Source organism: Streptomyces sp. NPDC048484 (assembly GCF_040651415.1).
Lineage (GTDB): Bacteria > Actinomycetota > Actinomycetes > Streptomycetales > Streptomycetaceae > Streptomyces.
On sequence record NZ_JBEZJY010000004.1, the window covers coordinates 227,104 to 281,322 of the forward strand.

General features: G+C 67.2%; 64 protein-coding genes and 3 pseudogenes (2 of these 67 cut by a window edge). 55 read left to right on the top strand and 12 right to left on the bottom strand.

The genetic code is table 11. From position 1 onward, the window contains the following. From AB0D14_RS05790 to tuf, 6 genes are all read left to right on the top strand, one after another. Positions 1-3,328, top strand: the 3' portion of a protein-coding gene (locus tag AB0D14_RS05790) for a DNA-directed RNA polymerase subunit beta' (protein WP_362775207.1). Its footprint begins 572 nt before the window's first position; the window shows 3,328 of its 3,900 coding nt (coding positions 573-3,900); the start codon falls outside the window, past its left edge; it ends in the stop codon at positions 3,326-3,328. A gap of 328 nt (positions 3,329-3,656) precedes the next feature. Further along, positions 3,657-4,196 carry a DUF1707 and DUF4190 domain-containing protein gene (locus tag AB0D14_RS05795; RefSeq protein ID WP_362775210.1) on the top strand — a complete coding sequence of 180 codons (540 nt, stop codon included), beginning with the start codon at positions 3,657-3,659 and terminating at the stop codon, positions 4,194-4,196. Positions 4,197-4,566: 370 nt separating this feature from the next. Continuing rightward, a complete protein-coding gene (gene rpsL / locus AB0D14_RS05800; RefSeq protein ID WP_050372972.1) occupies positions 4,567-4,938 on the top strand; it encodes a 30S ribosomal protein S12 in 372 nt (123 codons plus the stop codon). Between the two features lies 1 nt (position 4,939). Continuing rightward, positions 4,940-5,410, top strand: a complete 471-nt coding sequence (gene rpsG / locus AB0D14_RS05805) for a 30S ribosomal protein S7 (RefSeq protein ID WP_055517367.1) — start codon at positions 4,940-4,942, stop codon at positions 5,408-5,410. 39 nt (positions 5,411-5,449) lie between these two features. Further along, positions 5,450-7,579 (top strand): elongation factor G, encoded by a 2,130-nt coding sequence (gene fusA, locus AB0D14_RS05810; protein WP_362775213.1) that lies wholly within the window; start codon positions 5,450-5,452, stop codon positions 7,577-7,579. A gap of 169 nt (positions 7,580-7,748) precedes the next feature. Further along, a complete protein-coding gene (tuf, locus tag AB0D14_RS05815) occupies positions 7,749-8,942 on the top strand; it encodes an elongation factor Tu (protein WP_362775216.1) in 1,194 nt (397 codons plus the stop codon). A 224-nt stretch (positions 8,943-9,166) separates the two neighbouring features. Here tuf and AB0D14_RS05820 read toward each other — a convergent pair whose 3' ends face one another. After that, positions 9,167-10,735: a hypothetical protein gene (locus tag AB0D14_RS05820; RefSeq protein ID WP_362775219.1), complete on the bottom strand. Its 1,569-nt coding sequence runs from the start codon at positions 10,733-10,735 to the stop codon at positions 9,167-9,169. 343 nt (positions 10,736-11,078) lie between these two features. On the opposite strand from AB0D14_RS05820, the gene AB0D14_RS05825 reads away from it, so the two are divergent. The 34 genes and pseudogenes from AB0D14_RS05825 to AB0D14_RS05990 all read left to right on the top strand — a co-directional run. Beyond that, a complete protein-coding gene (locus tag AB0D14_RS05825; RefSeq protein ID WP_362775221.1) occupies positions 11,079-11,543 on the top strand; it encodes a helix-turn-helix domain-containing protein in 465 nt (154 codons plus the stop codon). Positions 11,544-11,774: 231 nt separating this feature from the next. Next, complete coding sequence (locus tag AB0D14_RS05830) at positions 11,775-12,173, top strand: nuclear transport factor 2 family protein (protein ID WP_362775224.1); 399 nt, start codon at positions 11,775-11,777, stop codon at positions 12,171-12,173. Between the two features lie 565 nt (positions 12,174-12,738). Further along, positions 12,739-13,047, top strand: a complete 309-nt coding sequence (gene rpsJ / locus AB0D14_RS05835; protein ID WP_003948644.1) for a 30S ribosomal protein S10 — start codon at positions 12,739-12,741, stop codon at positions 13,045-13,047. 16 nt (positions 13,048-13,063) lie between these two features. Further along, positions 13,064-13,708: a 50S ribosomal protein L3 gene (rplC, locus tag AB0D14_RS05840; protein ID WP_362775227.1), complete on the top strand. Its 645-nt coding sequence runs from the start codon at positions 13,064-13,066 to the stop codon at positions 13,706-13,708. 7 nt (positions 13,709-13,715) lie between these two features. After that, positions 13,716-14,372 (top strand): 50S ribosomal protein L4, encoded by a 657-nt coding sequence (rplD, locus tag AB0D14_RS05845; RefSeq protein WP_362775230.1) that lies wholly within the window; start codon positions 13,716-13,718, stop codon positions 14,370-14,372. After that, the gene (gene rplW, locus AB0D14_RS05850) at positions 14,372-14,788 is read left to right on the top strand and encodes a 50S ribosomal protein L23 (RefSeq protein ID WP_189776122.1); all 417 of its coding nucleotides are present in this window, start codon (positions 14,372-14,374) and stop codon (positions 14,786-14,788) included. Before rplD ends, rplW begins: the two co-directional genes overlap by 1 nt. A gap of 39 nt (positions 14,789-14,827) precedes the next feature. After that, positions 14,828-15,664, top strand: a complete 837-nt coding sequence (gene rplB, locus AB0D14_RS05855; RefSeq protein WP_055614926.1) for a 50S ribosomal protein L2 — start codon at positions 14,828-14,830, stop codon at positions 15,662-15,664. Positions 15,665-15,676: 12 nt separating this feature from the next. Next, positions 15,677-15,958: a 30S ribosomal protein S19 gene (gene rpsS / locus AB0D14_RS05860; RefSeq protein WP_362775234.1), complete on the top strand. Its 282-nt coding sequence runs from the start codon at positions 15,677-15,679 to the stop codon at positions 15,956-15,958. 42 nt (positions 15,959-16,000) lie between these two features. After that, on the top strand, positions 16,001-16,348 hold the full coding sequence (gene rplV, locus AB0D14_RS05865) for a 50S ribosomal protein L22 (protein ID WP_362775371.1): 348 nt from the start codon (positions 16,001-16,003) through the stop codon (positions 16,346-16,348). Then, positions 16,348-17,211 (top strand): 30S ribosomal protein S3, encoded by an 864-nt coding sequence (gene rpsC, locus AB0D14_RS05870; protein WP_362775237.1) that lies wholly within the window; start codon positions 16,348-16,350, stop codon positions 17,209-17,211. Before rplV ends, rpsC begins: the two co-directional genes overlap by 1 nt. A gap of 5 nt (positions 17,212-17,216) precedes the next feature. Further along, positions 17,217-17,636, top strand: a complete 420-nt coding sequence (gene rplP, locus AB0D14_RS05875; protein ID WP_004927269.1) for a 50S ribosomal protein L16 — start codon at positions 17,217-17,219, stop codon at positions 17,634-17,636. Then, the gene (gene rpmC, locus AB0D14_RS05880) at positions 17,636-17,863 is read left to right on the top strand and encodes a 50S ribosomal protein L29 (RefSeq protein WP_362775239.1); all 228 of its coding nucleotides are present in this window, start codon (positions 17,636-17,638) and stop codon (positions 17,861-17,863) included. The genes rplP and rpmC overlap by 1 nt, the downstream gene beginning before the upstream one ends. Further along, positions 17,860-18,147, top strand: a complete 288-nt coding sequence (gene rpsQ, locus AB0D14_RS05885) for a 30S ribosomal protein S17 (RefSeq protein WP_319090396.1) — start codon at positions 17,860-17,862, stop codon at positions 18,145-18,147. The genes rpmC and rpsQ overlap by 4 nt, the downstream gene beginning before the upstream one ends. Positions 18,148-18,263: 116 nt before the next feature. Continuing rightward, positions 18,264-18,632: a 50S ribosomal protein L14 gene (gene rplN / locus AB0D14_RS05890; protein WP_003992364.1), complete on the top strand. Its 369-nt coding sequence runs from the start codon at positions 18,264-18,266 to the stop codon at positions 18,630-18,632. A 2-nt stretch (positions 18,633-18,634) separates the two neighbouring features. Next, positions 18,635-18,958, top strand: a complete 324-nt coding sequence (gene rplX / locus AB0D14_RS05895) for a 50S ribosomal protein L24 (RefSeq protein WP_055513601.1) — start codon at positions 18,635-18,637, stop codon at positions 18,956-18,958. Further along, positions 18,958-19,515, top strand: coding sequence for a 50S ribosomal protein L5 (rplE, locus tag AB0D14_RS05900; RefSeq protein ID WP_362775242.1), 558 nt, complete (start codon positions 18,958-18,960; stop codon positions 19,513-19,515). The genes rplX and rplE overlap by 1 nt, the downstream gene beginning before the upstream one ends. Positions 19,516-19,520: 5 nt before the next feature. Beyond that, positions 19,521-19,706: a type Z 30S ribosomal protein S14 gene (locus AB0D14_RS05905; protein ID WP_003948630.1), complete on the top strand. Its 186-nt coding sequence runs from the start codon at positions 19,521-19,523 to the stop codon at positions 19,704-19,706. Positions 19,707-19,941: 235 nt separating this feature from the next. Then, positions 19,942-20,340, top strand: a complete 399-nt coding sequence (gene rpsH / locus AB0D14_RS05910) for a 30S ribosomal protein S8 (protein ID WP_362775244.1) — start codon at positions 19,942-19,944, stop codon at positions 20,338-20,340. A 24-nt stretch (positions 20,341-20,364) separates the two neighbouring features. Next, entirely contained in the window at positions 20,365-20,904 is a 540-nt protein-coding gene (gene rplF, locus AB0D14_RS05915; RefSeq protein WP_362775247.1) for a 50S ribosomal protein L6, read from the top strand. A gap of 3 nt (positions 20,905-20,907) precedes the next feature. Then, on the top strand, positions 20,908-21,291 hold the full coding sequence (gene rplR / locus AB0D14_RS05920; protein ID WP_362775250.1) for a 50S ribosomal protein L18: 384 nt from the start codon (positions 20,908-20,910) through the stop codon (positions 21,289-21,291). A 43-nt stretch (positions 21,292-21,334) separates the two neighbouring features. Further along, positions 21,335-21,937 (top strand): 30S ribosomal protein S5, encoded by a 603-nt coding sequence (rpsE, locus tag AB0D14_RS05925; RefSeq protein WP_055513610.1) that lies wholly within the window; start codon positions 21,335-21,337, stop codon positions 21,935-21,937. A gap of 2 nt (positions 21,938-21,939) precedes the next feature. After that, complete coding sequence (rpmD, locus tag AB0D14_RS05930; RefSeq protein ID WP_107022202.1) at positions 21,940-22,122, top strand: 50S ribosomal protein L30; 183 nt, start codon at positions 21,940-21,942, stop codon at positions 22,120-22,122. 2 nt (positions 22,123-22,124) lie between these two features. Then, complete coding sequence (gene rplO / locus AB0D14_RS05935) at positions 22,125-22,580, top strand: 50S ribosomal protein L15 (RefSeq protein WP_107022203.1); 456 nt, start codon at positions 22,125-22,127, stop codon at positions 22,578-22,580. A 248-nt stretch (positions 22,581-22,828) separates the two neighbouring features. Beyond that, complete coding sequence (secY, locus tag AB0D14_RS05940; protein ID WP_362775254.1) at positions 22,829-24,145, top strand: preprotein translocase subunit SecY; 1,317 nt, start codon at positions 22,829-22,831, stop codon at positions 24,143-24,145. Then, positions 24,145-24,840 carry an adenylate kinase gene (locus AB0D14_RS05945; protein ID WP_362775257.1) on the top strand — a complete coding sequence of 232 codons (696 nt, stop codon included), beginning with the start codon at positions 24,145-24,147 and terminating at the stop codon, positions 24,838-24,840. Before secY ends, AB0D14_RS05945 begins: the two co-directional genes overlap by 1 nt. A gap of 101 nt (positions 24,841-24,941) precedes the next feature. Further along, positions 24,942-25,778: a type I methionyl aminopeptidase gene (gene map, locus AB0D14_RS05950; protein ID WP_362775260.1), complete on the top strand. Its 837-nt coding sequence runs from the start codon at positions 24,942-24,944 to the stop codon at positions 25,776-25,778. 313 nt (positions 25,779-26,091) lie between these two features. After that, complete coding sequence (gene infA, locus AB0D14_RS05955; protein ID WP_003948620.1) at positions 26,092-26,313, top strand: translation initiation factor IF-1; 222 nt, start codon at positions 26,092-26,094, stop codon at positions 26,311-26,313. Between the two features lie 56 nt (positions 26,314-26,369). After that, complete coding sequence (gene rpmJ / locus AB0D14_RS05960; RefSeq protein ID WP_003998809.1) at positions 26,370-26,483, top strand: 50S ribosomal protein L36; 114 nt, start codon at positions 26,370-26,372, stop codon at positions 26,481-26,483. Between the two features lie 207 nt (positions 26,484-26,690). Beyond that, positions 26,691-27,071 (top strand): 30S ribosomal protein S13, encoded by a 381-nt coding sequence (rpsM, locus tag AB0D14_RS05965; RefSeq protein WP_362775263.1) that lies wholly within the window; start codon positions 26,691-26,693, stop codon positions 27,069-27,071. A 69-nt stretch (positions 27,072-27,140) separates the two neighbouring features. Beyond that, positions 27,141-27,545: a 30S ribosomal protein S11 gene (rpsK, locus tag AB0D14_RS05970; protein ID WP_003956432.1), complete on the top strand. Its 405-nt coding sequence runs from the start codon at positions 27,141-27,143 to the stop codon at positions 27,543-27,545. Positions 27,546-27,668: 123 nt separating this feature from the next. Further along, entirely contained in the window at positions 27,669-28,691 is a 1,023-nt protein-coding gene (locus tag AB0D14_RS05975; RefSeq protein WP_053661878.1) for a DNA-directed RNA polymerase subunit alpha, read from the top strand. A gap of 194 nt (positions 28,692-28,885) precedes the next feature. After that, entirely contained in the window at positions 28,886-29,419 is a 534-nt protein-coding gene (gene rplQ / locus AB0D14_RS05980; protein WP_362775266.1) for a 50S ribosomal protein L17, read from the top strand. Between the two features lie 114 nt (positions 29,420-29,533). Beyond that, positions 29,534-30,391 (top strand): tRNA pseudouridine(38-40) synthase TruA, encoded by an 858-nt coding sequence (truA, locus tag AB0D14_RS05985; protein WP_362775269.1) that lies wholly within the window; start codon positions 29,534-29,536, stop codon positions 30,389-30,391. 44 nt (positions 30,392-30,435) lie between these two features. After that, positions 30,436-30,516: pseudogene (locus AB0D14_RS05990) on the top strand (polyprenol monophosphomannose synthase); the annotation flags it as partial. A 46-nt stretch (positions 30,517-30,562) separates the two neighbouring features. Here AB0D14_RS05990 and AB0D14_RS05995 read toward each other — a convergent pair. After that, complete coding sequence (locus AB0D14_RS05995; protein ID WP_362775272.1) at positions 30,563-31,432, bottom strand: hypothetical protein; 870 nt, start codon at positions 31,430-31,432, stop codon at positions 30,563-30,565. A 392-nt stretch (positions 31,433-31,824) separates the two neighbouring features. On the opposite strand from AB0D14_RS05995, the gene rplM reads away from it, so the two are divergent. The 4 genes from rplM to AB0D14_RS06015 all read left to right on the top strand — a co-directional run bounded on the left by rplM (position 31,825) and on the right by AB0D14_RS06015 (position 34,665). Beyond that, complete coding sequence (rplM, locus tag AB0D14_RS06000; RefSeq protein WP_362775375.1) at positions 31,825-32,268, top strand: 50S ribosomal protein L13; 444 nt, start codon at positions 31,825-31,827, stop codon at positions 32,266-32,268. A gap of 46 nt (positions 32,269-32,314) precedes the next feature. Further along, positions 32,315-32,851 carry a 30S ribosomal protein S9 gene (rpsI, locus tag AB0D14_RS06005; protein WP_362775275.1) on the top strand — a complete coding sequence of 179 codons (537 nt, stop codon included), beginning with the start codon at positions 32,315-32,317 and terminating at the stop codon, positions 32,849-32,851. Between the two features lie 252 nt (positions 32,852-33,103). Beyond that, on the top strand, positions 33,104-34,462 hold the full coding sequence (glmM, locus tag AB0D14_RS06010) for a phosphoglucosamine mutase (protein ID WP_362775277.1): 1,359 nt from the start codon (positions 33,104-33,106) through the stop codon (positions 34,460-34,462). 26 nt (positions 34,463-34,488) lie between these two features. Beyond that, entirely contained in the window at positions 34,489-34,665 is a 177-nt protein-coding gene (locus AB0D14_RS06015) for a hypothetical protein (RefSeq protein ID WP_362775280.1), read from the top strand. Here AB0D14_RS06015 and AB0D14_RS06020 read toward each other — a convergent pair. Beyond that, complete coding sequence (locus AB0D14_RS06020; protein WP_362775283.1) at positions 34,637-35,608, bottom strand: DUF389 domain-containing protein; 972 nt, start codon at positions 35,606-35,608, stop codon at positions 34,637-34,639. The genes AB0D14_RS06015 and AB0D14_RS06020 overlap by 29 nt on opposite strands. A 37-nt stretch (positions 35,609-35,645) precedes the next feature. Next, on the bottom strand, positions 35,646-36,635 hold the full coding sequence (gene coaA / locus AB0D14_RS06025; RefSeq protein ID WP_362775286.1) for a type I pantothenate kinase: 990 nt from the start codon (positions 36,633-36,635) through the stop codon (positions 35,646-35,648). Between the two features lie 174 nt (positions 36,636-36,809). Here coaA and AB0D14_RS06030 point away from each other — a divergent pair, with 174 nt between their 5' ends. Further along, entirely contained in the window at positions 36,810-37,064 is a 255-nt protein-coding gene (locus AB0D14_RS06030) for a hypothetical protein (protein ID WP_362775288.1), read from the top strand. A 316-nt stretch (positions 37,065-37,380) separates the two neighbouring features. Here AB0D14_RS06030 and AB0D14_RS06035 read toward each other — a convergent pair whose 3' ends face one another. Then, complete coding sequence (locus tag AB0D14_RS06035; protein WP_362775289.1) at positions 37,381-37,803, bottom strand: hypothetical protein; 423 nt, start codon at positions 37,801-37,803, stop codon at positions 37,381-37,383. A gap of 186 nt (positions 37,804-37,989) precedes the next feature. Here AB0D14_RS06035 and AB0D14_RS06040 point away from each other — a divergent pair. Further along, a pseudogene (locus AB0D14_RS06040) lies at positions 37,990-38,175 on the top strand (methylmalonyl-CoA mutase family protein); the annotation flags it as partial. A gap of 192 nt (positions 38,176-38,367) precedes the next feature. On the opposite strand, the gene AB0D14_RS06045 reads toward AB0D14_RS06040, so the two are convergent. Both AB0D14_RS06045 and AB0D14_RS06050 read right to left on the bottom strand, forming a co-directional pair. Beyond that, a complete protein-coding gene (locus AB0D14_RS06045) occupies positions 38,368-39,042 on the bottom strand; it encodes a hypothetical protein (protein ID WP_362775291.1) in 675 nt (224 codons plus the stop codon). Between the two features lie 10 nt (positions 39,043-39,052). Then, complete coding sequence (locus AB0D14_RS06050) at positions 39,053-43,747, bottom strand: RICIN domain-containing protein (protein WP_362775377.1); 4,695 nt, start codon at positions 43,745-43,747, stop codon at positions 39,053-39,055. Positions 43,748-44,641: 894 nt separating this feature from the next. On the opposite strand from AB0D14_RS06050, the pseudogene AB0D14_RS06055 reads away from it, so the two are divergent. Then, positions 44,642-44,830 (top strand): annotated as a pseudogene (locus tag AB0D14_RS06055) (hypothetical protein); the annotation flags it as partial. Here AB0D14_RS06055 and AB0D14_RS06060 read toward each other — a convergent pair. Genes AB0D14_RS06060 through AB0D14_RS06070 form a run of 3 tightly spaced genes read right to left on the bottom strand, consistent with a single transcriptional unit; the run spans position 44,827 to position 46,089 of the window. Beyond that, positions 44,827-45,063 carry a DUF397 domain-containing protein gene (locus tag AB0D14_RS06060; protein WP_362775292.1) on the bottom strand — a complete coding sequence of 79 codons (237 nt, stop codon included), beginning with the start codon at positions 45,061-45,063 and terminating at the stop codon, positions 44,827-44,829. The pseudogene AB0D14_RS06055 and the gene AB0D14_RS06060 sit on opposite strands and share 4 nt — an antisense overlap. Beyond that, complete coding sequence (locus AB0D14_RS06065) at positions 45,060-45,245, bottom strand: DUF397 domain-containing protein (protein WP_362775294.1); 186 nt, start codon at positions 45,243-45,245, stop codon at positions 45,060-45,062. The genes AB0D14_RS06060 and AB0D14_RS06065 overlap by 4 nt, the downstream gene beginning before the upstream one ends. A 7-nt stretch (positions 45,246-45,252) precedes the next feature. Then, positions 45,253-46,089: a helix-turn-helix transcriptional regulator gene (locus AB0D14_RS06070; RefSeq protein WP_362775296.1), complete on the bottom strand. Its 837-nt coding sequence runs from the start codon at positions 46,087-46,089 to the stop codon at positions 45,253-45,255. Between the two features lie 233 nt (positions 46,090-46,322). Between AB0D14_RS06070 and AB0D14_RS06075 the strand changes: the two genes are divergently transcribed. From AB0D14_RS06075 to AB0D14_RS06090, 4 genes are all read left to right on the top strand, one after another. Further along, a complete protein-coding gene (locus AB0D14_RS06075; RefSeq protein ID WP_362775297.1) occupies positions 46,323-46,745 on the top strand; it encodes an ATP-binding protein in 423 nt (140 codons plus the stop codon). Positions 46,746-46,825: 80 nt separating this feature from the next. Then, entirely contained in the window at positions 46,826-47,779 is a 954-nt protein-coding gene (locus AB0D14_RS06080) for a hypothetical protein (RefSeq protein WP_362775298.1), read from the top strand. 3 nt (positions 47,780-47,782) lie between these two features. Beyond that, positions 47,783-48,244: a hypothetical protein gene (locus tag AB0D14_RS06085; protein ID WP_362775299.1), complete on the top strand. Its 462-nt coding sequence runs from the start codon at positions 47,783-47,785 to the stop codon at positions 48,242-48,244. Positions 48,245-48,253: 9 nt separating this feature from the next. Next, entirely contained in the window at positions 48,254-48,625 is a 372-nt protein-coding gene (locus AB0D14_RS06090; protein WP_362775300.1) for a holo-ACP synthase, read from the top strand. A 120-nt stretch (positions 48,626-48,745) separates the two neighbouring features. Here the strand turns inward: AB0D14_RS06090 and AB0D14_RS06095 are convergent, their stop codons facing one another. Both AB0D14_RS06095 and AB0D14_RS06100 read right to left on the bottom strand, forming a co-directional pair. Further along, a complete protein-coding gene (locus AB0D14_RS06095) occupies positions 48,746-49,513 on the bottom strand; it encodes an alpha/beta fold hydrolase (RefSeq protein ID WP_362775302.1) in 768 nt (255 codons plus the stop codon). Then, positions 49,510-49,878, bottom strand: a complete 369-nt coding sequence (locus AB0D14_RS06100) for a DUF1330 domain-containing protein (RefSeq protein ID WP_362775304.1) — start codon at positions 49,876-49,878, stop codon at positions 49,510-49,512. Before AB0D14_RS06100 ends, AB0D14_RS06095 begins: the two co-directional genes overlap by 4 nt. 95 nt (positions 49,879-49,973) lie before the next feature. Here AB0D14_RS06100 and AB0D14_RS06105 point away from each other — a divergent pair, with 95 nt between their 5' ends. The 4 genes from AB0D14_RS06105 to AB0D14_RS06120 form a co-directional block, all read left to right on the top strand. Beyond that, the gene (locus tag AB0D14_RS06105; protein WP_362775306.1) at positions 49,974-50,573 is read left to right on the top strand and encodes a TetR/AcrR family transcriptional regulator; all 600 of its coding nucleotides are present in this window, start codon (positions 49,974-49,976) and stop codon (positions 50,571-50,573) included. Between the two features lie 126 nt (positions 50,574-50,699). Beyond that, on the top strand, positions 50,700-52,133 hold the full coding sequence (locus AB0D14_RS06110) for an NAD(P)H-hydrate dehydratase (protein ID WP_362775307.1): 1,434 nt from the start codon (positions 50,700-50,702) through the stop codon (positions 52,131-52,133). A gap of 103 nt (positions 52,134-52,236) precedes the next feature. Further along, positions 52,237-53,388 carry an alanine racemase gene (gene alr / locus AB0D14_RS06115; RefSeq protein ID WP_362775309.1) on the top strand — a complete coding sequence of 384 codons (1,152 nt, stop codon included), beginning with the start codon at positions 52,237-52,239 and terminating at the stop codon, positions 53,386-53,388. Positions 53,389-53,579: 191 nt separating this feature from the next. Further along, positions 53,580-54,219, top strand: partial view of an alpha/beta hydrolase gene (locus AB0D14_RS06120; protein ID WP_362775311.1) — the 5' portion only. The gene runs 611 nt beyond the window's last position; only the first 640 of its 1,251 coding nucleotides appear in the window; it begins with the start codon at positions 53,580-53,582; its stop codon lies off the right edge, out of view.

Genomic DNA, 54,219 nt, shown 5'->3' on the forward strand with positions numbered 1-54,219 from the left:
CGACGTGCGCCGCAAGGTGCGCGAAGGCGCCGAGCGCGAGATGAAGCAGCTGCGTGACCGTGCGCAGCGCGAGATCGACCGTCTCGACGAGGTGTGGACCCGCTTCAAGAACCTCAAGGTCCAGGATCTCGAAGGTGACGAGCTGCTCTACCGCGAGCTGCGTGACCGTTTCGGCACGTACTTCGACGGTTCGATGGGTGCCGCGGCGCTGCAGAAGCGCCTGGAGTCCTTCGACCTCAACGAGGAGGCAGAGCGCCTCCGCGAGATCATCCGTACCGGCAAGGGCCAGAAGAAGACCCGTGCGCTGAAGCGGCTGAAGGTCGTGTCTGCCTTCCTGCAGACCTCCAACAGCCCCAAGGGCATGGTCCTCGACTGCGTCCCGGTCATCCCGCCGGACCTTCGCCCGATGGTGCAGCTGGACGGTGGCCGCTTCGCGACCTCCGACCTGAACGACCTGTACCGCCGTGTGATCAACCGGAACAACCGCCTGAAGCGGCTTCTCGACCTCGGCGCGCCCGAGATCATCGTGAACAACGAGAAGCGCATGCTCCAGGAGGCCGTGGACGCCCTCTTCGACAACGGTCGTCGTGGTCGCCCGGTCACCGGTCCCGGTAACCGCCCGCTGAAGTCCCTGAGCGACATGCTCAAGGGCAAGCAGGGCCGTTTCCGCCAGAACCTGCTCGGCAAGCGTGTGGACTACTCCGCGCGTTCCGTGATCGTCGTCGGTCCGCAGCTGAAGCTGCACCAGTGCGGTCTGCCGAAGGCGATGGCGCTGGAGCTCTTCAAGCCGTTCGTGATGAAGCGCCTGGTGGACCTGAACCACGCGCAGAACATCAAGAGCGCCAAGCGCATGGTGGAGCGCGGCCGCACGGTCGTGTACGACGTCCTCGAAGAGGTCATCGCCGAGCACCCGGTTCTGCTGAACCGTGCTCCCACCCTGCACCGCCTCGGCATCCAGGCCTTCGAGCCGCAGCTGGTCGAGGGCAAGGCCATCCAGATCCACCCGCTCGTCTGCACCGCGTTCAACGCGGACTTCGACGGTGACCAGATGGCCGTGCACCTGCCGCTCTCCGCGGAGGCGCAGGCCGAGGCCCGCATCCTGATGCTGTCCTCGAACAACATCCTCAAGCCCGCCGACGGCCGTCCGGTGACGATGCCGACCCAGGACATGGTCCTCGGTCTGTTCTTCCTCACCACCGACGGCGAACTGCGGGACGTCAAGGGCGAGGGCCGGTCGTTCGGTTCCGCGGCCGAGGCGATCATGGCGTTCGACGCCGGCGAGCTCTCGCTGCAGTCGCGCGTGGACATCCGCTTCCCGGTGGGCACCATCCCGCCGCGCGGCTGGACCCCGCCGGCGCGTGAAGAGGGCGACCCGGAGTGGCAGCAGGGTGACACCTTCCGCCTGAACACCACGCTGGGCCGCGCGCTCTTCAACGAGCTGCTGCCCGAGGACTACCCGTTCGTCGACTACGAGGTCGGCAAGAAGCAGCTCTCCGAGATCGTCAACGACCTCGCCGAGCGCTACCCCAAGGTCATCGTGGCGGCGACGCTCGACAACCTGAAGGCTTCCGGCTTCTTCTGGGCGACCCGTTCCGGCGTCACCGTGGCCATCTCCGACATCGTCGTTCCCGATGCGAAGCGCGCGATCGTCAAGGGCTACGAGGACCTGGACGAGAAGGTCCAGAAGCAGTACGAGCGTGGTCTGATCACCAAGGACGAGCGCACGCAGGAGCTCATCGCGATCTGGACCAAGGCGACCAACGAGGTCGCCGAGGCGATGAACGCGAACTTCCCGAAGACCAACCCGGTCTCCATGATGGTGAACTCGGGCGCTCGCGGAAACATGATGCAGATGCGTCAGATCGCCGGTATGCGTGGTCTGGTGTCGAACGCCAAGAACGAGACGATCCCTCGTCCCATCAAGGCGTCCTTCCGTGAGGGCCTGTCCGTCCTGGAGTACTTCATCTCCACGCACGGTGCCCGTAAGGGTCTGGCCGACACCGCCCTGCGTACCGCCGACTCGGGTTACCTCACCCGTCGTCTGGTCGACGTCTCGCAGGACGTCATCATTCGCGAGGAGGACTGCGGCACCGACCGCGGCCTGCGTCTGGAGATCGCCGAGCTCGGCGCCGACGGCGTCCTGCGCAAGGCGGAGAACGTCGAGACCAGCGTGTACGCACGTGCGCTGGCCGAGGACATCACCGTCGACGGGCGGGTGCTGGCCCCGGCCAACACCGACCTCGGCGACGTCCTCATCGACGAGCTCGTCAAGCACGGCATCAAGGAGGTCAAGACCCGTTCGGTCCTGACCTGCGAGTCCGCCGTCGGTACCTGCGCCATGTGCTACGGCCGTTCGCTGGCCACCGGCAAGCTGGTCGACATCGGTGAGGCGGTCGGCATCATCGCCGCCCAGTCCATCGGTGAGCCCGGCACGCAGCTGACGATGCGTACCTTCCACACCGGTGGTGTGGCAGGTGACGACATCACCCAGGGTCTGCCCCGTGTCGTCGAGCTCTTCGAGGCTCGTACGCCGAAGGGTGTCGCCCCGATCTCCGAGGCCTCCGGCCGCGTGCGGATCGAGGAGACCGAGAAGACCAAGAAGCTCGTTGTCACCCCGGACGACGGCAGCGAAGAGACGGCGTTCCCGATCTCGAAGCGTGCCCGACTCCTGGTCGGCGAGGGCGAGCACGTCGAGGTGGGCCAGAAGCTCACCGTGGGTGCCACCAACCCGCACGACGTGCTGCGCATCCTGGGTCAGCGGGCCGTCCAGGTCCACCTGGTCGGCGAAGTCCAGAAGGTCTACAACTCGCAGGGCGTGTCGATCCACGACAAGCACATCGAGATCATCATCCGGCAGATGCTGCGCCGCGTGACGATCATCGAGTCGGGCGACGCGGAGCTGCTGCCCGGCGAGCTCGTCGAGCGGTCGAAGTTCGAGACCGAGAACCGTCGTGTGGTCCAGGAAGCCGGTCACCCGGCCTCCGGCCGTCCGCAGCTGATGGGTATCACCAAGGCCTCGCTCGCCACCGAGTCGTGGCTGTCGGCGGCGTCCTTCCAGGAGACGACCAGGGTTCTGACGGACGCGGCGATCAACGCCAAGTCCGACTCCCTGATCGGCCTCAAGGAGAACGTCATCATCGGTAAGCTCATCCCGGCCGGTACGGGTCTGTCCCGCTACCGCAACATCCGGGTCGAGCCGACCGAGGAAGCCAAGGCCGCGATGTACTCGGCCGTCGGCTACGACGACATCGACTACTCGCCGTTCGGCACGGGCTCCGGCCAGGCCGTTCCGCTGGAGGACTACGACTACGGTCCGTACAACCAGTAAGCGGGTTGCTTGAGTTGAAGGGCGGTCACCTTTCGGGGTGGCCGCCCTTCGGCGTGCCGCGGCCCGGCGTGCTCCTACCTGCGCTCCAGGGTGAGGTGAGCGGCGCCCGGGGGTCGGTGAGCGGGGTCCGTGGTGCGAAGCGCCCGGTGTTCCGGTCGGCCGCCCAGGGCGTCTCCGGCTGGTCTCCGGCTGGTCTCCGGCCGTCTCAGGCTGCCTCCGGCACAGGCCCTCACCGAAAATGTCCTGGGTGATCCGGCGCAGAACCCTGTGCCGGAAATGCCGCGTTGGAGCATGATGGAGACCCAATCCGTCCGGGGGAGGTGCTCCCGTGTCGTATCCGTCGCCGTGGCAGCCGGGGCAGGGGTGGAACCACCCGCGCCCTTGGCAGGAGCAGGCGGGCCACTCGATGCTCGCCTCGACTGCCGATCGGGAGCGTGCCGTGGATGTGCTCAGAGCGGGCTTCGGCGAGGGGCGGATGCAGCAGTCCGAGTTCGAGAAGCGGGTGGCGCGGGCGTACGAGGCCCGTACGGTGGGCGAGCTGGCCGTTCTGGTGTCCGACCTGCCGCAGGGCCCCATGCCGTTGCCCGCGGTCTCTGGGCCCGTCCCACGGACGTTCCTGCCCGTCGCGGCGCCGAAGACGAACGAGAAGGCCGTCGGGTCGGCGATCTGCGGGGTGCTCTGTCTGGTGACGTTCGGGATCACCGGGGTTCCCGCGGTGATCCTCGGACACACCGCCCGCTCGGAGATGCGGCGTACGGGCGAGGGCGGCGATGGTCTCGCGCTCACCGGCCTGGTCTTCGGCTGGTTGTCCACCGTGGGGTGGGCGCTGGTGCTGATCTTGCTGTTCGCCGCGGTACTGGTGTCCTGACGGAGATCACAAGAGGCGCTGCGGTCCGGCCCGGTCCGCTCTCCGGTCCGCGCCCCGGTTCGCTCAGGGGTGCCAGGGCCGTTGCCGTATTTCCCTCGTCCGGCAGGCGGGAAACCCGGGGCCGGGCGAAGTGTGACCCATTTGTTTTGACCGCAGCGTATGAGGTAGGTACGCTCAGACCTTGTGCCTGGGGTGTGCCCTGGCTCCCGTGCGTGCCTTCAACCGTACTAGGGGAGTCGTCACCGGCCACCGCAATCTGCGCCCCTCCCGCCTTGCGGCGGGAATCTGCAGTGTTCGACACACCCGACCGCGTGGGTCGGCGGTGTTCCAGGTTAGTTTTACCATTCGGCACACAGAAACCGGAGAAGTAGTGCCTACGATCCAGCAGCTGGTCCGGAATGGCCGGCAGGACAAGGTCAAGAAGAACATGACGCCCGCGCTCGAGGGTTCGCCCCAGCGGCGCGGTGTCTGCACGCGTGTGTTCACGACCACCCCGAAGAAGCCGAACTCGGCCCTGCGTAAGGTCGCGCGTGTGCGTCTGACCAGCGGGATCGAGGTCACCGCTTACATTCCGGGTGAGGGACACAACCTGCAGGAGCACTCGATCGTGCTCGTGCGCGGCGGTCGTGTGAAGGACCTGCCGGGTGTTCGCTACAAGATCATCCGCGGTTCTCTCGACACTCAGGGTGTCAAGAACCGCAAGCAGGCCCGCAGCCGCTACGGCGCCAAGAAGGAGAAGTAGAATGCCTCGTAAGGGCCCCGCCCCGAAGCGCCCGGTCATCATCGACCCGGTCTACGGTTCCCCTCTGGTGACCTCCCTCATCAACAAGGTGCTGATGAACGGTAAGCGCTCCACCGCTGAGCGCATCGTTTACGGCGCCATGGAGGGCCTGCGCGAGAAGACCGGCAACGACCCGGTCATCACGCTCAAGCGCGCTCTGGAGAACATCAAGCCGACCCTTGAGGTCAAGTCCCGCCGAGTCGGCGGTGCGACGTACCAGGTTCCGATCGAGGTCAAGCCCGGTCGTGCCAGCACGCTCGCGCTGCGCTGGCTGGTCGGTTACTCCCGCGCCCGTCGCGAGAAGACCATGACCGAGCGTCTGCTCAACGAACTTCTCGACGCCTCCAACGGCCTCGGTGCCGCTGTGAAGAAGCGCGAGGACACCCACAAGATGGCCGAGTCCAACAAGGCCTTCGCGCACTACCGCTGGTAGTCGCTACCCCCATCGAGACCGAGAGAAGACCGAAGCCTTATGGCTACTACTTCACTTGACCTTGCCAGGGTCCGGAACATCGGGATCATGGCTCATATCGACGCGGGTAAGACGACCACCACCGAGCGGATCCTCTTCTACACCGGCGTCAGCTACAAGATCGGTGAAGTCCACGACGGCGCTGCCACCATGGACTGGATGGAGCAGGAGCAGGAGCGTGGCATCACGATCACCTCTGCTGCTACCACCTGTCATTGGCCGCTTGAGGACAACGACTACACCATCAACATCATCGACACCCCCGGGCACGTCGACTTCACGGTCGAGGTGGAGCGTTCGCTCCGCGTCCTCGACGGTGCCGTCACCGTGTTCGACGGTGTCGCGGGCGTTGAGCCGCAGTCCGAGACGGTGTGGCGTCAGGCCGACCGTTACGGCGTGCCGCGCATCTGCTTCGTGAACAAGCTCGACCGGACCGGCGCGGAGTTCCACCGCTGCGTCGACATGATCTCGGACCGCCTTGGTGCGCTGCCGCTGGTCATGCAGCTCCCGATCGGTGCCGAGGCCGACTTCAAGGGTGTCGTCGACCTCGTCACCATGAAGGCGTTCGTGTGGCCCGTCGAGGCCGCCAAGGGCGAGATGTACGACGTCGTCGACATCCCGGCCACGCACGTTGAGGCTGCCGAGGAGTACCGCGGCAAGCTGGTCGAGGCCGTGGCGGAGAACGACGAAGAGATCATGGAGCTGTACCTGGAGGGCAAGGAGCCTTCCGAGGAGCAGCTGTACGCCGCGATCCGTCGCATCACCATCGCGTCCGGCAAGTCCAACGACGTCACGATCACCCCGGTGTTCTGTGGTACCGCGTTCAAGAACAAGGGCGTCCAGCCCCTGCTCGACGCGGTCGTGCGCTACCTGCCGACCCCGCTTGACGTCGAGGCCATCGAAGGCCACGACGTGAAGGACCCCGAGGTCGTCATCAAGCGCAAGCCGTCCGAGGACGAGCCGCTGTCCGCCCTCGCGTTCAAGATCATGAGCGACCCGCACCTGGGCAAGCTCACCTTCGTCCGGGTCTACTCGGGCCGCCTGGAGACTGGCACCGCCGTGCTGAACTCCGTCAAGGGCAAGAAGGAGCGCATCGGCAAGATCTACCGCATGCACGCGAACAAGCGTGAGGAGATCGCGGCGGTGGGCGCCGGCGACATCGTCGCCGTGATGGGCCTGAAGCAGACCACCACCGGTGAGACGCTCTCGGACGACAAGCACCCGGTCATCCTGGAGTCCATGGACTTCCCGGCGCCGGTCATTCAGGTCGCCATCGAGCCCAAGTCCAAGGGTGACCAGGAGAAGCTGGGTGTAGCCATCCAGCGTCTCGCGGAGGAGGACCCCTCCTTCCAGGTTCACTCGGACGAGGAGACCGGCCAGACCATCATCGGTGGTATGGGCGAGCTGCACCTTGAGGTGCTGGTCGACCGTATGCGCCGTGAGTTCAGGGTCGAGGCCAACGTCGGTAAGCCGCAGGTCGCCTACCGTGAGACGATCCGCAAGGCCGTCGAGCGCGTGGACTACACCCACAAGAAGCAGACCGGTGGTACCGGTCAGTTCGCCAAGGTGCAGATCGCGATCGAGCCCATCACCGAGGCCGACGGCCCGGCGTACGAGTTCGTGAACAAGGTCACCGGTGGACGTATCCCGCGGGAGTACATCCCGTCGGTGGACGCCGGTGCGCAGGAGGCCATGCAGTTCGGCATCCTCGCCGGGTACGAGATGACGGGTGTCCGCATCACGCTTCTCGACGGTGGCTACCACGAGGTCGACTCCTCCGAGCTCGCCTTCAAGATCGCCGGTTCGCAGGCTTTCAAGGAGGGCGCGCGCAGGGCCAGCCCCGTGCTGCTCGAACCGATGATGGCCGTCGAGGTCACCACGCCCGAGGACTACATGGGCGAGGTCATCGGCGACATCAACTCCCGCCGTGGCCAGATCCAGGCCATGGAGGAGCGTGCCGGTGCCCGCGTCGTGAAGGGCCTCGTGCCCCTCTCGGAGATGTTCGGCTACGTCGGCGACCTCCGCAGCAAGACCTCGGGTCGCGCAAGCTACTCGATGCAGTTCGACTCCTACGCCGAGGTTCCCCGGAACGTCGCCGAGGAGATCATCGCGAAGGCCAAGGGCGAGTAACCCACACCGTTTACACGCTTTAGGCTTGACACCGACCGCCAGGGCCTCAAACCGGCAAGGGACGAGAGATCGTCCCGACCCGGAGAGGATCCCGGCGGGCGGCATCCCAGCAAAGATCACCTGGCGCCGATGAGTAAGGCGTACCAGAACCACTCCGCAGGAGGATTCAGTGGCGAAGGCAAAGTTCGAGCGGACTAAGCCGCACGTCAACATCGGCACCATCGGTCACATCGACCACGGTAAGACGACCCTCACGGCCGCCATTACCAAGGTGCTGCACGACGCGTACCCGGACCTGAACGAGGCCTCGGCCTTCGACCAGATCGACAAGGCTCCCGAAGAGCGCCAGCGCGGTATCACGATCTCGATCGCGCACGTCGAGTACCAGACCGAGACGCGGCACTACGCCCACGTCGACTGCCCCGGTCACGCGGACTACATCAAGAACATGATCACGGGTGCGGCGCAGATGGACGGCGCCATCCTCGTTGTCGCCGCCACGGACGGCCCGATGCCGCAGACCAAGGAGCACGTGCTCCTGGCCCGCCAGGTCGGCGTTCCGTACATCGTTGTCGCGCTGAACAAGGCCGACATGGTGGACGACGAGGAGATCCTGGAGCTCGTCGAGCTCGAGGTCCGCGAGCTGCTCTCCGAGTACGAGTTCCCGGGCGACGACCTTCCGGTCGTCAAGGTCTCGGCGCTCAAGGCCCTTGAGGGTGACGCGGAGTGGGGCAAGTCCGTCCTCGACCTGATGAAGGCCGTCGACGAGTCCATCCCGCAGCCCGAGCGTGACGTCGACAAGCCGTTCCTCATGCCCATCGAGGACGTCTTCACGATCACCGGTCGTGGCACCGTCGTCACCGGTCGTATCGAGCGTGGCATCCTCAAGGTCAACGAGACCGTCGACATCGTCGGTATCAAGACCGAGAAGACCACCACCACGGTCACCGGCATCGAGATGTTCCGCAAGCTGCTCGACGAGGGCCAGGCCGGTGAGAACGTCGGTCTGCTCCTCCGTGGCATCAAGCGCGAGGACGTCGAGCGCGGCCAGGTCATCATCAAGCCGGGCTCGGTCACGCCCCACACCTCGTTCGAGGCGCAGGCGTACATCCTGTCCAAGGACGAGGGCGGCCGTCACACGCCGTTCTTCAACAACTACCGTCCCCAGTTCTACTTCCGTACGACGGACGTGACTGGTGTGGTGACCCTCCCCGAGGGCACCGAGATGGTCATGCCGGGCGACAACACCGAGATGACCGTTGAGCTCATCCAGCCCGTCGCCATGGAGGAGGGCCTGAAGTTCGCCATCCGTGAGGGTGGTCGGACCGTGGGCGCCGGCCAGGTCACCAAGATCAACAAGTAGGTCTCGCACCTACCTGTCGGGCTTGACGCCTGGTAGCTCCAGCAGCAGCTGAGCTCCTTGAAGGGGCCCGTACGACTTCGGTCGTGCGGGCCCTTTTGCTTGTCTTCTTCGCTGTGATCGAGGTGCGTTGGGATCGAGACTGTGACCAGTGGAGCCACTGCCTGGCGGCAGCCCAGTAGTACGGGTCGCCGCGGCGCAAGCCGGCCCGGGGGAGTGCCTCCGGGTCAGCCCGAGGCCAGCTGCTCCGCTATCTCCTGGATCCAACCGGCGGTCTTCGACGGGTCGTTGAGGGTCGCGGCCCACGCTTCCGGCTCCAGCTTGTGCTTGGCGGGGCCGGATTTGAGAGCGCTGAGCAGGGCCCTGGCGGACTCCCGCATCTCGGCCGTCGTGTCCTTGGAGATGTCGGGACCCGCCGCCAGGGCGTAGATCTCGCGCGCCATGGCCTGGCGTTCGCCCTTCGACACCTTCTTCCAGAACTTCAGGGCATGCTGCAGCGACTCCTTGCGGGAGGTGGCCTCCGCCGGGGTCTCGCCCTGCGGCGCCCAGCGCTCGGGGTGGTGGACCTCTTCGTAGCGCTTTGTGGCGGCGCGGAGCGCCTTGTACACGGTGACGCCGAGGACGAGGCCGGCCCCGGCCCCGGCGAGGCCCCATCCGACCGGGTTGCTCGCCAGCCCGACTGTTCCCGCCGCGACCGCCGTCACGACGCCGGCCGCGGCCTTGACGGACTCGCCCCCGCCGCCGACCGTCTCCTTGCCTATCTTGGTGAGCTGCTTCTTCTTCGCGTACCCCTGCACCACGCTCAGTTTTTCCACGTCTCTTTCGGCGCGCTGGAGGCTCTCGGCGGCGTCACGGGCTTCACCCATCGCCTCCCAGGCCGCGTCGACGGCCTCGGAAACGAGCTCCAGCCGTCCCGGGCCCTCATGGCTCCAGTAGGCGTCCAGTGCGACGTAAGCCTCCGCTGCGGCCCAGTTGGCCTGCTCCCGCGACTCGTTCAGCCGGGCCAGTGACCCCGCGTGGACGAGGTTGGGGTCTCCCAGCTTCTTGACCTGCCTGTACTTGCGGGCCGCTCCCCCGGCGCGGAAGGCGGACCGCATGCCCTTGATCGCGCCGAGGGAGGCGCCGGTGATACCGCTCGCCTCGGACGACACCGCGGCGTCGGCCGCCTTCTGGACCTTGGTCACTTCCTTGGCGATGGCGGCGCTGTAGCTTGCCGTACCGACGGTGCCGACAACCGCGTCGGCCCCCTTGACCTTGGCCTTCTTGCCCGCCGTGTGGTGGTTGGCCCCGGTCTCGTGCTTCTTGGCGTCCTTCATGTTCTTGTACGCGTCCATGCCACTGACCACGGTGCCGGCGGCCTCCGTGAGGAGGTTCCCCGACGCTGCGGAGGTCCCCGAGGCGGCGGCGGAGTGCTTGAGCCCCTCATTGGCCGCGACGGCGGCCTGCTGGGTGAAGCCCGCGTTGGTGGGGGTTTGGACGCCCTTGATGAAGGTGTCGATGGGCTCAAGATTCTTCTTGAACCTGTCGAGGAGCCCGGCGATCCGGTCGCGATAGTTCTTCTTCGCTCCGGCGGACGCGTTGCCGTTCTCCGGCGCCTTCCCTCTCGCGGTGTCCTGGGCGCGCTGCACCGCCGCGGTCGTGGCCCGGTTGCCGGCGCGGGACTGCATCTGGAGGAGGGCGAGCTCCGTCGAGCGTGCGGACGTACTCCCGGCCCGGCTCCCTGCCTGACGCTGCCGGGCCGACGTCAGGACGGCTGCGGACCGGCGTGTCGAGGTGCGGTGGGTCGGGGCGCTCATGGATGTGCCTCTCCTGCTGCCGGACCGGGCGAGGCGAAAATAGCCAGACCTGGCTAACAGAAGGGGTGCGGCGGGGAAATTCCGCACGGACACTGCGGGGCGCGTGGCCGGTCCCAGGCCGCGGCGAGGATGCGCCGGCCCAGCCGTACGTCGTCGGGGGCGACACCTCGGTGCCGGGGGCCGTTGTGATCCGGGCAGGCGGGCCACGGTTCCTGGGCCGGCCAGAGCAAGGGGCCGCCGGTCGAATCCTCCGAGAGGGATGCCCGGGGCAACGGCTGCCAGTAACATTTCAGAACTACTTCTGATTTAAAACTACTACCGGGATCACCGGAGAGGAGAAGCCGTGCCCGACCATGGGGGCCACGTCACCTTCCAGCATGGGCAGGAGTTCCTGGCCGCGATCTCCGAACGCTGGAACTACCAGATCCTGCGGGAGGTGTTCTTCGGTGTCGGCCGCTTCGGGGAACTCAAGCGAGCCCTGGGTATCTCGGCGAACATCCTCACCGCGCGGCTCAACAGCCTGACCGAGCTGGGCCTGCTCACCAAACGCGCCTACCGCTCGGACAAGCCGTGGTACGAGTACGCGCTCACCGACAGCGCGCGCGAACTCGTCGTCCCCGCCATCGCGGCCATCACGCGTTGGGCCGAAACCCATGCGACCGATACCGGCATCACACAGCACCCACTGATCCACACGACGTGCGGCAACCCGACCAATCCGTACCTCGCGTGCAGCAGCTGTCATCAGCAGGTCGAGGCCACGACTCTGCGGCCGATGCCCGCCGAGGAAGGCGGTGCCGGTCAGTAGGGGGCGGTTCCTGCGGCGTCAGGTGATCTCGGTTCGAGATCCCGCCGGCCGCCCCGACCCGAGGACCGGGTCCCCGCGGGCAGTCAGGAGGCTGGTGGCATTTTGAAACTAGTAGCGATACGCTACTACTGATGCACGTCTCCTTGGTCACGGCGGAGAGGGGTTGATCATGGCGACGAACTGGCATCGCTTGCCGCCCCGCCCATCGCAGCCTGATCGGAGACCACCATCATGGAGAACAACGCACAAGCGACGGCCGTGCCCGGCTGGGTCCTGAAGTTCATGGACGCCATCGACACCCTGGAGTTCGGCGAGGGCTTCGCGCCGCTGACCGAGGACACCGACATGTTCTTCGGTACCGAGCACATCCACGGTGTCGATGCCATCAAGGCGTTCTTCGTCAAGATCGACGAGCCGCTGATCATCAACCACGAGGTCCTGGAGTTCTGGAGTGCGGGGGACGGCGTCCGTCTGCTGCGCGGCGAGGCGACCATGGCCAAGAAGAGCGAACCGGACCAGGTGGTGCGAGCCCCGTTCATGCACATCTTCTACCTCGACCGGGAAGAGCCGGTCCGTGTCCGGACGCTCCGCATCACCGCGGGCCCGCTCCAGACCGACGCCGTGATGTGACCTCGCTCCGGAGTCCCGTGCAGGACAAGCCGGAGTGCCCTGGAAGTGCTGGTGGGCGCGGTCGGTGACGCCTGGCGGGCGCTGCGTGGACGACGCTCCCCAGTGGGGCGGGCCGCCCGGGGTGTGCCCCGCTTTCGGCCGAGCCCGTGTTTGACCCACGGCACCCCCGGGGTACAGTCTCCGGCCCGATTCGCCAGCTCCATGCCCCGTGTGGCAGACTGTCGGGGTTGCTCGGTTGAGTGCCGATGCTGCGCGCCTCCCGCCGGGAGGACCGGAAGCGAGTCCCACAGTACTCGTCGCTCCAACTGCCGTAAGGCAGCGCTGGGGCGGACGTACGGGAATCTTTCGGGAAGTGTCAGCGGGGTGCCAACCAGGCGCCCGGTGGGTGTTCGGCCCCCGGTCCTGCGGTCGTCTTTGGGATGGACCGCGTCCCTGGTAGGGAAAATCCACTTGTGGATATCTCTGTCAGTCAGGGCGCGACACACCCGACCGCGTGGGTCGGAGGCGGGGACGCGAACCCCCGGGTTGCAGAGCGTTTCACGAGACAAAGGACTACTGAGTAGCCATGGCGGGACAGAAGATCCGCATTCGGCTCAAGGCCTACGACCACGAGGTCATCGATTCGTCGGCGAAGAAGATCGTCGAGACGGTGACGCGAACTGGTGCGTCGGTCGCGGGCCCGGTGCCGCTGCCCACTGAGAAGAACGTGTACTGCGTCATCAAGTCGCCGCACAAGTACAAGGATTCGCGCGAGCACTTCGAGATGCGCACGCACAAGCGTCTGATCGACATCCTCGACCCGACTCCCAAGACCGTTGACTCTCTGATGCGACTCGACCTTCCGGCCGGCGTCGACATCGAGATCAAGCTCTAGGGGATGTGGTCTGAGAATGGCTAAGCAGATCAAGGGCATCCTGGGCGAGAAGCTCGGCATGACGCAGGTGTGGGACGAGAACAACCGTGTTGTTCCGGTCACCGTTGTCAAGGCCAGCTCGAACGTCGTGACCCAGGTCCGTACGAATGACTCCGACGGTTACGAGTCGGTCCAGATCGCCTTCGGCGAGATCGACCCTCGCAAGGTGAACAAGCCCCTCAAGGGTCACTTCGCCAAGGCCGACGTCACCCCCCGCCGCCACCTCGTCGAGATCCGCACCACGGATGCCTCCGAGTACACGCTGGGTCAGGAGATCTCCGCCGAGGTCTTCGAGGCCGGCGTGAAGGTGGACGTGACCGGCAAGAGCAAGGGCAAGGGCTTCGCCGGTGTCATGAAGCGTCACAACTTCCACGGCCTCGGCGCGGGCCACGGTGTCCAGCGCAAGCACCGCTCTCCCGGCTCCATCGGTGGCTGTGCCACCCCTGGCCGTGTCTTCAAGGGCATGCGCATGGCGGGCCGTATGGGCAATGAGCGGGTCACCACCCAGAACCTGACCGTTCACGCCGTTGACGCGGAGAAGGGACTGCTCCTCATCAAGGGAGCCATCCCCGGTCCGAACGGCGGCCTCGTCCTGGTCCGCACTGCCGCCAAGGGGGCCTGAGGTAACGATGAGCACTGTTGACATCATTTCGCCGGCAGGCGACAAGACCGGGACGGTCGAGCTCCCCGCGGAGATCTTCGACGTCGAGAAGATCAGCATTCCGCTGCTTCACCAGGTCGTAGTCGCACAGCTGGCCGCTGCCCGCCAGGGCACGCACAAGACCAAGACCCGCGCCGAGGTCCGTGGTGGCGGTAGGAAGCCCTACCGTCAGAAGGGCACCGGCCGCGCACGCCAGGGCTCGACCCGCGCGCCGCAGTTCGTCGGCGGTGGAGTCGTCCACGGCCCGCAGCCGCGTGACTACTCGCAGCGGACCCCGAAGAAGATGAAGGCCGCGGCCCTGCGCCACGCCCTCACCGACCGGGCCCGCAACGCTCGCATCCACGTCGTCTCCGGCGTGATCGAGGGCGACACCCCCTCCACCAAGGCCGCGAAGGTCCTGATCGCCAAGATCTCGGAGCGCAAGAACGTGCTCCTGGTCATCGATCGTGCCGACGAGGCCGCGCTGCTCTCCGCGCGCAACCTGCCCCAGGTCCACATCCTGGAGCCGGGCCAGCTGAACACGTACGACGTTCTCGTCTCGGACGACGTGGTCTTCACCCAGGCCGCTTTCGAGTCCTTCGTGTCTGGCCCCCAGGCCGCTGACACCGAAGGGAGCGAAGCCTGATGGCTACGCGTCACCCGAGCATTGCCCCCAAGGCGGCCAAGGCCGCCAAGGCCGCGCGCATCGCCAAGGCGAAGCGCCACGAGGCCGAGGGCAAGAACACCGTTGAGACGCCGATCAGCAAGAGCTTCACGGACCCCCGTGACGTCCTCATCAAGCCGGTCGTCTCCGAGAAGAGCTACGCGCTGCTCGACGAGGGCAAGTACACCTTCGTCGTGGCGCCGGGCGCCAACAAGACCCAGATCAAGCAGGCCGTCCAGGCGGTCTTCTCGGTCAAGGTCACCGGGGTCAACACGATCAACCGCCAGGGAAAGCGCAAGCGGACCAAGAGCGGTTTCGGCAAGCGTGCTGACACCAAGCGCGCCATCGTGACCCTCGCTGAGGGCGACCGTATCGACATCTTCGGCCAGGCCTCCTAACGGAGCGCCCTGGTCCGAATATCGGACGAGGACTGAGAAATGGGAATCCGCAAGTACAAGCCGACAACGCCGGGCCGCCGTGGCTCCAGCGTCGCCGACTTCGTCGAGGTCACGCGGTCCACGCCGGAGAAGTCGCTGGTTCGCCCGCTGCACAGCAAGGGCGGCCGTAACAATTCCGGTCGTGTGACCGTTCGCCACCAGGGTGGCGGACACAAGCGCGCCTACCGCGTGATCGACTTCCGTCGTCACGACAAGGACGGCGTGCCGGCGAAGGTCGCGCACATCGAGTACGACCCCAACCGCACCGCGCGCATCGCGCTGCTTCACTACGCGGACGGCGAGAAGCGCTACATCCTCGCCCCCCGCAACCTGTCGCAGGGCGACCGCGTCGAGAACGGTCCCGGGGCCGACATCAAGCCGGGCAACAACCTGGCCCTCCGCAACATCCCGGTCGGTACCACGATCCACGCGATCGAGCTCCGTCCCGGTGGCGGTGCCAAGTTCGCCCGCTCTGCCGGCGCCTCTGTGCAGCTGCTCGCGAAGGAGGGCCAGATGGCCCACCTGCGCATGCCGTCCGGAGAGATCCGCCTGGTCGACGTGCGCTGCCGCGCCACCGTCGGCGAGGTCGGCAACGCCGAGCAGTCGAACATCAACTGGGGCAAGGCCGGCCGCAAGCGCTGGCTGGGCGTCCGCCCGACCGTTCGCGGTGTGGCGATGAACCCGGTTGACCACCCGCACGGTGGTGGTGAAGGCAAGACCTCCGGTGGACGTCACCCGGTCTCGCCGTGGGGTCAGAAGGAGGGTCGTACTCGTTCGCCGAAGAAGGCTTCGAACAAGTACATCGTCCGCCGCCGCAAGACGAACAAGAAGCGCTAGGAGCGGGTTTAGATGCCGCGCAGTCTCAAGAAGGGGCCCTTCGTCGACGGCCACCTGATCAAGAAGGTGGACGTACAGAACGAAGGCGGCTCCAAGAACGTCATCAAGACCTGGTCCCGTCGCTCGATGATCATCCCGGCCATGCTCGGCCACACGATCGCGGTGCACAACGGCAAGACCCACATTCCGGTGTTTGTCACCGAGTCGATGGTCGGCCACAAGCTCGGCGAGTTCTCGCCGACGCGCACCTTCCGGGGTCACGTCAAGGACGACCGGAAGTCGAAGCGCCGCTAACGCGGGGTGGAATCGACCATGACAGACACTGGAAGGACAACCATGGACGCCAGGGCCCAGGCGCGGTACATCCGCGTCACGCCCATGAAGGCCCGCCGTGTGGTGGACCTTATCCGTGGCATGGATGCCACGGAGGCTCAGGCGGTCCTGCGATTCGCCCCGCAGGCCGCGAGCGTGCCGGTCGGCAAGGTGCTTGACAGCGCCATTGCCAACGCCGCACACAACTACGAGCACACCGACGCCGACAGCCTCGTCATCTCCGAGGCGTATGTCGACGAGGGTCCGACCCTGAAGCGGTTCCGTCCGCGCGCCCAGGGCCGCGCCTACCGGATCCGCAAGCGGACCAGCCACATCACCGTGGTCGTCAGCAGCAAGGAAGGAACCCGGTAATGGGCCAGAAGGTTAACCCTCATGGGTTCCGGCTCGGCATCACCACGGACTTCAAGTCCCGGTGGTACGCCGACAAGCTGTACAAGGACTACGTCAAGGAAGACGTCGCCATCCGTCGGATGATGACGTCCGGCATGGAGCGCGCCGGCATCTCGAAGGTTGAGATCGAGCGCACCCGTGACCGCGTGCGGGTGGACATCCACACCGCGCGTCCCGGCATCGTCATCGGCCGCCGTGGCGCCGAGGCCGACCGCATCCGCGGTGACCTCGAGAAGCTCACGGGCAAGCAGGTCCAGCTGAACATCCTCGAGGTCAAGAGCCCCGAGACCGACGCTCAGCTGGTTGCCCAGGCCGTTGCCGAGCAGCTGTCCTCCCGCGTCTCCTTCCGTCGCGCCATGCGTAAGAGCATGCAGGGCACGATGAAGGCCGGCGCCAAGGGCATCAAGATCCAGTGCGGTGGCCGTCTCGGCGGCGCCGAGATGTCCCGCTCGGAGTTCTACCGCGAGGGCCGTGTGCCCCTGCACACGCTCCGCGCGAACGTCGACTACGGGTTCTTCGAGGCCAAGACGACCTTCGGCCGTATCGGTGTGAAGGTCTGGATCTACAAGGGCGACGTCAAGAACATCGCCGAGGTCCGCGCCGACAACGCCGCGGCCCGTGCGGGTAACCGCCCGGCCCGCGGTGGCGGCCCCGGCGGCGACCGACCGGCCCGTGGTGGCGGTCGTGGTGGCGAGCGTGGCGGCCGCGGCCGCAAGCCGCAGCAGTCCGCGCCGGCAGCCGAGGCCCCCAAGGCCGAGGCTCCTGCCGCCGCTGCCGCTCCGGCCGAGGCCGCGCCCTCTTCTACCGGCGGAACGGAGGTCTGACCGAAATGCTGATCCCCCGTAGGGTCAAGCACCGCAAGCAGCACCACCCCAAGCGCCGCGGTCAGGCCAAGGGTGGTACGACGGTCGCGTTCGGCGAGTACGGCATTCAGGCCCTCACGCCGGCGTACGTGACGAACCGCCAGATCGAAGCGGCTCGTATCGCGATGACCCGCCACATCAAGCGTGGCGGCAAGGTCTGGATCAACATCTACCCGGACCGCCCGCTGACCAAGAAGCCCGCCGAGACCCGCATGGGTTCCGGTAAGGGATCCCCCGAGTGGTGGATCGCGAACGTGCACCCCGGTCGGGTCATGTTCGAGCTGTCCTACCCCAACGAGAAGATCGCCCGTGAGGCCCTCACTCGCGCAGCCCACAAGCTGCCGATGAAGTGCCGGATCGTCAAGCGCGAGGCAGGTGAAGCGTGATGTCGGCCGGTACCAAGGCGTCCGAGCTGCGCGAACTGGGTGACGAGGAGCTTCTCGCGAAGCTCCGCGAAGCCAAGGAAGAGCTGTTCAACCTCCGCTTCCAGGCGGCGACGGGTCAGCTCGAGAACCACGGACGGCTCAAGGCCGTCCGCAAGGACATCGCGCGGATCTACACCCTGATGCGTGAGCGCGAGCTGGGCATCGAGACGGTGGAGAGCGCCTCATGAGCGAGAGCAACGTGACCGAAGAGACCAAGACGAGCCGCGGTTTCCGCAAGACCCGTGAGGGTCTGGTCGTCAGCGACAAGATGGACAAGACCGTCGTCGTCGCTGTCGAGGACCGCGTCAAGCACGCGCTGTACGGCAAGGTCATCCGCCGTACGAACAAGCTCAAGGCTCACGACGAGCAGAACGCCGCCGGCGTCGGCGACCGGGTCATCATCATGGAGACCCGGCCGCTGTCCTCGACGAAGCGCTGGCGCATCGTCGAGATCCTCGAGAAGGCCAAGTAAGCATCTGAGGCCCCGGAACAGAGTTCCGGGGGCCCCTCGGGTTGGTTCCGCCAGGCTCGGCAGGGGCTCCGTGAAGGAGCCCCTGCCGGGAACCGGCAGACAATCAGGAGATAGACGTGATCCAGCAGGAGTCGCGACTGCGTGTCGCCGACAACACTGGTGCGAAGGAAATCCTTTGCATCCGTGTGCTCGGTGGCTCCGGTCGCCGCTACGCGGGCATCGGTGACGTCATCGTCGCCACTGTCAAGGACGCGATCCCTGGCGGCAATGTGAAGAAGGGTGACGTCATCAAGGCGGTCATCGTTCGCACCGTCAAGGAGCGCCGCCGTCCGGACGGCTCGTACATCCGCTTCGACGAGAACGCCGCCGTCATTCTGAAGAACGACGGCGACCCTCGCGGCACCCGTATCTTCGGCCCTGTCGGCCGTGAGCTGCGCGAGAAGAAGTTCATGAAGATCATCTCGCTCGCGCCGGAGGTGCTGTAAGCATGAAGATCAAGAAGGGCGACCTGGTTCAGGTCATCACCGGTAAGGACAAGGGCAAGCAGGGCAAGGTCATTGCCGCTTACCCGCGCGACGAGCGTGTCCTGGTCGAGGGTGTCAACCGGGTCAAGAAGCACACGAAGGCCGGTCCTACCGCTCGCGGTTCGCAGGCCGGTGGCATCGTCACGACCGAGGCGCCCGTCCACGTCTCCAACGTCCAGCTGGTCGTTGAGAAGGACGGCAACAAGGTCGTCACGCGCGTCGGTTTCCGCTTCGACGACGAGGGCAACAAGATCCGCGTTGCCAAGCGGACGGGTGAGGACATCTGATGGCTACCACCACCATTCCGCGTCTCAAGACGAAGTACCGCGACGAGATCGCGGGCAAGCTGCAGGAAGAGTTCTCGTACGAGAACGTCATGCAGACCCCGGGCCTCGTCAAGATCGTGGTCAACATGGGTGTGGGCGACGCCGCCCGCGACTCCAAGCTGATCGATGGCGCCATTCGCGACCTCACCACGATCACCGGTCAGAAGCCGGCCGTCACCAAGGCCCGCAAGTCCATCGCGCAGTTCAAGCTGCGTGAGGGACAGCCGATCGGTTGCCACGTCACACTTCGTGGCGACCGCATGTGGGAGTTCCTGGACCGCACCCTGTCGCTCGCGCTGCCGCGCATCCGCGACTTCCGTGGTCTGTCTCCCAAGCAGTTCGACGGTCGTGGCAACTACACCTTCGGTCTCACCGAGCAGGTCATGTTCCACGAGATCGACCAGGACAAGATCGACCGCGTCCGGGGTATGGACATCACCGTGGTTACCACGGCGACCAACGACGCCGAAGGCCGTGCCCTTCTCCGTCACCTCGGCTTCCCCTTCAAGGAGGCGTAAGCGAGATGGCGAAGAAGGCTCTGATTGCCAAGGCTGCTCGTAAGCCCAAGTTCGGTGTGCGTGGCTACACCCGTTGCCAGCGCTGCGGTCGCCCGCACTCCGTGTACCGCAAGTTCGGCCTGTGCCGCGTGTGCCTTCGTGAGATGGCTCACCGTGGCGAGCTGCCGGGTGTGACCAAGAGCTCCTGGTAATCCCCCAGTTGGGATTGCCCGGGCGCTCTCGGTAAGCAGTGGGTTGGCAGAGGCCCTCCCCTTCATGGCTTAGGCTAGGAGGGTTGGGCGTCTGCCGCCCGGACGCACGTGGGCGCAGCCCACAAGTTAACGCTTACTACGCCGTAGGTCCCCGCACCGCACCCGTCCCGCCACTGAGTGGGGAGAGGGATGGCGCATACAGGAAACCCCGGCGAGAGAGGCCGAAGGCCAATTCATGACCATGACTGATCCCATCGCAGACATGCTTACTCGTCTGCGTAACGCGAACTCGGCGTACCACGACGATGTCGCGATGCCGCACAGCAAGATCAAGTCGCACATCGCGGAGATCCTCCAGCAGGAGGGCTTCATCACCGGCTGGAAGGTCGAGGAAGCCGAGGTCGGCAAGAAGCTCGTCCTCGAGCTGAAGTTCGGCCCGAACCGCGAGCGCTCCATTGCGGGCATCAAGCGGATCTCGAAGCCGGGTCTGCGTGTGTACGCGAAGTCCACCTCCCTGCCCAAGGTGCTCGGTGGCCTCGGCGTGGCGATCATCTCCACGTCGCACGGCCTCCTCACCGGACAGCAGGCCGGCAAGAAGGGCGTAGGCGGAGAAGTTCTCGCCTACGTCTGGTAACGGAAGGGAACGGAGGAAACAGCTATGTCGCGTATTGGCAAGCTCCCCATCACGGTTCCCGCCGGCGTGGACGTCACCATCGACGGCCGTACGGTCCAGGTGAAGGGCCCCAAGGGCTCGCTCTCCCACACCGTCGCGGCTCCGATCGATGTCGCCAAGGGTGAGGACGGCATTCTCAATGTCACCCGCCCGAACGACGAGCGTCAGAACAAGGCCCTGCACGGCCTGTCCCGCACGCTGGTGGCGAACATGATCACCGGCGTGACCACGGGTTACGTGAAGAAGCTCGAAATCAGCGGTGTCGGTTACCGCGTCCTGGCGAAGGGTTCCAACCTGGAATTCTCGCTCGGCTACAGCCACTCGATCACGGTCGAGGCGCCTGAGGGCATCTTGTTCAAGGTTGAGAACCCGACACACTTCTCGGTCGAGGGAATCGACAAGCAGAAGGTCGGCGAGGTTGCGGCCAACATCCGCAAGCTGCGCAAGCCCGACCCGTACAAGGCCAAGGGCGTCAAGTACGAGGGCGAAGTCGTCCGGCGCAAGGTCGGAAAGGCGGGTAAGTAAGCCATGGCATACGGTGTCAAGATTGCTAAGGGCGACGCTTACAAGCGTGCTGCCATCAAGCGACGTCACATCCGCATCCGGAAGCACATCTCCGGTACGGCTGAGCGGCCTCGCCTGGTCGTGACGCGCTCGAACCGCCACATCGTGGCCCAGGTGATCGACGACGTTAAGGGTCACACCCTCGCGTCGGCGTCCACCCTGGACACGACGATCCGCGGCGGCGAGAACGACAAGTCCGGACAGGCCAAGTCGGTCGGCGCCCTGGTCGCCGAGCGCGCCAAGGCCGCCGGTGTCGAGACTGTCGTATTCGACCGTGGTGGAAACCAGTACGCCGGGCGCATTGCCGCTCTGGCGGACGCCGCCCGCGAAGCCGGACTCAAGTTCTGAGTCCTGGTTCCGTAGCTAGCGGAAACAGAGAGAGGTAATTCCAATGGCTGGACCCCAGCGCCGCGGAAGCGGTGCCGGTGGCGGCGAGCGGCGGGACCGGAAGGGCCGTGACGGCGGCGCTGCTGCTGAAAAGACCGCGTACGTTGAGCGCGTCGTCGCGATCAACCGCGTCGCCAAGGTTGTGAAGGGTGGTCGTCGCTTCAGCTTCACTGCGCTCGTCGTAGTGGGCGATGGTGACGGCACCGTCGGTGTTGGTTACGGCAAGGCCAAGGAGGTGCCGGCCGCGATCGCCAAGGGTGTTGAAGAGGCCAAGAAGCACTTCTTCAAGGTCCCCCGTATCCAGGGCACCATCCCGCACCCGATCACGGGCGAGAAGGCCGCGGGCGTCGTCCTGCTCAAGCCTGCTTCCCCCGGTACCGGCGTTATCGCCGGTGGCCCGGTGCGTGCTGTGCTCGAGTGCGCCGGCGTTCACGACATCCTGTCGAAGTCGCTCGGCTCTTCCAACGCGATCAACATCGTGCACGCGACCGTGGCGGCCCTCAAGGGCCTGCAGCGTCCCGAGGAGATCGCGGCCCGCCGTGGTCTGCCCCTCGAGGACGTCGCCCCCGCGGCTCTCCTGCGTGCACGTGCGGGAGCGGGTGCGTAATCATGGCTCAGCTCAAGATCACGCAGAAGAAGTCGTTCATCGGCAGCAAGCAGAACCACCGCGACACCCTTCGTTCGCTTGGTCTCAAGCGGATCAACGATGTGGTCGTCAAGGAGGACCGCCCCGAGTTCCGCGGAATGGTTCACACCGTCCGCCACCTCGTGACGGTTGAGGAGGTCGACTGATCATGGCGGAGAACAACCCGCTCAAGATCCACAACCTCCGTCCCGCCCCGGGCGCCAAGACCGCCAAGACCCGTGTTGGTCGTGGTGAGGCGTCGAAGGGCAAGACGGCCGGTCGTGGTACCAAGGGCACGAAGGCCCGTTACCAGGTTCCGGAGCGCTTCGAGGGTGGCCAGATGCCCCTCCACATGCGTCTCCCGAAGCTCAAGGGCTTCCGGAACCCGTTCAAGACCGAGTACCAGGTCGTGAACCTCGACAAGCTGGCGTCGCTGTACCCGGAGGGTGGCGAAGTCACCGTCGAGGGGCTCGTCGCCAACGGTGCGGTTCGCAAGAACAGCCTCGTCAAGGTCCTCGGCCAGGGCGAGATCTCCGTGGCACTGCAGGTGACGGTCGACGCCGTCTCCGGCTCCGCCAAGGAGAAGATCACCGCCGCCGGCGGTACCGTCACCGAGCTGATCTGAATACTCCAGGCGACTCGATGACTTGAGCGAACCCGACCGGGGGTGCCCCACAAAAGGGGCATCCCCGGTTGGTCGTTCCTAGGGAAGCGGTGTCGCCGGTAAGGTGGCCTGCGCTGCTAATTTTCGCCCGGTGTGCCGTCAGGGAACTCCAGGTGGCTTCTGACTGTTAGTTAGCTGTCCGTTACTTATTCGTCGAACCTCAAGACCGTCACCTCTGGCGCACTTGCGCGGGGGTCGCAGGAGGCACCGTGCTCACCGCGTTCGCCCGGGCGTTCAAGACGCCCGACCTGCGCAAGAAGCTGCTCTTCACGCTCGGCATCATCGTGGTCTATCGGGTGGGTACGCACATCCCGATCCCGGGAGTCGACTATACGAACGTCCAGGCCTGTATCGATCAGGCGAGCAACGGGAACCAGGGCCTGTTCGGCCTGGTGAACATGTTCAGTGGTGGCGCGCTGCTGCAGATCACGATCTTCGCCCTCGGCATCATGCCGTACATCACGGCGAGCATCATCCTGCAGCTGTTGACCGTGGTGATCCCGCGCCTGGAGGCCCTCAAGAAAGAGGGCCAGTCCGGTACGGCGAAAATCACGCAGTACACCCGTTATCTGACGGTGGCGCTGGCCATCCTGCAAGGCACCGGCCTGGTGGCCACCGCGCGCAGCGGTGCGCTGTTCACGGGCTGCACGGTCGGCAACCAGATCGTGCCCGACCAGTCGATCTTCGTCACCATCACCATGGTCATCACCATGACCGCCGGTACGGCCGCTGTCATGTGGCTCGGTGAGCTCATCACCGACCGCGGCATCGGCAACGGCATGTCGATTCTGATGTTCATCTCGATCGCCGCCACGTTCCCGTCGGCGCTGTGGGCCATCAAGGTGCAGGGCAACCTGGCGGACGGCTGGATCGAGTTCGGCACCGTCATCGCGGTCGGCCTCGTCATGGTCGGCCTGGTGGTCTTCGTCGAGCAGGCTCAGCGCCGCATCCCGGTCCAGTACGCGAAGCGAATGATCGGCCGCCGTTCCTACGGCGGTACTTCGACGTACATTCCGCTGAAGGTCAACCAGGCGGGCATCATCCCCGTGATCTTCGCCTCGTCGCTGCTCTACATCCCGGCGCTGATCGCTCAGTTCGCAGGGGGGACCTCGGGCTGGAAAACCTGGATCGAGCAGAACCTCACCAAGGGCGACCATCCGATCTACATCGCCACCTACTTCCTGCTGATCGTGTTCTTCGCCTTCTTCTACGTGGCTATCTCGTTCAACCCCGAGGAAGTCGCGGACAACATGAAGAAGTATGGTGGCTTCATCCCGGGCATCCGGGCCGGCCGGCCTACCGCTGAGTACCTGGGATACGTACTCAACCGGATCACTTGGCCGGGTTCGCTGTATCTGGGCCTGATCGCTCTCGTGCCGACGATGGCGTTGGTTGGTTTCGGGGCAAACCAGAACTTCCCGTTCGGTGGCACCAGCATCCTCATCATCGTGGGTGTCGGTCTGGAGACGGTGAAGCAGATCGAGAGCCAGCTCCAGCAGCGCAATTACGAAGGGTTCCTCCGCTGATGCGAATCGTCCTCGTCGGGCCGCCCGGGGCGGGCAAGGGAACGCAGGCCGCGTACCTCGCCAAGAACCTGTCGATCCCGCACATCTCCACGGGCGACCTCTTCCGTGCGAACATCAGCCAGCAGACGGATCTGGGCAAGCTGGCCAAGTCGTACATCGTCGAGGGCAACCTCGTACCGGACGAGGTCACCATCGCGATGGCCAAGGACCGCATGGAGCAGCCGGACGCCGTGGATGGCTTCCTGCTCGACGGCTTCCCGCGGAACGTCTCCCAGGCCGAGGCTCTCGACCAGGTCCTGAAGGCCGACGGTGTGGAGCTGGACGGGGTACTCGACCTGGAGGTCCCCGAGGACGAGGTGGTCAAGCGCATCGCCGGCCGCCGCATCTGCCGCAAGGATTCGAGTCACGTCTTCCACGTGACGTACAGCCCGGCGAAGAAGGAAGGCGTCTGTGACGCCTGCGGCGGCGAGCTGTACCAGCGCGGCGACGACACCGAGGAGACCGTCCGCAAGCGCCTGGAGGTCTACCACACCCAGACCGAGCCGATCATCGACTACTACCGGGCCCAGGGCCTGGTGGTGACGATCACCGCGCTCGGCAAGGTGGACGAGGTCACCAAGCGGGCGATGGGCGCCCTCAAGGTTCAGTCCGAGGGCAAGAGCGACAGTAGCGACAGCGAGGACGGCGGCAAGTAGCCGTCCTGGCCGGATCGGCCGCGGTGCCCTCGACGGGCGCCGCGGCCGTACTGTTGTGTACGTATCCGAGCAGGCAGAGAAGACGGAGAGCGCGGGCCCCCATGGTGCAGATCAAGACCCCCGAGCAGATCGCCAAGATGCGTGAGGCGGGCCTGGTCGTCGCCGCCGTCCACAGGGCGACCCGGGAAGCGGCGGTGCCCGGTGCCACGACACGCGATCTCGACCAGGTCGCCCGCAAGGTGCTCGACGAGCACGGCGCGAAGTCGAACTTCCTGGGCTACGGCGGCTTCCCCGCCACCATCTGCACCTCGGCGAACGAGGTCGTCGTGCACGGCATCCCGAGCGGCGACGTCGTCCTCAAGGACGGGGACATCATCTCGATCGACGCCGGCGCGATCGTCGACGGCTGGCACGGGGACGCCGCGTACACGGCCTTCGTGGGATCCGGTCACGCTCCGGAGCTCATCGAGCTCTCCCGGGTGACCGAGGAGTCGATGTGGGCCGGAATCGCGGCGATGAAGCTGGGGAACCGGCTCGTCGACGTCTCCCGGGCCATCGAGACGTACATCCGGCGCCAGCCGAAGCCCGGCGGCGGCAAGTACGGGATCGTCGAGGACTACGGCGGCCACGGCATCGGGACCGAGATGCACATGGATCCGCATCTGCTGAACTACGTGGAGCGCCGCCGGGGCAAGGGCCCCAAGCTGGTGCCCGGGTTCTGCCTCGCCATCGAGCCGATGGTCTCGCTGGGGACGCCTCGGACCGAGGTGCTCGAGGACGACTGGACCGTCATCACGACGGACGGTACGTGGTCCTCGCACTGGGAGCACTCTGTCGCTCTGACGGCTGAAGGACCGCTTGTCCTTACGTCTCCCGACGGGGGTAAGGCGAAGTTGGCCGAGTACGGGATTGCTGCGGCGCCTGATCCTTTGGCGTAGGGCGCGCTTCGGGGGAGCGGGCTCCCGTGGGGTGGCGGGCGCGGGTGCGGGTGGGCGGGGGCTGGTCGCGCCGTTCCCCGCGCCCCTGAAAGATCGCGCCGTTCCCCGCGCCCCTGAAAGACAAAGACTGCGCCGTTCCGCGCGCCCCTCAAGGGGCGCGTCTCTGCTTAGGGATCTTCGTCGTGGGGCAGACTTCCTCGATTCGTCTTTCCGAGGGCCCTGACGTAGACTGACTCGTCGGCTCTCGTGCATCCGCATGCCTGCATGTGGTAAGCGCGGAGTCGATCAAGGTAGTCGATTCGAAAGGCGAAGCGTGGCCAAGAAGCAAGGTGCCATCGAGATCGAGGGCACTGTCGTCGAGTCTCTTCCGAACGCCATGTTCAAGGTTGAGCTCCAGAACGGCCACCAGGTCCTGGCACACATCAGCGGCAAGATGCGTATGCACTACATCCGCATCCTCCCTGACGACAGGGTCGTGGTGGAGTTGTCTCCGTACGACCTGACGCGTGGCCGGATCGTCTACCGGTACAAGTAGATCTTGCCTGTGCCCCGCTTCCGCGGGGTGGTGGCACTGACCCGGAGAACCTCACCATGAAGGTCAAGCCGAGCGTCAAGAAGATCTGCGACAAGTGCAGGGTGATCCGCCGTCACGGCCGGGTCATGGTCATCTGCGAAAACCCGCGCCACAAGCAGCGCCAGGGCTGACGCACGGCCGCACCTTCTGCACCCGCAGAACTTCGCGCGACGCACGTACATGTTCATACGCAGAGCCCGGATCCACTGTTCGCAGGGATCCGACACCCCCGGTCGGAGGCCGGGGACCCGATCCGTACCGAATCTTCGCCGAAGAAGATGACGGCGGGCGGGAGCCGGTTCTGTGGAAGACCTCCGAACGACAACTGGAGCCATTGAATGGCACGCGTTTCCGGTGTTGACATCCCGCGCGAAAAGCGCGTGGAGGTTGCCCTCACCTATGTGTTCGGCATCGGCCGAACTCTCTCGCAGAAGACGCTGGCCGATACCGGCGTCAACCCCGACACCCGCGTTCGTGACCTCTCCGAGGAGGAGCTGGTCCGGATCCGCGAGTACGTGGACGGCAACTTCAAGACCGAGGGTGACCTCCGCCGTGAGGTTCAGGCCGACATCCGCCGCAAGGTCGAGATCGGCTGCTACCAGGGTCTGCGCCACCGTCGTGGACTTCCCGTCCACGGCCAGCGCACCAGCACGAACGCGCGTACCCGCAAGGGCCCGCGTCGCGCGATCGCCGGCAAGAAGAAGCCGGGCAAGAAGTAGTCCTCAGCGGACAACGCTTCACCAGCGGTCTTCGCTGTAGGACCGACCACCTCCCCGTAGGAGTTATAGATGCCCCCCAAGGGTCGTCAGGGCGCTGCCAAGAAGGTGCGCCGCAAGGAAAAGAAGAACGTCGCTCACGGTCACGCGCACATCAAGAGCACGTTCAACAACACCATCGTCTCGATCACGGACCCTTCGGGCAACGTGATCTCCTGGGCCTCCGCCGGCCACGTCGGCTTCAAGGGTTCGCGCAAGTCCACTCCCTTCGCCGCGCAGATGGCCGCCGAGTCGGCCGCCCGCCGCGCGCAGGAGCACGGCATGCGCAAGGTTGACGTCTTCGTCAAGGGCCCGGGCTCCGGTCGCGAGACCGCGATCCGCTCCCTCCAGGCCACTGGCCTTGAGGTCGGCTCGATCCAGGACGTGACGCCCACGCCGCACAACGGCTGCCGTCCGCCCAAGCGCCGTCGCGTCTGACGCACGGTTGTCTTAGTTTTTCCTGGGTTCGGGCGGTACGGCTCTCCGGAGGCGTGCCGCCCGTACCCTTGCAGTAACAGCAGGGCGTCAAATAGCGGGCGTCCATGACTGAAGGATCGCAACATGCTGATTGCTCAGCGTCCGTCCCTGACCGAAGAGGTCGTCGACGAATTCCGCTCCCGGTTCGTGATCGAGCCGCTGGAGCCGGGCTTCGGCTACACCCTCGGCAACTCCCTCCGCCGTACGCTCCTCTCCTCGATCCCCGGCGCTGCTGTCACCAGCATCCGGGTCGACGGTGTCCTGCACGAGTTCACCACCGTGCCGGGCGTCAAGGAGGACGTCACCGACCTGATCCTCAACATCAAGCAGCTGGTCGTCTCCTCGGAGCACGACGAGCCGGTCGTGATGTACCTGCGCAAGCAGGGACCGGGTCTGGTCACCGCCGCCGACATCGCGCCCCCGGCCGGTGTCGAGGTGCACAACCCCGACCTCGTCCTCGCCACGCTCAACGGCAAGGGCAAGCTGGAGATGGAGCTGACCGTCGAGCGCGGTCGCGGTTACGTCTCCGCCGTGCAGAACAAGCAGGTCGGTCAGGAGATCGGGCGCATCCCGGTCGACTCGATCTACTCGCCGGTTCTCAAGGTCACGTACAAGGTCGAGGCGACTCGTGTCGAGCAGCGCACCGACTTCGACAAGCTGATCGTCGACGTCGAGACCAAGCAGGCCATGCGTCCGCGTGACGCCATGGCGTCGGCCGGTAAGACCCTGGTCGAGCTGTTCGGTCTGGCGCGTGAGCTCAACATCGACGCCGAGGGCATCGACATGGGCCCGTCCCCGACGGACGCCGCCCTCGCCGCTGATCTCGCCCTGCCGATCGAGGAGCTCGAGCTCACCGTTCGGTCGTACAACTGCCTCAAGCGTGAGGGCATCCACTCCGTGGGTGAACTGGTGGCGCGTTCCGAGGCCGACCTGCTCGACATCCGCAACTTCGGTGCGAAGTCGATCGACGAGGTCAAGGCGAAGCTGGCCGGCATGGGCCTGGCCCTGAAGGACAGCCCGCCCGGATTCGACCCGACCGCCGCGGCCGACGCCTTCGGCGCGGACGACGACGCGGACGCGGGATTCGTCGAGACCGAGCAGTACTAGTCGCTCTGCGGGTTCGCCCGCTGGACGGCTGAGATTTGGCTGCGGGCCGGCTGTGGCTGGTCGCGCAGTTCCCCGCGCCCCTTGCGGGGCCCTTCGGGGCCCCGACGGGGCGCGGGTCTCCGACGGGTAACCGCCCGCTCGGATACTGACCTCGGTACCTGATACGGCCGGGGCAGACACCAAGGAGAAACATCATGCCGAAGCCCGCCAAGGGTCCCCGTATGGGCGGCAGCGCCGCGCACGAGAAGCTGCTTCTCGCGAACCTCGCGAAGTCGCTCTTCGAGCACGGCAAGATCACGACCACCGAGGCGAAGGCCCGCCGCCTGCGGCCGTACGCCGAGCGTCTGGTCACCAAGGCGAAGAAGGGCGACCTTCACAACCGCCGGCAGGTGCTCTCGGTCATCACGGACAAGAGCATCGTGCACACGCTCTTCACCGAGATCGGCCCGCGCTACGAGAACCGCCCGGGTGGCTACACCCGTATCACCAAGATCGGTAACCGCCGTGGCGACAACGCGCCCATGGCTGTCATCGAGCTGGTGGAGGCCCTGACCGTGGCCCAGCAGGCCACCGGTGAGGCCGAGGCGGCGACGCAGCGTGCCGTCAAGGAAGACACCCTGAAGAAGGACGACACCCCCAAGGACGAGGCCGCCGAGGCCAAGTCCGACGAGGTCGTCGAGGACGCCAAGCCGGCCGAGGACGCCGCCGAGGAGTCCAAGGACGCCTGAGCTTCGGCTCGCGTCTGAGCGGGTCCGCCCCTTTGGGGGCGGGCCCGCTTTCTCGTTTTCGGCAGATCGCGGCCGAGATCATGCCCGAGGCTGCGGCCCTGAGAGGATCTGTGTGTGAGCGACGAAGTGGAACCCGGGTTCGTACGGGTACGGATGGATCTTTCGTATGACGGGAGCGAGTTCTCCGGGTGGGCCAAGCAGGCCGGGGGGCGCAGGACCGTACAGGGCGAGATCGAGGACGCGCTGCGGACCGTGACGCGGTCGCGTGAGACGACGTACGAGCTGACCGTGGCCGGCCGGACCGATGCCGGAGTGCATGCCCGGGGGCAGGTGGCGCACGTCGATCTGCCTGGCGACCTGTGGGCCGAGCACCAGGAGAAGCTGCTCAAGCGGCTGGCCGGGCGGTTGCCGAAGGACGTGCGGGTGTGGGCGCTGACCCAGGCGCCGAGCGGGTTCAACGCGCGGTTCTCGGCGGTCTGGCGGCGGTACGCCTATCGGGTCACCGACAATCCGGGCGGGGTCGATCCCCTGCTGCGGAGCCATGTCCTGTGGCACGACTGGCCGCTCGACGTCGACGCGATGAACGAGGCCGCTCAGGGGCTGCTCGGGGAGCACGACTTCGCCGCCTACTGCAAGAAGCGGGAGGGCGCCACCACCATCCGTACGCTCCAGGAGCTGCGGCTGGAGCGGGGCGGCGACGGGGTCGTCACCGCCACCGTGCGCGCGGATGCCTTCTGCCACAACATGGTGCGGTCACTGATCGGGGCGCTGCTGTTCGTGGGGGACGGGCACCGGGGGGCCGACTGGCCGGCGAAGGTGCTGGCCGCGGGGGTGCGGGACTCCGCCGTGCATGTGGTGCGGCCGCACGGGCTGACCCTCGAAGAGGTCGGGTATCCGGCCGACGAGCTGCTTGCCGCGCGGAACAAGGAGGCACGCAACCGGCGGACGTTGCCGGGGGCGGGGTGCTACTGAACGCCGTTCGCCGCTGAGTGCCGTTCGGCGCTGAGCGGCACCCCCCGATCCGCTTCGAGGAGCGGACCGAGGGGGTCTCGAAGATGACTCTGCGCACGCAGCTGGAGTCGGCCCTGATGCCGCTGCACCGGTGGTCGGTGGTCGGTGGTCGGTGGACCGGGACCGGGCCGCCTACTTGTTCGCCGCCGCCGATGCCTGGGCCTCGCCGCGGCGGTGGATCTGGCGGAACGTGAACTCGGCCAGGTCGTCGCCGGTGGCGAAGACCTTGGCGTCCTTCTCGGTCACGTCCTTGCCGTTGGTGAAGCCGGCGACCGTGAAGTAGGCGTAGCGGCCGTACGAGTTGGTCGTCGAGCGGCAGACCGCGGAGCGGCAGAAGACGGGGACGCCCTCGCCGGAGAGGGACTGGACGACGCTCTTCTTGTCCGCGTCGGTCTTCGCCCTGAGCGCCTTGGCCTCGGTGTCGAAGACGGCCACCCCGATCGTCACCGCCACCCCGTCCTTCGCGTACGTGACGCGCATGAGGCGGGTGCAGTCGTTCTTGGTGAGGACCGGGCCGAGCGTGCCCTGGGAGGCGGACACGCAGTTCTTCGTGGACGCCATCGCGCCCTTCTTGTAGACGGTCTCGCCCATCGTCAGCTGCGTACCCGGGAAGAGGATGTCCGGAGCGAGCGTCGCGGAGTCCTTCTTCACGTCGGATATGAAGTCCTTCGGGTCCAGCGGCGGCGGCGCCGAGGTCGCCTCGAACGACGGGCCGGGACCGGTGGTGTCCGACGGGATGTCCGCGGAGGTGGGCAGCTCGGAGGCAGGCCTGTTCGAGGCCTGGTCGTTGCTGTCCGCCGAGACCATGGCCACGGCGACGGCCGCGCCCACGGCGATGGTGGCGAGGGCGCCGCCGCCTATCAGCAGCCATCTGCGGCGCCGGTTGCGCGTTTCGGACGCCTCGGCCAGCGCCGCCCAGTCCGGAGACCGATTGCTCCACTGCGGCGGCTCGGAACCTGATCCCCCGGAACCCCACTGGGGTCCCCCCTGCCCAAAGCTCATGAGGCGCATCTTAGACGGGGCAAGGGGGTAAGGGGTGGGCTGGTCCGCCTCCCGCGGTACTCGCCGCCCTCATGTGTCAAGTGTGAATGAGGCCAAAGAGGGCATCTCAGGGTGGGCCGGGCGCCGGATGCCCGCTCCCAGGTACCCTGAAACCCGGCGGGCGCCTGCGGGCGGTCGCGCGTTTTGACCCGTACGGGCCACCGCAGGTATTCTTGCGGTTCGTTATGTGTATTGGCTTGCTCATTCTCACGTGAGGGGCCCTTACACCGGTCCACCGGGCCGATGACCAGCGGCAGGACTCGGTTGCGTCACCGAGGTCCGCCAGGGCTGTCGTACATCGTCCGTGGTGGTCCATGTCAGGACCCACTCACTGAAGAAGCGAAGGCATGACCGTGCGTACGTTCAGCCCCAAGCCCGGCGACATCACTCGCCAGTGGTACGTCATCGACGCCCAGGATGTCGTCCTGGGTCGTCTGGCGACCACTGCCGCGAACATTCTGCGGGGCAAGCACAAGCCGATTTACGCCCCCCACGTCGACGCTGGTGACTTCGTCATCATCGTCAACGCCGACAAGGTGCACCTCTCCGGCAACAAGAGGACCCAGAAGATGGCGTACCGCCACTCCGGTTACCCGGGTGGTCTGCGCTCCGTCCGTTACGACGAGCTGTTGTCGAAGAACCCCGAGAAGGCCGTCGAGAAGGCCATCCGGGGCATGATCCCCAAGAACACCCTGGGCCGTCAGGTGCTCTCGAAGCTGAAGATCTACTCGGGCGACCAGCACCCGCACGCTGCCCAGCAGCCGGTGCCGTTCGAGATCACCCAGGTCGCGCAGTAGTTCCGGCCACCACCCCCCTAAGACTGAACAGAATCTGAGGAGAACCGTGGCCGAGACCACCGTTGAGCAGCCGGTCGAAGAGACTGAGACCGAGCTTGTCGACGTCGAGCAGTACACCACCGAGTCCGAGGGCCCCGTCGAGGGCGAGTACACCTCTGAGTCCTCGGACGACCTCGCCGACCGCTTCGGCGACCCGCAGCCGGCCGCCGGCCTGGGCCGTCGCAAGAACGCCATCGCCCGCGTCCGGATCGTCCCGGGCACCGGCAAGTGGAAGATCAACGGCCGCACCCTTGAGGACTACTTCCCCAACAAGGTGCACCAGCAGGAAGTCAACGAGCCCTTCAAGGTGCTCGAGCTCGACGACCGCTACGACGTTGTCGCCCGCATCTCGGGTGGCGGCGTGTCCGGTCAGGCCGGTGCCCTGCGCCTCGGCGTGGCCCGCAGCCTGAACGAGGCGGACACGGACAACAACCGCGGCGCCCTGAAGAAGGCCGGCTTCCTCAAGCGCGACGACCGTGCGGTCGAGCGCAAGAAGGCCGGTCTCAAGAAGGCCCGTAAGGCCCCGCAGTACAGCAAGCGCTAAATCTCGCCCGATCACGCTCGCTGTTCTGCACGAATCGCCCCGGCGGCACGTTCTGTGTCGCCGGGGCGTTCGTTTATCACCGCCTGTGCTGCCCTGAAACAGGGCTGGGAGATATACAGGCCGGGGGATATACCTGACATGGGTCGGAGCCGGACCCCTGGCCGGACCCTCGGTCGAGCCGCACTTTCTGATCAAGCCTGAGTTAAGACTGATCAAGCCTGAGTTAAGCCTGAGCAAGTTCGGAGGACACCAGTGGGACGACTCTTCGGGACGGACGGCGTACGGGGTGTCGCCAACGCGGATCTGACGGCCGAGCTCACGCTCGGTCTCTCCGTGGCGGCGGCGCACGTACTGGGCGAGGTGGGAACCTTCGAGGGCCACCGGCCGACTGCGGTGGTCGGACGGGACCCGCGTGCGTCCGGGGAGTTCCTGGAAGCCGCCGTGGTCGCGGGCCTCGCCAGCGCCGGCGTGGACGTGCTGCTCGTCGGTGTCCTGCCGACCCCCGCGGTGGCGTATCTCACCGGCGTCCTCGGTGCCGACCTCGGCGTGATGCTCTCCGCGAGCCACAACGCCATGCCGGACAACGGCGTCAAGTTCTTCGCCCGCGGCGGACACAAGCTGGCCGACGAGCTGGAGGGCCGGATCGAGGCCGTCTACGAGGAGCACCGCACCGGCGCCCCCTGGAGCCGGCCGACCGGCGCCGGTGTCGGTCGCGTCCGCTCGTACGAGGAGGGGTCCGACCGGTACGTCGCCCATCTCCTCACCGCCGTCCCGAACCGGCTGGACGGTCTGAAGGTCGTCCTCGACGAGGCGCACGGCGCTGCCGCGCGGGTGTCGCCCGAGGCCTTCACGCGCGCGGGCGCCGAGATCGTCACGATCGGCGCCGAGCCCGACGGCCTCAACATCAACGACGGCTGCGGCTCCACCCACCTCGACCTGCTGAAGTCCGCCGTCATCGAGCACGGCGCCGACCTCGGCATCGCCCACGACGGTGACGCCGACCGGTGCCTCGCCGTGGACCACACCGGTGCGGAGGTCGACGGGGACCAGATCCTGGCCGTGCTCGCCCTCGCGATGCGGGAGCGCTCCGAGCTGCGGTCCGACACCGTTGTCGCCACGGTCATGTCGAACCTCGGGTTCAAACTGGCCATGGAGCGCGAAGGGGTGTCCGTCGTACAGACCGGGGTCGGGGACCGGTATGTGCTGGAGGAGATGAAGGAGCACGACTACGCGCTCGGCGGCGAGCAGTCGGGGCACGTGATCATCTTGGACCACGCGACCACCGGTGACGGCACGCTGACCGGCATGCTGCTCGCGGCGCGGGTCGCGCAGACCGGGCGTACGCTGCGGGACCTCGCGTCCGTCATGGAGCGGTTGCCGCAGGTTCTCATCAACGTGCCCGACGTCGACCGGTCGCGGGTGGGGACGTCCGCGGAGCTGGCCTCCGCGGTGACCGAGGCGGAGCGGGAACTCGGGTACACCGGGCGGGTGTTGCTGCGGCCCTCCGGAACCGAGCCGCTCGTACGGGTCATGGTCGAGGCGGCCGACATCGATCAGGCGCGGGCTGTCGCCGGGCGGCTTGCTGATGTGGTGAAGTCCGCGCTCGGGTGAACCGGGGTTTCTGTCAAGGCAAAAGAATGTGCGCCGGGCTGATCGACGGGCTGATAGACGGGCTCCACCTGGTGATCGCGCCGGTGCTCATCGGGCGCGGGGAGCGACTGCTCGACAACCTGGGTGACGGGATCGACGGCTACCGGGTGTCCGAACTGGTCGGCTCACCGACCGTCACACACGCGGTGCGGGTCCGCCGCTGACGCGCCTGACCCGCCTGACGCGCGTCTGAGGGCGGCGCCACAGCCACTTCTGGGTCAGGAGGGTCAGGGTGCCTGCCAGGACGATGCCCAGGAGGTTCAGCAGGAGCTGGTTCGTCGAGCCGATCGTCTGGGCGGTGTCTCCGTAGCTGAGGGCCACTGCCGCGTTGGCGGCTGCCGGGACCGTGGTGACGGAGATGGCCACGCCCACCAGGAGGCCCGACTTGGCCGAGGTCAGGGAGAGGGTGCCGGCGATGCCCGCGAGGACCGCCACGACGAACGAGAACGCGTCGGGCGCGTAGACGAAGGCCGTGTTGGGCCGGTCGGCCTCCAGCAGGTCCTCGGTGAACAGGCCCAGACTGTCCATCAGGAGACTGAAGAGCACGGTCACGGCCATCGCCACGGCGAAGCCCACCAGCAGTGCGACGAGTGAGCGCAGGGCCAGCCGCGGCCGGCGCCGGACCAGGGCCGTGCTGAAGCCCGCCAGTGGCCCGAACTCCGGGCCCACCGCCATCGCGCCCACGATCAGGATCGCGTTGTCGAGGACCACACCGCAGGCCGCGATCATCGTGGCGAGCGTGATGAAGGCGAGGTACGTGACCGAGAGCGTCGACTCCTCGTGCGTCGCGTCCGCCAGGTGCTCCCACAGGACCGCGTCCGCGCCCTCTCCGGGTGCGTCGTCCTCCGCCTTGTCGGCGCGCTCGGACAGTGACAGGTCGATGTTCTCGACGGCGATCGACCCGCTCTTGTCGATCTCCAGGTCACGCAGCCCGCTGATCAGTTCGTCGCCCGCCTCGCGCGCCACGTCGACCATCACGATGTCGCCGACGGGATTGCGGGCGGCGCCCGGCACGACCGCCAGATGGGTCGTGCCGACCGTCTCCTCGATCAGGCGGAGTACGGCGTCGGTTCTGTCGGACGGGGTGATCAGTCGCAGGTGCAGCATGGGGGCAGGGTAGCCGCGCCGGACGACCGGCTGCCGGTCACAGCTTGCGCAGGCTCAGCTTCTGGACCTTGTGGTCGGGGCCCTTGCGTACGACGAGGGTGGCGCGGCCGCGGGTCGGGGCCACGTTCTCCAGGAGGTTGACCTTGTTGACGGTCCGCCAGGTCGTACGGGCGTAGTCGAGTGCCTCCTCCTCGGAGACCTGCGTGTACTTGCGGAAGTACGAGGACGGGTCCTGGAAGGCCGTCTCACGCAGCCGGCGGAAACGGTTCAGGTACCAGCTCTCGATGTCCTCGGCCCGTGCGTCGACGTACACGCTGAAGTCGAAGTAGTCGGCGAGGCCGACACGGGTGCGGCCGTCCTTGCCGGGCAGGGCGGGCTGCAGGACGTTCAGGCCCTCGACGATCAGGATGTCGGGGCGGCGGACGGTGAGCCGCTTGCCGGGGACCCGGTCGTAGATGAGGTGCGAGTAGACGGGGGCCGTCACCTCGTCCTTGCCCGCCTTGATGTCCGCGACGAACCGGGTCAGCGCCCGTCGGTCGTACGACTCCGGGAAGCCCTTCCTGGACATCAGGCCCCGCTCCTGGAGCTCCTTGGTGGGCAGCAGGAAGCCGTCCGTGGTGACCAGCTCGACCCGTGGGTGTTCGGGCCAGCGGGACAGCAGGGCCTGGAGGAGGCGGGCGACGGTGGACTTGCCTACGGCGACCGAACCCGCCACGCCTATCACGAACGGCGTACCGGACTGCGAGCCCTTCTCACCGAGGAAGGTGTTCAGGGCGCCGCGCAGGCCGTCGGTCGCGCCGACGTAGAGATTGAGGAGCCGGGACAGCGGCAGATAGATGTCCCGTACCTCGTCGAGGTCGATGACATCACCCAGACCGCGCAGCTTCTCCACCTCCTCGGCGGTCAGCGGGAGCGGCGTCTTCTCACGCAGCGCGCTCCACTGGGCGCGGGTGAGGTCGACGTAGGGAGTCGCCTCCGGCCTGGGCCGGTGGGCGCTCCGCGGCAACGAGGAGACCGGTGAGATCACAGTCCATTGTTACGGCAGTTCGAACCGGGCGCCGGGTGGAGTACGTCACGTCGGTGCGTTCTGCACGCGTCCGGGGGATGTCCGAAACGCTGGACCGTGAGGTCGTACGGGGATAGCGTCCCGCCATCCGGAAGCGAGCCGTTTCCGGGACGCCGGGGGTTTGGGATGGTCGTCATGACCGTACGTTTCCGAGTGCGTGAGCTGGTCAGAGGGAGGCGGGCCGGGCGCCGCCAGGCCGATGGGGAGGGCCAGGGGCTGGAGGGCCGGGTGTGCAGCGAACTGGCGCTCGACCTGCCGGACGAGGACCTGGGGGAGTACCTCTACGACTGCATCGACCTGTACGAGATGGGCAGCAAGCCGCGCTGCGAGGAGGTCGAGTATCTGGGGATGGTGCAGGAGGCGATCGATCGGCTTGAGCGGGGGGAGTAGCCGTGTTGACCATGTGTGTTGCCTCAGAGGCCGCGGGAGTCGGTCGCTCGGGTGGCGGTTGATGGCGCAGGCTCGGTCGCAGGGGTGGAACCCACAGGCAAGGACCGCCAGCGCTGGAGGCGCCGCTGGAGCCTGCTCTCAACGCCTTCGACGGCCGACTCACCGCAGCCCGATCCTGACCACCAAACCGAGTTACACACAGAAGAGGCTTTACAGACCTCGTCTTGGCGTGCACACGGGCCCCGAGCACACGTCCGGCTCATCAGGCGCCATCGACGCTGTACGGCTCGGCGCCGACGGGGCCTGACGGGTGGGATCAGGGTCGGAAGCCCCATACGTGAACCGCAGCCCCGTAGGTGTGCCCATCTGCTTCTTCGACGTGGAACCGCGCCGAGGCGAGGATTCCCAGAAGGGCGGCCCGCATACAGGTATGGACGGTTTCGTAATGGCGAATCGCGTAGGGCAGATTCGAAGGATCAAGTTCGCCCGGCGGAATCTTCAGAGCGGCAGTTGTCAGCTCTGCTCCCGTGTTCCATTCCACCAGCACCCCGCCGTCCGCGAGAGGGTCCACATGAACCTCAGCCCCGGGCCTGCCTTCGGACTCGCCGCCAAGGGCAATCCGGTGAACGGGAATCCCGGCCTGGGCCAGCGCGCGGCAGGCTTGGTCGGCCAGTGCGTTGCGCTGGGCGATGACATCCGGCGAGGCTTTCGGCGGCAGATCGAATTCCTGTTTGGTCATGCGTCCTTCACTTCTCTTCCTGCTGTTGGCCTGGCAGGGAGCGTGTTGAACGCCCGCCGCCAGCTCGCTTGACGTATTCAGCCAGCAGTTGCTTGGCATATGACTCGATGCCTGCGTAATAATGCCTGCGTAATAGGGGACCGACCAAGTGACTGGCGTGCCCTCCTTGAGGGCGGCGGCCAATCCCGCCGGGCCGCCCGGGACGAGGCCGCCGTGCGGTCATCCCTGGACGCCATGCTGGCTGCCGCGCGGGACGGGTCGAACATGATCGGCCCGATGCTCGACGCGGTGCGGGCGGAGGCCACGCTGGGGGAGATCTGCGATGTCCTGCGGGACGAGTGGGGGGTACACACGGAGCCGCCGGGGTTCTGAGATCGCGCACTCCCGCGCCCCACGTGTCCGGCACCCTCGACTGCCGTGCGCCGCTCAACTTCGAAAACCCGCCGACGCGGCGAGGGAAGAGGTGACTTCGGCCGCCTTCACCGAGGCCGAAAGCGTGAGAAACACGAAGAAACCCCGCCAGGGATTAGCTGGCGGGGTTTCGACTTCATCGATCTGTCGAGATCACTGTTCGGTCAGGGCGGCTCGCAGATACGCGATCAGATCGCCGGAGGGCACCTCGACCCAGGTGGCCTCGGGCACCCCGCAGACCTCATAACGCCCTTCGTCCGGCTCATACACCCGGACCTGACGGCTCGCGCCGTCGAACAGATCCACCCGCAGGCGGACCGCACGGTGTGAGATCACCGGGAACATGTTCCCCAGTACCTCATCCGAATGAAGGCGACGCAGAAGGCTCCATTGTCCCCGGTGGAACTCGGCCGACAGGAGGTCGGCCCACTGCGAAGCAGTGGGCTCTCCCCTCTCGAGTGCCCCGGCGAATTCGTCGAGCTTCAGGAACGTGAATCTCGCCGCCAGTTCGTCGAACGGCACACCTTCCCGCCATGCGGTGACCGCCTCTACGAGCAACCCGAGATCGTCCGTAGAGCCGATCTCCCAGTTGAACCCGGGAATGTCCCAGGCGCACCCGGGAATATGGACACGCACCCGGAACAGACGCTCCTCGGCCGCGGGAACGACCGACACGTTACCCCTTGCCGTCGCGATGATGATGCCGTCGCTGGTCGAGGGCTCTGGCCAGATTTCGCCTCTGCCCAGCTTTGCGGCCTTTTTCATCGCCGATACAAGGCCGCCCGCAGCGGTCACGTCCGGGTACAGGTTTTTCCAGTGGGTATCCATAGTCGATTCCTCAGCAGTGGCAGTAACCGATGATCGATCCCTTCACAGGGTCGAGGTCTCCCTTCAGCACCGACAGATCCGGCATACCCGTCGGGGGATCCAGTCGCATGGCTCCATCCGGACCCGACGGTGAGTAGAACTTGATCGAACTCCACGGACGCTGACCATTGGCGAGGGCTCTCGCGATCATGGACATCTCGTAGTCCGTGGCAGCAGCCCCCGCCTGACCGCCCTTCAGGCCACGCTGGGCAGCATCCACGAAGCTTCCCTCCCCGGCCAGTCCGGTCATGTTGATGTGCAGCGTCACGTTCGGGTCGGCGATGGCCATTTCCGCGATCCGGGCGAAGTCGTTCGGAGACACGTTGGAGAAAGTGGCGAGCTTGTTCGCGTCAGCCCACTCGTCGAGCTTTCCGTTTCGCTGCCACCCCAAAGCTACTTTGCAGTTATGAACGAGGATCGGGGTGGCGCCCGCCAGCACGAAGAACGTGTGCAGGTCCGCGACCGTGAGGTCGTAGACCGTGCGCGGAGCAAGGCCCGAGCGGTCGTGGAGGGCGGTCACCGCGTGGACGGAGCCGTCCGGGGTGCGCAGACGGTCGCCGACGCGCAGGTCGGAGACGAGCGTCCATCCGCCGTCCACCACATAGAACTTGTGTCCGGCGGTGCTGGCCAGCTTCCCCCCGCCGGCAACGGTGATGTCCACCAGCCGCTGGGTGTCGTGCTTGAAGGTGTCGGTGACCTGCCGGGCCCGCAACCGGCCGGAAGCCGGATCCGTGGTCTTGACGAGGTCCCCCACACCCACCTGGCTGATGGGCCGCCGTGAGCCGTCCGCCATCAGCACCTGGGTGGTGCCGGGGAAGCTGTTCACCTTGCAGGCGGTGAACAGCTCCTCGTGGGCGTTGACGATGGAGTTGATCTTGGCGAGGGTCCCAGGGTCCAGGTCGAGGGCCTTGAGAGCACGGAACGCGTCACGGACCCCGACGCCGGTCTTCATGGCGGCGTCCAACACCCGGATCCCGTCGAAGACCTTGCCGAACGCGGTGCCGGGGACGAAGTTGCTCGCCGCCCAGGCGCAGCCGCTGACGCTGCCGTGCCAGCAGTCCAGGAAGTCCTGGACCAGGACCGCCTTCAGGATCTGATAGACGACTGTCTGCTGGATCAGGTCGAGCTTGCTGAAGTACTCGGTGACGTCCTTCTTCAGATCCTCGAGGTGCTCGGTCTTGACCAGGATCGTGTCCTGCGCGGGGCAGCCGGAGGTCGTGGCCGGCACGTTGGGGTTGGTGCACAGGTAGAAGTCGACCGTGGTGTCGAACGTGACGGTGAACGTGACCGTGCAGCCTTCGAAACCGATCTCGATGACGCAGTCATTCTTCTGCTTGGTGTTGGTGACCTTGACGCTGTCCTCGTCGACGACGTAGAACGTGCCCCCGATCCCCGTGCCCGCGCCGGACGCGACCTGTTGGTTAGCCTCCTTGCGTTCCGCGGATTCCGCGGCTTGCTGGGCGGACTCGGCGTATTTCTGGGCGTCTTTGGCCGCCTGTTCGGCTTCGGTTGCTGCGGTGTCGGCGCGGTTGGCTGCTGCGCGGGCGTCCTTGGCGGCCTGTTCGGCCTCCGAGGCGGCTGTGCGGGCGGCGTCCGCGTCGAGTGCTGCCTGGTCGGCGGAGTCGCGGGCGTCCTTGGCATAGCCTTCGGCGCGGCCTGCGGCCTTGTCGGCGGCTGCGGCGTCTTCGGTCGCCTGGCGGTCGTACTCGATCGTGCGGGCCAGTGACGCGGTGGCCTTGGACGCGGCCGTGGCGGCATCGGCAGCGTAGCCGAGGGCTTCCTTCGCGTAGGTGCGCGCGTTCGATGCGTGCACGGCGGCGTTGGCGGCGTGTTGGTAGGCGGCCTTCGCGTCGCCTGACGCCTGGTCGGCGAGGGCCTTGGCCGCGGCGGATTCCTCCTGCGCGTTCTTGGCGTGGGCGTCGGCGACGGCCTTCTGCTGGTCGGCGATCGTCTTCGACGCCTGCCCGGTCAGCACGACCAGGCTCGCGGCCGAGTCGGTGCTGATGTAGGGGGAGCCGAGCTGGATCGCGTCGTTCGCCGGCTTGGCGACCTGCGCGGCGGAGTTGCCGGCGTCCACGGCGGCCTGGGCGGTGACGTGGGCGAAGCCCGCGGCCTTCGCCGATGCCAGCAGGGCCTTGGCGGCTTCTTTCTTCGCCTGGTCCGCATGGCCCTTGGCGGTCTTGGCCTTCTCTTCCGCCTTGTCGGCCAGCTCGACGGCCGTCTTCGCCTCGGAGGCGGCGTGCTTGGCGGCTGCGATGGCCTCCGCTGCGGCACTGGTCGCGGTCTTCACCGCGGCGTCGGCCTTCAGCTTCGCGGCCTGCGCGCTGTCCGCATGAGCGCGGGCGCGTTTCGCGGCTGCTTCGGCGCGGGTGGCTGCGGCATCCGCTTCGGCCGCTGACTTCGTCGCGGCGTCGGCCGCGGCACGGGCCCGCGTAGCGGCCGTCTCCGCGTCCGTCGCGTATTTGTCCGCGTCATTGGCAGCGGAGCGGGCCGCGTCTGCCGCGTCGCCCGCCTCCAGGGAATCGGCGTAGGCATCCTTCGCGTCCGCCTTGGCGCGGGCGGCGTCGGCTTTCTGCTCGGCGTCCCAGGCGTCGTCCCGCTTGTCCTTGGCGTTGTCGCGGGCCTTGACCGCGTCGTTCTTCTTCCCGACCGCGGTGCCCTCGGCGGTTTCGGCCTTGTCCTTGGCTTCCTTAGCCTTCGTCGCCTCGGTCTCGGCGTTCTGCCTGTGCTGGGCGGTCTCGGCCTGTTTGGCCTCGGCGGTCTCCTTCTCCGCCTTGGCCGTCTTCTCCTCGGCCTCCGCCGCGAGCCGCTCGGCGTGCGCGTCGGCTGCGGCCGTCTTCGCGTCGCTCTCGGCCGTCAGGGTCTCGGCGAGCTTGGCCTCCGCGGTCTCCTTGTCCTTCTTCGCGTTGTCGCGGTGCACCTTCGCGGCGTCGGCCGCGGCCTTGGCCTGCAACTCGGCCGTGTGCGCGGCTTCCCTGCGGAACTCCGCCTTGGCCTGGGCGGCTTGGGCCAGCGCGCGCTGCGCGATCGTCTGGCTGTCTCCGCCGGAGGCGCGGGTGGCGGCCTCGGCGGTCTCGCCCGCCTTCACCATCGCCTCAAGGGCAGCAGCCGCGCCCTGGGTGACCTGGGCTTTCTGCTGGCCCACCAGCAGACCACGGCCCCGCGGAGCACCGTTGGCGTCCGCGACGGTGTAGGCGGCCTGCTCGGCGGTGCCCGTGTCCGTGGCGGACTTCTTCGCTGCGGCGGCCTGCGCCTTGAGGGTGGTGAGCTGCTTCTTCGCCGCCGTCTGGGCGCCCGTGACGCCGGTCTTGGCCTGGTCGAACTGGGCCTTGGGCGGAATGATGGCGGTGTTTCCGGACGGCTTGATGTCGAGTTGCTGCGGATTTGTTCCGTTGCACCCCCACAGCCATGCGTCCTGGCCGTTGTCGAACTTGTTCAGGTCCAGGCACTTGCCGGTGCCGACGTTCTCCAGGCTCGTGGTGGCGCGGAGGTTGTACTTCCATGTCTGGGCCGGGGAACTGTTGCACGTCCAGATCAGGATCTTCGTGCCGTCCGTCGAGTCGTTGTTGTAGACGTCGAGGCACTTCAGCGAGTTGACGTTCCGCAGGTGCAGGCCCTTGTCGTCGCCGTAGACCTGCCACGCCTGCGCTGCCGAGCCGTTGCACGTGTACAGCTGGACCGGGGTGCCGTCGGTCTTTCCACTGCCCTGGACATCGAGGCACTTGCCCTTCGCGGCATGGAACTCGATCACCGCCGGCGCGTCGCCGACCGGGCCGACTCCCCCGGGGGACCAGTAGTCCTGCCAGCGGGCAAGGTGGTCGGCGGTCCATGAGTGGCCGAGCAGGTCTCCCAGGGCCTTGGCGCCGGTGGCCAGGGCCTTGGTGGCGTCCGTGTTCGCGGTGAGGATCTGGTTGCGTTGGACCTGCTGGGAGGCGATCTCCTGCTGCCATTCCTGGGCGGCGGTGGCGGAGACCTCGTTCAGCACCTTGCTGGGGTCGATCGGGTCACGCCACGCACACGACGCGAACCGGGACTTCAGGTCCTCGACCGCGATGCGGTACTCCGCGGTGTCCGGCTGTGGAGCGGTACGGGGAAAGCCCCCGGACGCGAGGAAGATGCGGGCGTTGTCCGCACCCGCGTTCTCCCCCGGGGCCCCGTGCAGGTGCTGGAACGCGTCTCGCTCGGCGAGTGCACGATGCCACTCGGCCTGGGGCAGACCCGGGTCCGGGTCCGTCCCGTAGAGGGGAGTGCCCACGTTGTCGACGGCTTTGAGGGTCTTCGCGTCCGCCGCGGGGGTGGAGTCCTCGTAGAAGTCGGTCTCGTTCTTCCAGAACCGGTCGGCGGTCCACTTCGTCAGGCCGGTCTGGCCGTAGAAGTCGTCCTTGCCGTCACCCGGTGAGCCCGGGGGCCAGTGGAAGTCGGCGCTGGTGAAGCCGGCCGGGGTCGTCAGACTGTCGAGGGGTTTCTGCCAGCCGCTCCGGAGGGCGCCGAGGGCGTCCAGTTCCTTGTCCGCCGCATCTCTGTCCTTCTGATACGCGGTGGCGAGCGGCGTGTCCTGCCAGTGCTTCCTGTCGGCCAGGGCGTGGAGTTTGTCCGGGGACTGGTTGAGGGCGTTCTGCGAGGTAGTGGCCATGGACGGCCCGCCCAGGCGCAGCACATCGGCCATCAGACACTGGTCCTGCCGCAACTGCTCGGTCGCCGTGTCCTCGTACCAGTCGTAGGAGTCACCTGCCGCGGTCGTCCCCGCACTGGCGAACCGGTCGAACAGGTCCGGCCGGACACCGAGGCCTGCCAGGACCGCTACGGCGAGAAGAAGCGGGATGATCCGGGCAAGGAGCCCGGATCGGCTCGGCGTTGGTCTGAGAAGGCCTGAGGGTCTGGAACGTAGAGGTCTGGAACGCGGGGGTCCATGGCGCACGGGTGTATCCCTCCATCACGGGGCATGCGACCGGAAATCCGCCGACGATGCTCAGGAGGGGCCGAGGAGGACTGAGGGCTGTTTGGGCATGACAAAGCCCCTCCCCGTCGAGACGCTGTTCCCCCGGCTGCTCGTGATCGCGTGCGAAGACGGATTGGTCAGATCCGACTATGTGAAGCGTCAACATAGCCACATGTGATCGACTTTGAGCAATGGGTTACTTCAGTGCCGGGAGGGGTGGCGTGAAACGTCCCGAGGGCCTCACGACTCGTTCCAGGGTCGCATTTCCCTCACATTCAGGAGTTTTCTGTGCGGATCCTGTGTCGTGATGGTTGGGGTGTGCCTGATGCTCTCTGCGAGGAATGGCTGTTTTTCGCCGCTCGGCGAGATTTCCGATTTCGGGCATGTGGTGCCGGGCCCGGGCGTGCGGTGGGTCGTAGGTCGAGAACTTCGCCGCCCTGCGCGCCGAACCTGCCGAGCGGGGGCACTCGCTCGCCTCGGAGACCGACGCCGAGGTGGTCGCACATCTGCTCGCCGAGGGATGCTCCGCGTGCGCCGATCCGGCGGAGGCCATGCGGCTGGTGTGCCGACGGCTGGAAGGGGCCTTCACTCTCGTCGCCGTCCACGCCGATGAGCCGGATGTCGCGGGGTGCCCTCGCTGTGTGGACGATCGTGATCGTGGAGGAGGGGGGCGGGTCGGTGGTCCCCTACGCGGACCACCTGATTCGCATCCCGGTGACCCCGACCCTGCTCCAACCGCTGGTGGCTACGGTGCCGTTGCAGGTGCTCGCGAGCGAGTTGGCTACCGCCCGGGGCGACGGGGTGGGTTAGCCGCGGAACTTGGCGAAGTCGGTGACCGTGGAGTAGGGCGCTTCTTTGAGGCCTTCGACTAGGGCTTCCATGAAGGTGGTGAAGGCTCCGGCGGGGAAGGTGAGGGTTGCCCTGGTCGGGGTCTTGGAGTCGCGGACGGCGATGTGGGTGGGTGAGTTCGCGATCTCTACGCAGTCGTTGCCGTCGCCGCCGTCGGAGTAGGACGACTTGCGCCAGTTGTTGGGGGTGGTCACGTGTCCTTCAAAGCGTTGACGAAGGTGATGAAGCTTTCGGCTGGGAAGGTGAGGGTTGCCCTGGTCGGGGTTTTGGAGTCGCGGACGGCTATGTGGGTGAGGGAGCTTGCGATCTCCACGCAGCTGTTGCCGTCGCCCTCGCCGGAGTAGGAAGACTTCCGCCAGTTGCCGAAGGTGGTCATAGGTGCGTCACAGGTCCTTCGCTAGTTCGTGGATGAGTTCACGCGACTTTTCGGGGTCGAGTGACACTTCTTTTACCCTACGGAAGCTCGTTCGATAAGTGTTGAGCTGAGCTTCGGAGTCGATGAAGACCGAACCGTGGGGTGCGTCCCGCACCACGGTGTCCAGCTTGGGCAGTGGGCCGCCCGCGTACGTCATCGTGCCTGAGGCTTTGGCGAATCCGTCCAGGTCGAAGGGGATGACCTGCAGAGTGATGTGGTCTGCTTCGGATAGTTCGAGGAGCCGCGCAAGTTGGGCTCGGGTGACAACGCGGTCGCTGACTCTGATGCGTAGCGCTGCCTCGTGGATCACCACCTCATGCGGGATGGCCACCTGTTGCCGCTCCAATCGATGGCGGACACGCAAGTCGAGCTCTTCTTGGGCGAGTTCGGGCACTCTGGCGGAGAACACAGCGCGGGCGTAGTCCTCCGTCTGCAGCCGCCCCGGCACGTAGAGGATCGCCACGTCATGCAGGAACGTGGCGTGGTGCTCCAACTCGGCGAGGTCCAGGAATGACGTGGGCAACAGCCCTCGGTACTCCTCCCACCAGCCACGTGCCCGATCAGTGGCCATTGCGGCCAAGGCGCCGATGAACTCTTCGTCCGTGCACGCGTAGTGGGACTTGAGGCGTAGGAGTCGCTGTTCGCTCACTCCCGTGAGTCCGGATTCGATGTGGCTCATCTGAACCCTGTTCGCCCCGAGCAGCCCGGCGGCTTCGGTGGCAGTGAGCCCAGCTGCCTCTCGAAGCCTGCGCAGTTCGACCCCCAGGCGCAACTGGCGTGCGGTTGGTTCGCGCCTCAGGACCATGGATCGCTCCTCGTTGCACACACCGGACGATACGGCTCGTTCGAGGTCAGATTACGCGATCAGCTTGCTCTGGATTACTAGTTAGCCCTACTGTCGGTGACGCGACGCACACGCTGCGAATTGCCGGGACCCCGGAAGCGCACCACTCCGTCCTGCCACGACGGCTGCGAAACTGCCACCGCCCGCCATCGCCGCGCCTCTCCAGCCCCCACCACGCCAACCGGAGTTGCCGCATGCCCGAAAACGCGACCGACGCGCCCTGTGAGTACTCCCTCTATATCCCCAACGACCTCCGGGCCGTCACCATCAGCCGCCGTACCCTCCGTCTGATCCTGACCATGCACGGGTTGATCCACCTCGTCGACGTCGCCGAACTCCTTGCCGCCGAGCTTGTCTCCAACGCCGTACGTCACACCAAGGGTCCCGCCGCCCTCCGGGTGCGCTGGTCGGCGGGTGTGCTGCGGATCGGTGTCTGGGATGCCGACCCGGAACCGCCGGAACCGCCGTGCCTGCTGGGTGGCCGGCTGGACCTGGCGGAGGAGGGGCGTGGGCTCGCCCTCGTCAAGTCCTGCGCCGATGTGTGGGGCTGGTATCCGCTGGTCAGGGACGGCAGCCGAGGCAAGTACGTGTGGTGCGAGTTGGGTGCGGCGGCGTGAACGTTTCTCCGCCGCTCGAATGGGTGAACGCGTCCCGATCACCCACACAATCCATCTTTTGATCCGCTTAGGTGGCACACATGGTCACATCAGCTCACGAGGGCATGCACCGCATCTTTCAGGAGCGGCCCGAGATCCTGGCTCCCGTGTTCGGGGAACTGGGTGTCCCGTTGTCAATGAAGGCGACCGTGGACGCCGTCACCACGGACGTGACGGAGACCAAGCCGCTGGAACGACGCGTGGACACCGTCCTGCACATCAGCACGTCCGACGGTGAGGAGTTCCTGCTCGCCATTGAGGCGCAGTCGGGCAAGGTCGTAGGCAAAGTGGCGAGTTGGTCCTACTACATTGCCTTCCTCCAGGCCAAGTACCGCCTGCCCGTGCTGCTTCTGGTGGTCTGTCAGGACCGGGCTACGGCCAAGTGGGCGGTCGGCCCCTTCGATTGCGGCACGGGCGGATGGACGGCACTGCGGTTGTATCCGCTGGTCGCCGGGCCGGACAATCTGCCGGTGATCACCGACGCCAGAACTGTGGCGAAGAAGCTCGCGCTGGCCGTGCTCTCTGCCGTGGCCCACGCCCGCAATCCGGAGTGCGGGGCCATACTGGAGGTGATCGGCATTGTCCTTCGAGAACTCCGAGAATCGGACCCCGAGACAGTCGAGTACTTCGTCGAGTTCCTGGAAATCAACCTGGGTAGCACCCCAGCCGGAAAGAAATGGCAGGAAATCATGTCGGTCGTTATCTACTTCCCCGGTCGAGGGACGCTCCGGGAGAGGATCTACCTGGAAGCCAAGGCCGAGGGCCAGGCCGAGGGTAAGGCCGAAGGTAAGGCCGAAGATCGTGCCTCGCTGATCCTGCGCGTTCTGGAGAAGCGCGGCATCCCCGTCCCCGGGGTGACACGGGAGCGCATTACCTCGTGCGCTGACCTCGACATCCTCGCCTTGTGGTTCGACCGTTCCCTGACAGCCACAGAGGCCGAGGACCTGTTCGCCGAGGACCCGGCGGTTCCCGGGACCGGTCCTGGACAGGCCTGAGCGTTGACAGACCTGCAAGACAATCAGCAGAGCCTGGACCCGGAGTTGCAACCGGAGTTGCAAGAGGAAGTCTCAGGCATTGCCATGTCGCTCGCGGCGGCCATGGCCTTTGGGCTCCAACCCGAGAAGGCCATGGCCGAACTCCACGCAAGGTTCAAGGAGATCATCAAGCGGGAGGGCCTGGCTCCCGGGGAGGTCGCGTATCTGCGGGGCATGATCGAGAAGTGGCCTCCGGGTTACGCTGAGTCGTGGGCGTCAGGGTATGCCGCAGGACTGGCTCAGGGGCTGGCCAAGGGAACTCTGGCCGTGCTGGGAGTACGGCGGCTGTCCATCTCGGACGATGTCCGCGAGCGCATCACCACTTGTACAGACCATGCTCGCCTCGACGACTGGCTCGACCGGGCCGGAACGGTCGAGCGAGCGGAGGACCTGCTCAGGACGGGTGTGGAGCCTGACCGGGAATAGGGTGCCCGGATGAGCATCATCGGCGTCGGGATCGACGTGGCGGAGATCGAGCGGTTCGCGAGGTCGCTGGAGCGGACGCCCGGGATGGCCGAACGGCTGTTCCTGGAGAGCGAGTTGCTGTTGCCCAGCGGGGAGCGTCGCGGGGTCGCCTCCCTCGCCGCCCGGTTCGCGGCGAAAGAGGCGCTCGCCAAGGCGCTGGGTGCGCCGGGTGGGCTGCGCTGGACCGATGCCGAGGTCTATGTCGAGGAGAGTGGGCAGCCTCGGCTTCGGGTTACGGGGACGGTTGCCGCGCGCGCTGCCGAGCTGGGCGTTCAGGTTTGGCATGTCTCGCTGAGCCATGACGCCGGGGTGGCTTCGGCGGTGGTGGTGGCGGAGAGATAGCCGCCGTCCAGTAGATGTTCGGCGGGTGACAGGCGTCGCTTCGGCAGGGGGCCCTCCGGCTGGGGGCCCTCCGGTTCGGCGAAGGCATACCCCGGTGGACGGGGAGGTGCTTCCGATCCGTCAGCACTTCGACCAGAACGCGGTCAGCGCGCGGGCCCCGCGCGCTGGGTCCTGGGCCATCCACCAGTGGCCGAGACCCTCCAGGGTGTCGACGCGGGCGCCCGCGCGACGGGCCGCACGCCGGCGTTGCAGGTCGGTGCCCACCATGTGGTCGGCGGTGGCGATCAGGGCCAGGCCGGGCCGCTGCGAGGCGTGCTCCAGTTGATGGCCGAGTTCGGCCATCACCGGTTGCGCGGCGGAGCGGTAGAGCGTGAGGATCGCTCGCCCCATCGTCTCGTCCTGCGCCGTGGCGATCTGCTCGGCCACCGGCCTGCTGAACCCGCGCTCGACGAGCGATGCGGTGCGCGTCTCGACGGCTGCGCCGAACCGCTCGGCGACGTCGGCTTCTCCGACTCCAGGGGTCTGCCAGCGCTGAGCCAACTCATGCCAGACGTAGTCCCGGTCGAATGCCCCGACGACGTCGCTCGCCCAGCTGCGCAGCAGGTCCGGTCGGCTGATGGCGACATTCACCACGTGTGCGCCGCCCCAGTCGTGACCGACCAGGTCGACGGGTTCCCCGACCTCCTCCAGCGCTCCGATCAGCCAGTCGCGGTACTCGCCGACCGTGGCGCCGAACCCGTCGGGCAGGGGTGCGCCGAATCCGGGTGGCGAGAGGCAGATCAGCCCGGCTCGCGGCGAACCGGCGCGGTCGAGCTCCGCGAGCAACGGGTCCCATATGGCCGCCGTTTCGGGATTGCCATGGACGAATACGGCCGGCACCCCGCTCACACTCCCATCGGTGAGGTCGGCTGCAGCACTGCCTCGACGAGCGCCTCGCTGCGCAGATGGGCCACCGCGCGGTACTCGGGGTCACGGATCATGTCCACGAACGCCTGCCGGTTCGGGTAGCGCACCAGCACGACCATGTCCCAGGCCTGCCCGTCCTCGGCGACCAGCGCACGACCGCCGGCGCCCAGGTACTCCACCTGCAGCCCGTAGCGCGCGTTGATCCCCGCGCCGAGCGCGTCGGCGTAGCGCTGATAGCTCTCCATGCCGCCGTCCGGGCGAAAACGCAGGAGATTCAGCATCACCACCGGACCGCCTGGGTCCCCCGCGAGCAGGACGTCCAAGTCGCGGTCTTCGATCTCGATCATTCAAGGCTCCAGGGCACAGGTCGGAAGGTTGTTCGGAGATGCCAACCTCACATACTTGTCATTCAGCACGCAAGTTTTTTTGTTAGAATGTTCGCATGGCCACCACTCGCCGTACCCAACAAGAACGCCGGGCCCAGGCCGAAGCGGCACTTCTGAAGGCCGCCGCCGAACTGGTCGTCGAGCAGGGGGCGCGGTCACTGACACTGGCGCGGGTGGGAGAACGGGCCGGCTACAGCCGCGGGATCGTCACCCACCACTTCGGGTCCAAGCAGGCCCTGCTCGAGTGGCTGGCCCGCTCGACGCAAGCAGGCTTCGTGCCCGGGCTCACGGACCTTCCGCCCGGACTGGACCGGCTCCTGCGACTCATCGACGGGTACGTCGGCGCCCTCGGGGACGCCGGCACGATGCAGCGGGCTTTCCTGCTCCTGTGGGCCGAAGCGGCCACCGCCTCCTACCTGGCCCCGATCTTCCGCGAGCGCGACGAGGAATTCCGCCGCGACCTGCGCGACGATGTCGTCGCCGCGATCACCGACGGCGACGTACGTCCGGACACCGAGCCCGGCGATGTCGCCGTCGCGATCGTCGGGCAGCTGCGCGGCATCGGACTGCAACGCCTCCTCGACCCCCGTGCCGTCGACACCGCACGGCTGCGCCACACCGTCACCGATCACTGGCGCCAGGCATTGCGCGTCTAGATGCGGGAGGGGTTGAGGAACATCCATGTCGGATACCCCGGTGATCTCTGCGGCTCTGCCGCGTGGGCGAGACCAGCCACGTGCAACCCGCTGTCGACGAGCGGAGCGTGAGGGACACTCGATCCCATGCGTACTGCGTACAGCGTGGAGACGGTGAGAGCGGCCGAGCGGGAGCTGATGGCACGGCTTCCTGACGGGACGTTGATGCAGCGGGCGGCGGCCGGACTGGCCGTGGCCTGCGCCGAGTTGCTGGGGCGGGTCTACGGCAGTCGGGTCGTGCTGCTCGTGGGCAGCGGGGACAACGGGGGCGACGCCCTGTATGCCGGCGCCCGCCTGGTCAGGCGCGGCGCGGGCGTCACGGCGGTCCTGCTCACCCCCGACCGCACCCACCCCGACGGCCTCGCGGCCCTGTGCCGCGCCGGGGGGAGGGTGGTGCGGGGGCCGGACGCAGCCGAAGAACCGCTGCGCCGCGCCGACCTCGTCGTGGACGGCATCGTCGGGATCGGCGGCAAGGGAGGCCTGCGCCCGGACGCTGCCGCGCTCGTCGACATCATCGGCGAGACCCGTACACCCGTCGTCGCCGTCGACCTGCCGAGTGGCATCGAGGCCGACACCGGCGAGGTGCACGGAGCCGCCGTACGAGCCGACCTGACCGTCACCTTCGGGACCCACAAACCCGGACTGCTCGTCGACCCCGGACGGGAGTACGCGGGGTCCGTGCGGCTCGTCGACATCGGGCTCGCGTTGCCCGGCGAGGCCGGGATCGAGGCGCTGCAGCACGCCGACGTGGCCGCGCTGCTGCCCGTGCCGGGCGCCGAGAGCGACAAGTACCGGCGGGGGGTCGTGGGCATCGCGGCCGGCTCCTCCCGCTATCCGGGGGCGGCTGTGCTGGCCGTCGCCGGGGCCCTGCGCGGCGGTGCCGGCGCCGTACGGTACGTCGGGCCCGCGGGGGACGCGGTGATCGCGTGGTTCCCCGAGACACTGGTGTCCACCGGTTCTCCGGAGCGGGCCGGGCGGGTGCAGGCGTGGGTCGTGGGCCCCGGCGCCGGGGACGACGCCGATGCCGTGGCGGCTGTGCTCAAGACGGACGTGCCCGTGCTCGTGGACGCCGACGGACTGCGGCTCGCGGACCGTGCGGACGTACGGGCTCGGCGCGCGCCCACGCTGCTGACACCGCACGCGGGAGAGGCCGCCGCGCTGCTCGGTGTCTCGCGGGAGGAGGTCGAGGGGGCGCGGCTGACGTCCGTACGGGAACTCGCCGAGCGGTACGGGGCGACGGTGCTGTTGAAGGGGTCGACGACGCTGATCGCCTCCCCGGGGGAGGGCCCCGTCCGGGTGAACTCCACCGGCACCGGCTGGCTGGCCACCGCGGGAAGCGGGGACGTGCTGTCCGGACTGACCGGGTCGCTGCTCGCCGCCGGGCTCGACGCGTTGGACGCCGGCAGCGCGGGGGCCTACCTCCACGGACTGGCGGGGCGGCTCGCGGCGAAGGGGGCGCCCGTGGGGGCGCACGATGTGGCCGAGGCGGTGCGCTCGGCCTGGCGGGACGTCAAGCTCTGAGGACAAGGCTGAGGACGGGGCTGGGGGCACGGACCAGGGCACGACCGAGGGCGCGGGCGGGCATGTGAGGGGCTTGTCGGAGCCCTCTGAGACACTGGGCGCGATGACTGAGACAGCACCCGCGCGTGCCTGCGCCGAGATCGACCTGGCCGCCCTGAGGGCCAATGTGCGGACCCTGCGCGCCCAGGCGCCGGCCGCCGCCCTCATGACGGTGGTCAAGTCCGACGCGTACGGACACGGGGCCGTCCCCTGCGCCCGCGCGGCCCTGGACGCGGGTGCGACCTGGCTGGGCACGGCCACCCCCGAAGAGGCTCTCGCCCTGCGCGCGGCCGGTCTGCCGGGCCGGATCATGTGCTGGCTGTGGACCCCGGGCGGCCCGTGGCGGGAGGCCGTCGAAGCCGACCTGGACCTGGGCATCAGCGGGATGTGGGCCCTGCGTGAGGCGGTACAGGCCGCGCGGGCGGCGGGCCGTACCGCCCGCGTCCAGCTCAAGGCCGACACCGGTCTCGGGCGGGGCGGCTGCCAGTCCGCCGACTGGCCCGGGCTGGTCGCCGAGGCGCGGCGGGCCGAGGCCGAGGGCCTGGTGACCGTCACCGGTCTCTGGTCCCACTTCGCCTGTGCCGACGAACCGGGCCACCCCTCCATCGAGGCACAGCTCACCCTCTTCCGCGAGATGCTGGCCCATGCAGAGGGGCAGGGCCTGCGCCCGGAGGTGCGGCACATCGCCAACTCGCCCGCCACGCTCACGCTGCCCGCGGCCCACTTCGATCTCGTACGGACCGGGATCGCCACGTACGGCATCTCGCCGAGCCCCGAGGTGGGCACCTCCGCCGACCTCGGGCTGCGTCCCGTGATGACGCTCTGGGCGTCGCTCGCGCTGGTGAAGCGCGTGCCGGCGGGCCACGGCGTCAGTTACGGACATCACTACGTCACGGCCGGTCACACGACGCTCGGCCTGGTGCCCGTCGGATACGCGGACGGCGTTCCGCGCCACGCCTCCGGCGCCGGACCCGTCCTCGTGGGCGGCAAGTGGCGGACGGTCGCGGGGCGGGTCGCGATGGACCAGTTCGTGGTCGACCTCGGCGGGGACGAGCCGTCGGTCGGCGACAGAGCGGTCCTGTTCGGGCCCGGCGGCCACGGGGAGCCGACCGCCGAGGACTGGGCCCGGGCTTCGGGCACGATCGCGTACGAAATCGTCACCCGCATCGGAACCCGCGTGCCCCGCGTCTACGTGAATGACTACGTGGATGAGTAACTACGTGAATGAGTAACAACGTGAACGCGTGACAAGCGGGGTATCCGCATGAGTGCCGGGCACGGCACAGCGGCGGTGACCGGCGGCAGTGGCGCTGACCGGCGACACCGACGGCAGCAGCAGGTAACGGCACAGCGGCAGCAGCAGGCAACGGCAGACATGGGCAGGGCCCCGGCGAAGAGGAGCGGTTCGTGAGCGAGAGCAGTGCGGAGGCAGCGGTGGAAGCGGCCACGGCCGTCTCCTCGGCCGTCTCCGCGGCCGGGGCCGCGAACTGGCGCAGGGCGGGGATCGCCGGCGCGGCGATAGGCGTGGTCGCCGCGGGCGCCGCCGCCGGAGTCGCGATCGAGCGGCTCACGGTCGGCCGCGGCATGCGCAGGAAGGCGAAGCTCGCCCTCGACGCGGCCGGTCCGTACGGGGCGCTGCGCGGCATGCCCGGCAAGGCCTCCGCGGACGACGGCACCGAGCTGTACTACGAGGTCGACGAGGTGGAGTCCGACTCCACCCTGGCCCCGCGCCGCCGTCGGCTCTTCGGCCGCAAGGCGCCTGCCCCGGTCACCGTCGTCTTCAGCCACGGCTACTGCCTCAGCCAGGACTCCTGGCACTTCCAGCGGGCCGCGCTGCGCGGTGTCGTGCGGACCGTCCACTGGGACCAGCGCAGCCACGGCCGTTCCGGGCGGGGCGTGGCCCAGGCCAGGGACGACCTGCCGGTCACCATCGACCAGCTGGGCCGGGACCTGAAGGCCGTCATCGACGCGGCGGCGCCCGAGGGCCCGCTCGTGCTCGTCGGTCACTCGATGGGCGGCATGACGATGATGGCCCTGGCCGACCAGT

Coding starts and splice junctions, on each gene's coding strand:
- rpsG (WP_055517367.1), top strand. CDS start 4,940: ATGCCTCGTAAGGGCCCCGCCCCGAAGCGCCCGGTCATCATCGACCCG.
- fusA (WP_362775213.1), top strand. CDS start 5,450: ATGGCTACTACTTCACTTGACCTTGCCAGGGTCCGGAACATCGGGATC.
- AB0D14_RS05820 (WP_362775219.1), bottom strand. CDS start 10,735: ATGAGCGCCCCGACCCACCGCACCTCGACACGCCGGTCCGCAGCCGTC.
- AB0D14_RS05830 (WP_362775224.1), top strand. CDS start 11,775: ATGGAGAACAACGCACAAGCGACGGCCGTGCCCGGCTGGGTCCTGAAG.
- rpsJ (WP_003948644.1), top strand. CDS start 12,739: ATGGCGGGACAGAAGATCCGCATTCGGCTCAAGGCCTACGACCACGAG.
- rplC (WP_362775227.1), top strand. CDS start 13,064: ATGGCTAAGCAGATCAAGGGCATCCTGGGCGAGAAGCTCGGCATGACG.
- rplD (WP_362775230.1), top strand. CDS start 13,716: ATGAGCACTGTTGACATCATTTCGCCGGCAGGCGACAAGACCGGGACG.
- rplW (WP_189776122.1), top strand. CDS start 14,372: ATGGCTACGCGTCACCCGAGCATTGCCCCCAAGGCGGCCAAGGCCGCC.
- rplB (WP_055614926.1), top strand. CDS start 14,828: ATGGGAATCCGCAAGTACAAGCCGACAACGCCGGGCCGCCGTGGCTCC.
- rpsS (WP_362775234.1), top strand. CDS start 15,677: ATGCCGCGCAGTCTCAAGAAGGGGCCCTTCGTCGACGGCCACCTGATC.
- rplV (WP_362775371.1), top strand. CDS start 16,001: ATGGACGCCAGGGCCCAGGCGCGGTACATCCGCGTCACGCCCATGAAG.
- rpsC (WP_362775237.1), top strand. CDS start 16,348: ATGGGCCAGAAGGTTAACCCTCATGGGTTCCGGCTCGGCATCACCACG.
- rplP (WP_004927269.1), top strand. CDS start 17,217: ATGCTGATCCCCCGTAGGGTCAAGCACCGCAAGCAGCACCACCCCAAG.
- rpmC (WP_362775239.1), top strand. CDS start 17,636: ATGTCGGCCGGTACCAAGGCGTCCGAGCTGCGCGAACTGGGTGACGAG.
- rpsQ (WP_319090396.1), top strand. CDS start 17,860: ATGAGCGAGAGCAACGTGACCGAAGAGACCAAGACGAGCCGCGGTTTC.
- rplX (WP_055513601.1), top strand. CDS start 18,635: ATGAAGATCAAGAAGGGCGACCTGGTTCAGGTCATCACCGGTAAGGAC.
- rplE (WP_362775242.1), top strand. CDS start 18,958: ATGGCTACCACCACCATTCCGCGTCTCAAGACGAAGTACCGCGACGAG.
- AB0D14_RS05905 (WP_003948630.1), top strand. CDS start 19,521: ATGGCGAAGAAGGCTCTGATTGCCAAGGCTGCTCGTAAGCCCAAGTTC.
- rpsH (WP_362775244.1), top strand. CDS start 19,942: ATGACCATGACTGATCCCATCGCAGACATGCTTACTCGTCTGCGTAAC.
- rplF (WP_362775247.1), top strand. CDS start 20,365: ATGTCGCGTATTGGCAAGCTCCCCATCACGGTTCCCGCCGGCGTGGAC.
- rplR (WP_362775250.1), top strand. CDS start 20,908: ATGGCATACGGTGTCAAGATTGCTAAGGGCGACGCTTACAAGCGTGCT.
- rpsE (WP_055513610.1), top strand. CDS start 21,335: ATGGCTGGACCCCAGCGCCGCGGAAGCGGTGCCGGTGGCGGCGAGCGG.
- rpmD (WP_107022202.1), top strand. CDS start 21,940: ATGGCTCAGCTCAAGATCACGCAGAAGAAGTCGTTCATCGGCAGCAAG.
- rplO (WP_107022203.1), top strand. CDS start 22,125: ATGGCGGAGAACAACCCGCTCAAGATCCACAACCTCCGTCCCGCCCCG.
- AB0D14_RS05945 (WP_362775257.1), top strand. CDS start 24,145: ATGCGAATCGTCCTCGTCGGGCCGCCCGGGGCGGGCAAGGGAACGCAG.
- map (WP_362775260.1), top strand. CDS start 24,942: ATGGTGCAGATCAAGACCCCCGAGCAGATCGCCAAGATGCGTGAGGCG.
- rpmJ (WP_003998809.1), top strand. CDS start 26,370: ATGAAGGTCAAGCCGAGCGTCAAGAAGATCTGCGACAAGTGCAGGGTG.
- rpsM (WP_362775263.1), top strand. CDS start 26,691: ATGGCACGCGTTTCCGGTGTTGACATCCCGCGCGAAAAGCGCGTGGAG.
- rpsK (WP_003956432.1), top strand. CDS start 27,141: ATGCCCCCCAAGGGTCGTCAGGGCGCTGCCAAGAAGGTGCGCCGCAAG.
- AB0D14_RS05975 (WP_053661878.1), top strand. CDS start 27,669: ATGCTGATTGCTCAGCGTCCGTCCCTGACCGAAGAGGTCGTCGACGAA.
- rplQ (WP_362775266.1), top strand. CDS start 28,886: ATGCCGAAGCCCGCCAAGGGTCCCCGTATGGGCGGCAGCGCCGCGCAC.
- AB0D14_RS05995 (WP_362775272.1), bottom strand. CDS start 31,432: ATGAGCTTTGGGCAGGGGGGACCCCAGTGGGGTTCCGGGGGATCAGGT.
- AB0D14_RS06015 (WP_362775280.1), top strand. CDS start 34,489: ATGTGCGCCGGGCTGATCGACGGGCTGATAGACGGGCTCCACCTGGTG.
- AB0D14_RS06020 (WP_362775283.1), bottom strand. CDS start 35,608: ATGCTGCACCTGCGACTGATCACCCCGTCCGACAGAACCGACGCCGTA.
- AB0D14_RS06030 (WP_362775288.1), top strand. CDS start 36,810: ATGACCGTACGTTTCCGAGTGCGTGAGCTGGTCAGAGGGAGGCGGGCC.
- AB0D14_RS06035 (WP_362775289.1), bottom strand. CDS start 37,803: ATGACCAAACAGGAATTCGATCTGCCGCCGAAAGCCTCGCCGGATGTC.
- AB0D14_RS06045 (WP_362775291.1), bottom strand. CDS start 39,042: ATGGATACCCACTGGAAAAACCTGTACCCGGACGTGACCGCTGCGGGC.
- AB0D14_RS06050 (WP_362775377.1), bottom strand. CDS start 43,747: ATGGCCGATGTGCTGCGCCTGGGCGGGCCGTCCATGGCCACTACCTCG.
- AB0D14_RS06065 (WP_362775294.1), bottom strand. CDS start 45,245: ATGACCACCTTCGGCAACTGGCGGAAGTCTTCCTACTCCGGCGAGGGC.
- AB0D14_RS06070 (WP_362775296.1), bottom strand. CDS start 46,089: ATGGTCCTGAGGCGCGAACCAACCGCACGCCAGTTGCGCCTGGGGGTC.
- AB0D14_RS06075 (WP_362775297.1), top strand. CDS start 46,323: ATGCCCGAAAACGCGACCGACGCGCCCTGTGAGTACTCCCTCTATATC.
- AB0D14_RS06080 (WP_362775298.1), top strand. CDS start 46,826: ATGGTCACATCAGCTCACGAGGGCATGCACCGCATCTTTCAGGAGCGG.
- AB0D14_RS06090 (WP_362775300.1), top strand. CDS start 48,254: ATGAGCATCATCGGCGTCGGGATCGACGTGGCGGAGATCGAGCGGTTC.
- AB0D14_RS06100 (WP_362775304.1), bottom strand. CDS start 49,878: ATGATCGAGATCGAAGACCGCGACTTGGACGTCCTGCTCGCGGGGGAC.
- AB0D14_RS06105 (WP_362775306.1), top strand. CDS start 49,974: ATGGCCACCACTCGCCGTACCCAACAAGAACGCCGGGCCCAGGCCGAA.
- AB0D14_RS06110 (WP_362775307.1), top strand. CDS start 50,700: ATGCGTACTGCGTACAGCGTGGAGACGGTGAGAGCGGCCGAGCGGGAG.
- alr (WP_362775309.1), top strand. CDS start 52,237: ATGACTGAGACAGCACCCGCGCGTGCCTGCGCCGAGATCGACCTGGCC.